Genomic DNA, 44,492 nt, shown 5'->3' with positions numbered 1-44,492 from the left:
GTGCTGGGTCGCGCCTTCGACACGACCGGCTGGCTCGGCTCCTCCGCTGGAGCCGACGGCGAGCCCGCGGATCTTGGCTTCCCGTCCTGGCTGACCCTGCCGAGCGACCAGGACCTCACCGGCGGCCGGAGCTGGCACTTCTTCTTCGCCTGGGCCTTCGTCCTGAACGGCACCCTGTACCTGTTCTACGGTCTGCTCAGCGGGCAGCTGCGCTTCCGCGTCGTTCCGCAGCGCGACCAGATCCGGCACTTCGGCGCCTCAATATGGGAGCACCTGACGCTGCGCTTCCCGCAAGGGGATGAGGCCAAGCGCTACAACGTCATCCAGAAGCTCACCTACGCCCTCGTGCTGTTCGTGCTCCTGCCCGTGCAGGTGCTAGCGGGCCTGGCGATGTCGCCGGCCATGGACGCCGCGTTCCCGTTCCTGCTGACCCTGTTCGACGGGCGGCAGTCAGCCCGCACTGTCCACTTCGTCGTGGCGGCGCTGCTGGTCCTGTTCGTGATCGTGCACGTCGCCCTGGTTCTGCTCTCGGGCTTCTGGAACAATATGCGTGGCATGCTCACCGGCTGGTTCGTGATCGACCGCAAGGTCGAGCCGGCACCCGTTACCGGGAAGACCCGGGCATGAGCCGCTTTCTGAGCCGACGCGTCCTCCTGACGGGGGCTTCCGCCGCGGCTGCGACGGCTATGCTCGGCGGGTGCGACCGCCTGGGCAACGCGGAATGGTTCAAGCGCACGCTGAAGACGGGCGAGGACGCCAACCTGTTCGTCCAGCGCCTGCTCCTCACCGAACGCAGCCTGGCGCCAGAATACACCGAGGCCGACATCTCACCGTGGTTCAAGCCGAACGGCACCGAGGACCCGCCGGACAAGGGCTACAAGGCCTTGGCGAAGGGCAAATTCGCCAAGTACCACCTGGAGGTCGGCGGCCTCGTGGAGGCGCCCTTCAGGCTGTCCCTGGCCGAGCTCCGCAAGCTTCCCGCCCGCACCCAGGTCACCCGGCACGATTGCGTCGAGGGGTGGAGTGCCATCGGCAAGTGGACCGGGGTGCCGCTCGCCGACCTCTTGACCCGGGCCAAGCTGAGGCCCGAGGCGCGCTTCGTCGTGTTCCACTGCGCCGACACCATGGACCAGGGTGGCGATGACGATCGTGAGGACGACGGCGCCGCAGGTGACAGCAGTTCGCAGGAGGAGGCGCCTGCCGGCAATGCCAACCCGAACATGACCAAGCAGTCGGGCGGTGGCGAGAGCAAGAAGGACTCGGGCGGCCAGCAGGCATCGGAAGACACCGCGGCCAGCGGCGGGTCGCCGGTCCGGTACTACGAGAGCATCGACCTCGTGGACGCCTTTCACCCGCAGACGATCCTGGCCTACGAGATGAACGGGCAGGCCCTGCCGGTCGCGAACGGCGCGCCCTTGCGCCTGCGGCTGGAGCGCAACCTCGGATACAAGCAGGCCAAGTACGTCATGCGCGTCGAGGTCGTGGAAAGCTTCGCCCATATCGGCGAGGGCAAGGGCGGCTACTGGGAGGACCAGGGCTACGCTTGGTACGCCGGCATCTGAGCCGAAGGATCGGACGTGAGATGCGCAACCAGATCCTTGCCAGAAGGATTTGTAAGCGAGTCCGATGCAACAGGCCGGGACCAGCCGTCGTGCTGCATCCCGGCCTCGCGCACTCCCGACCGCACCGCGGCGGATAATCCTGAGATAGGCGCAAGGGTGGCCGCGAGGAAGCGGCGGTGTGTCCCCCGCGCCCTCGTGGGCGGGTGTTTCATCCGGTTAAACGTCCGTTCGATCAGACGAGACACCCCGCGAAATTAGCATGGCTTACGCTTTCGTCTCCTACCTGCGGGTCTCGACCGAGCGGCAGGGCCGATCCGGGCTCGGGCTGGAGGCGCAGCGGGGGGCAGTGGCCGATTTTCTCGCGGGTGGCTCCTGGCGGCACGTGGCCGAGCTTGTCGAGGTGGAGAGCGGGTCCCGGGACAATCGCCCTCGCCTCTCGGAGGCCATGGTGCTCTGCCGGCTTCACGGCGCCACGCTGGTCATCGCGAAACTCGATCGCCTGTCACGTGACGCGGCCTTCCTGCTCAACCTGCAGAAGGCTGGCGTCCGGTTCGTGGCGGCCGACATGCCCGAGGCCAATGAACTGGTGGTCGGCATCATGGCGGTGGTCGCCCAGGCCGAGCGCAAGATGATCTCGGCCCGGACCAAGGCCGCGCTGGCGGCCGCCAAGGCGCGGGGCGTGCGCCTGGGCAAGCCTAAGAACCTGTCGAACCGGGAGGCCGGCCAGGAGCGCGGGCGAGCCCGGCAGGCGCGGCGAGCGGCGGAGCGCGGCCTGGATCTGGGGCCGGTGATCGCGTCTGTGCGTGCCGAGGGCGCCGTCTCCCTCCGGCAAATCGCGGGGGCACTGAACGCCCGAGGCATCCCGGCTGCTCGCGGCGGAGCGTGGTCGGCCGCGCAGGTGTGGCGGGTTCTGGCGGGGATTGATGGCCACGGTTAAGATGGTGTTAACCGCAATCTGCCCGTGTGATGGCGGCCAGAAAGAAACTGTCTTGCGGACAGATAGCGGCTATCAGTCAGACAGGTTGCTGCATGGCGAAATTGATAGGCCTGGCATCGACGAAGGGTGGCGTTGGGAAGACGTCGATCGCCCTAAACCTTGCGGCCGTGTTGGTAAGAAGCGGTGCGAAGGTCGTCGTCCTGGACGCCGATCCAGCCGGCCATGCCGTCGCGGTCAGCGAGATGGGCCTGCTGCCTTTTCCGGTCGAGGCGCAGCTTCTTGAGGAGGTCGAGGCTAAGGCGGTCGCGGCCTGGACCAAGGCCGTGCGGGCGCAGGATACCGACTTCGTCGTGATCGACGCGCCCGGTGCGCTGGGCGCTGCATTCGGCGCTGTCGTGGCGATTGTCGATTTGGCGCTGATCCCGGTCGGCGCCTCGATGCTCGATATCCGGGGGGCGGCCGAGACGGTCGGCATCGTGCGGCGACACCGGAAGGCCGGCGGGCGAGGGCGGCCGGACATCCTCGTCGTCCCGTCTCGCGTCGATCGGCGGACAGGATCGGGGCGGGACGTCGTCAGCACGCTGGCCGGCCTGACCGAGCCGGTAGCGCCGCCGATCACGCTGAAGGCGGTCGTCGCCGATGCCCTGTCGGCCGGCGAGGCTGTGCCCGCCGAGTCCCCGTCTGGTCTGGAGTTCGCGGCGCTTGCCGCTGCGGTTCGCGCTCGTCTGGAGTCGTTGTGATGGCATCGAAGCCCCGAAACCGGGCCAGCATGGATGCGGAAGCCGTCGCCCGCTTGATGGCCGCGCAAGACCAACTAGAGCAGGACGCGCCGGCCGAGCCTACGTCTCCGGCGCCACCCGAGCCGGTTGCGGCGGCCGAGCCCCCGCCGCCTATCCAAGCCGTTCCCGTGCAGGTCGCCCAGGCTGTTTATCCGCAACCCGCGCCGCCGCCGCCAGCCTTCGATCCGAGCAAGGTTGACGGTCGGACCCTTCGGCGGACTGGTCGGGAGCCGTTCGCCACCAGGATCAAGCCAGAGGCCCACGAGGCGCTGCGCCGGATCGCTTACCATCGCCGGATCACCATCGCGGAAGCGCTGGAAATGGCGGTCGAGGCCTTCGATAGAAGCTAGAAATCTAGTCTTATGATTGACGCTAGATAGTCGCAAGATAGCAATCAGATATCCGGCTTCTGCGTTTATGATAGCGGCTCCCTTCACCGGTCCGGCCACCGGGATCTGCGCACGGTGGTCGGCTACATCCGGCGGGCGAATGCGTTCAAGGGGCACTCCGGGTCGGGGTTCTTATGAAAGGGGAAGCGCACCGATGCGCAGCGATCAGATCCGCGCCGCCGGCATCATCGCAGAAAACGTCGTCTCGGCGCTGGAGCGGTTGGACGGGGGCGACCTCGCGGCACAACCTCGGGAGGCGGCAATCGGTGGCCTGATGCGCGAGCTGGTGGCCGTGATGCCGACGCCGTTCGACGGCGTGCTGGCCGCCGCCTGCAAGCGCTACCTCGCCACCCTGCCGGATCAGGGGTGGGCTGGGCCACGCGTCGAGACGGTCAGCATGGTCGACGGATCCGTGACGATGCGGGACGGGTAGGGGACGGGCCGGATCCCGTGATGACGTGGTTCGGCCCTGTGCCGTTCGGCATCCGAGCCGGAGCGACGAGTGCGATGTAGCGCGTAGCCGCGAGGGTGACGGCGCGATGAGTGCTGAGAGCGTATTTTGGGCCGGCTTCGTGGCCGAGGAGCATCACTAAAATAGTGATGTTTAGTGATGAGCGGCGGGTTTTGCGCCCAATACGCGCGCCCGTGCGTGAGGGCACGGCACCCAACCAGCCCGACGAATGCCGTCGCCTTGGTTTTTCCCGCCTATGAAAAGGGGGTGGTGAAACGCCCCCTCCCCTGAGTTTTCGGAGCAGTACGCGCAGGCGCGCGCGAGGGGAGGGGCGGCGGTTCCGAAAGGGGGTCGCAGAACGCTACCCCCTGAGTTTAGCGCACGGTACGCGCACGCACGCGAGGGGCCTGCCTGTTGTGATTTGTTGTGGTCGAGAGGCGTCCGCCTGTTATTAATTGTTAAGGTTGGGGGCTGTTTAGACGCTTCCAAACCTTCAGTTCGCGGGCGAATTTCGGGAGCAGTACGCGCACGCGCGCGGGGCTACGGACGGATCGTTCACCGCTCGGACCGTGCCGCCTCCGTGCTGGGCTCGCGCCGGGTGCGTGCAGGTATCGTGCCGTCTCAGTAGGGGGCCAGTGCCTGGGCAACTAGGCGACAGATGGCCGGCGCGGGCTGTTGACCTTTGCTGACCTCAGCGGGGAGTTTCGCTACCAGTACGCGCCCGCGCGCGCGAGGCTGAGACAGGGGCCATAGAGTCCGCAAAAGCTTTAAAGGTCAGTGTCTTAGCCCGTCTCGGTCGATAGCATGCGGGTGTCCAAAATGGACGAACCTGCACAACCCGCACACCCTAAATGGGCCGGCGCGGACCGGCCCCGCTTTGAAAAACAATCAACAAAAATCAGAGCGGGGCGCGCGGGCGAAGGCCGAATAAAAAAACGGAAAATATTGGCCGAGGGTCGGACCGGAGCCCGATTAAAATACCGCCCAATATTCCGCCCCGGTACCGGTCGCCTGTTGAAGGATGTTGAGGTCAGAGCCGGTCCGGGCCTGTTAGCAAATGTTAGCATCGGCCTATTGGTAAATGTTGGGATCGGGCGGGGTTTCGGGCCCAGTACGCGCGCGACACGCGAGGCCGGCGCCTTTGTTAAAGTAGCGATGAGTAGCAAAGCCGGACCGGAGTTTCGGCAGCAATACGCGCAGGCGCGCGAGGCGGCACTGCGTGGCTAAAGTAGCTGGAAATAGCCACACCGTTCGGAATTAAGCGCACGATACGCAGGCGCGCTCGAGGGCCAACCCGAACAACCCGAACACCTGAAAAAGGGACTGCCGCCGCCTCTAAAGTAGGGAGATTTAGAGCGCGCAGGCCGGTGAGCGGCTATTTTTCGGAAGCCGCTACGCGAAGAGTTTTCCGAGGCAGTCATCGCGGGAATTTCTGGAGTTTTCGGAGGCAGTCACGCGCAGGTAGGCCACGAGTTTTCCGACCCAGTCCTGCGAGGGTAGTTTTCGGTAGCTGGTAGGCGAGGCTGGCGGCCGGGCGGGCATTGGGTTTTGCCGGCAGTCATCGCGAGCCCTGGTTAGATATGAGCGTTGCCCACATTGCCATTAGGATCGCCAGATTTGGCCCAGGACGGCCATTGTCCGAAATCCGGTAGTGTCACCGATAAAACGAGGGAGCGGCCTCACGCGCCAAATTTAGCGGCTTCCTGGGCTTTCCTGACGGCGGACACCGTCGAGGGTGACACGCCAGCCCGCCGGGCGATCTCCCGATCCGAAAGGCCCTCCGCTAGCAAGGTCTCGACGGCGGCACGGCGCTCGGCCACGGGGCGGTGGGCAGGTTTATCCGGGCGAGAGGTCGGGCGGGCGGCAGACCTGGCAGTCGGCTTGCGGGCCTGTCCATTTTGGACGGGCGGTCGGCGAGGCGCTAACGGTGAGGGGGTAGCGCTTTGCGACCCCCTTTCGACCTCCGGCAGATCAGGATCAGATGGGGTAACGGATGGTGAGCCCATCTCGGCTTCAGGAAGCGAGGGGGGTAACGGTTCGTGATCCCCTTGGCTCTCAGGCTCGGCCGAATTGATCGCCTCGCACTGGATCTCGGCCCGGCTCGCCTCAAGCTCCGCGTCCCACCGAGCCTGCATCGCCCAACGCCGCCGCAGTCCAGTATCGCATCCCGGCGTGCCGCAGTTGCTGTTGCCATCGTCCCGGTAGCCCGCACCGCACTCCTCGCACCGGAGAGGACAGCGGCAGCCCCACCAGATCGTGAAACACTCGGTGCATCCGCCCATGTAGCGCATCGCTCGTCCTCACTTCACCCGGTAGTCGATGCCGGCAAGCTCGATGCCTTGGTCTACGAGCTGCTTGTCGAAGCCCTTCCGCGCGACGGTGGCCGGTTTCAGGGGTGGCCCCGAGTAGTCGGTGATGGCCTGTTGCAGGTCGCCCTTGATGATCTCACCCATGAGCGCGAGCGCCTTATCCGTGTCGTAGCCGTTGGCCTTGAGCAGCACCGCGAACTTGTCCCGCCACTCCGTCGACTTGGCCGCGATGGTGTTCCGGATCGCGGGGCGCGGCGGTTGACCGTGGGCTGGGTTGCCGAATTCGTTGATGAGGGCCACGAGGGCGACCGGCGTTCCATCGGGGTAGGTCGCCCCGTCGAGCCAGCCGACCTCGACGGTGGAGGCGCGGCGCAGGTTGGCCTCGATCTCCTTCAGCCGCGCTTCGAGCTTGTCGCCTCCCGTGACCGTGACTGTCATGGCCTCGCTCCTACTGCATCCACCGGAGGCACCCGGCAGTCTCGCACTGCCCGTGAAGGTGGCCGTTGTGGCTATCCCGCGCCCAGGCCAGCCGGCCCTTGCACGTCGGGCACTCGACGGCGCCGCTCTCGGCCGGGTCCGTGGCGATCGTCGCCATGATGCGGTGCAAGGGATCGGTCTCGGCCGGCGGGGCGATGAACGCCGTGTGCAAACCAGCCGCGAGACCGTAGAGCGCTGCGACGGCGGCCTGCTGGCGGACCTCTCGGGCGTTGTTCCGGGTCTCCATCGTCACGGCCGCGGTGAGCGCCATCTGGGGGGCCGTCTCAATGCCGGCATTGATGGCGGCGCGCTCGCGGCTAATAAAGCCGCCCATTAAAATGGTTCGAACCCCATCATCCGATAGAGTACTCAGCTCGTTGATAGCCAACAAGGGTCCGCACCTTTAGAACGAGCGGCATCCATGATCCATCAAACAGAAATTCCCGGCAATTTCTGGGCTGAGCTTGAGCATAACGTTTCGTCGAAAGTTGGCGAAGCTCTTAACACAGATGAAGTTCCGCACGAGTTGCTGATTTCGTATCTGCGCGATTTGGAGGTCATGGCGCGGACGGCATGCCATAGCCGACAGACCGTCCAGATCATCGCCTCCGGGCGTAGCCTTCTCGGAGACCGGACGGAAGTTGGACGAAAGGATTGTGCGTTCTCATACGCGCATCTGTGATCGAAATGGATCTCGGGACAGTAGGCTATGTCATGACCGAACAGGCGTTCGCGGTCTTGATAGCCGCGGCCTTCACCTTCGGGTGTGCAGCGATCCACGAATGGCGCGAGCACGCGCGGCACCTCACGCCGATCCTCGCCAGCATTACGATCGGCTTGGCTCTTATGGCCGGTATGATCGCGTTGGCCCAGAATGGGGCCATCAGTCCAGCCGACGCCTCGAAGCTTACCCCCATGGGCCGCGCCCAAGTGTCCTCGTGGCATTCGGAAACGAGAATGGCTGCGGCCCAGAAGCCGAGCATGGCCGAGATCCAGCAGGCGCTTCGCGGGCAGTAGTGCAGCCCGTGCGTCGCGGACAGCGCACTCACGCAGGATCTCCGTTACTCTCCAACAAGCCGGACAATGCGGCGGCCAGGATGGCAGCGCGGGCCTTGGTCCGGCGGGGGTCCGCGGCCGTGATCTCGCGCCGGATGGCGTCGAGGGTTGCGGGACCGCCGGCCGCGTGCGCCTCGCGGAGCTTGCGGATGAGGGCGCTCCGGAAGGCGAGGGCAGCCGGTGCGTCGGCGCCTCGCTGCTCGATGCTCTCCACGAGGGCGAGGATGCCGGTGGTCGTCATGTCGACGGCCCTCCGATCCCGTGCCACACCATCTCCAGCACGATCGCGCGCCAACCGGCATGGCTCGGATCCATCTCGGCGATCTCGACGGCGAGAGCCGGAAGGTCCGCCTCGGGGTCCGCGGCGTGCAGGGCGCGACCGATCCGGCGCAGCTCGGCCCGACAGGCGGTACCGATCGGATCCGAGATAAGTCCGCGCAGGTCCAGAGCTTCGCGGGTCGGGATCGTGGTCGGGTCGCGCCAGACGAAGGGTGTAGCCTGGATCGGCCGGGCTGGCTCGGCGGCAGCGCGTTCGCGAGCGCCTTTCACGATGACCTGCAACAGGGCGTCGGCGGCGGCTTCAATGGGGGTGGCGGGCTGGCTCACGGCATGGCCTCCAGCTCGCGCTCGAATGCTTCCATCTCCTCGTCGCTGAACGCGACGGCCGAGCACCAAGCGAAGTGGATGTGGAGCGGCATCCCGAATTTCGGAATTTTGTACGTGCCGAGGGCGTCGCGACGGGTCTCGCCGCCCTGGTCAATGATCAGCCCGGCGTCGAGCAGGTTGCGGAGCGTCTTCGGGGAGCACCGGGGCGGCTCGCCGCAACCGATGCGGTCGAGAGCGCGGCGCTCGGCCGACGTGCGGCCGGGGTGGGGCATGCGGTCGGGGTCGGACTTGCGGGGCATGGTGGGTCCTTCAGGCGAAAGCTGCAGCAGGGGAGAAAGGCGCTTCTTCGCACGCCTCGACGTCGACGGGCCGTCCGACCAGTTCGAGCCAGCGCCCGAGCGTACCGACTAGGGCGGCCGACTTCGCGGCCTGGTTGGTGACGACGACAGGCGCGGGCGGCAGGAAGGGCGCGGGCGGCGCTGCGGCCGCGGGCGGCGCAGGCGCGGCCTCCTCGGTCGCCTGGATCTCGAACCCTGCCAGCGCCCCAAGACGGGTTTCGAGCCAGGCCCGCAGGTCCAGCACGGCCGCGGGGTCATAAGCGCCGTTGCGCCACTTCTGGGCGCGGCCGGCGCGCTGATAGCGGAAGGGCGTCGACACCTTGTCCAGCTTCATCCCGCCGCTCCGGGCGCGCCAGTCGCGGGCGGCCGCGGCCGTGGTCCAACGAGCAGGCCAGGCAGCGGCCATGTCTGCGGGACTGTCGAGCGCGATGCCCTCACCGGGCGGGGTCACGGGCCGCCCGTCGACCGTCAGCCACTCAAGGGGGCCGATGTGATCCGTGAGCCAGCGCCAGAGATCCGCGGGGCGGTTCGGCAGCAGGTAGCCGGATGCCGGCTCAGAGCGGCCCTGCCGCTTGTACGCGAACACTGTCGCGACAGCGGGGGTAAGTCCTATAAGGGTATCCCTTATAGAGATTACCCCCATCGTCGCGACAGTGTTCTCACGGGCCGCGTCTCGGGTTGGGGCCAGATCCGGGAATGCCGCCATGATGTCGGTCTCGCTCTCCAGGATCACGCTGGCCGGCGCCATATTGGCCCACCCTCCCGGCAGGGCGTCCTTCCAGGCCACGGCCTGATCGACGCTGACCGGCAGGGGGACGTCGGTGATGATGTCGACGAAAGCCGGCGTCTCGGCGGTTCGACGTAGAGGGCGGATCCGCCCGACGGCTTGGATCAACTGAGCCTCCGTGACCTGGGCCCGTAGCGCCTCCGCTACCGGGTCAGGATGCCGCTCGGCCTCGACGCGAATGCCGGAGCCGTCGGTGAGGCGCACTCCGGCCTCAACCTTTGGGTACCAGCAGCGTCCGTTGTCGTCGGGCTTGATCCGCTCCGGCACGCAGCCTGAGACGACGCCGGCCATGGCCTCGGCGACCGGCGGGCCGGGCTGAAGCCGCCCGATGGTGATGAGGCCCCGCGCGGTTTTCCAGCGATCGATGCCGGCGATGCCGCCATAGTGACCCGTCTCGACGTTCGGTGGCAGGCCGATGCCTTTCAGGATCTCGACGAGGCGTTTGGGGGCGATGACAGCTACGATGCCGGGCCACGCCAACGCGGCGCGTAGGCGGATGAGGCGCAGGAGGTGGTGGACGACGCGCTTCGCCTCTTCCGGCTGCTGCCCCTCGATGATCCCGAGCTTCGAGGCGGTGGTCGGGCTGCCGAGGATCTGGCGGGCCGTGACGTGCTCGCTCCAGCGAGCGGTGATGTCGGCACGGATCTCGACGCGCTGACCGATCACGGGCTCTAGCAGGGGGGCCTTCGGCAGCGTCGCGTCGATCGCCAGCACGGGCGCCGACCACGACGACACCACGGCGTCGAGTGAACGGCGCTCCAGCACGCGCGCCTCGATCTCGCTGTCGTACCGCAGCGACAGGCGTCCGGATGCCTCCGCATTCCCGGCGAGGAAGTCGCGCAGCTCGGCCCAGATGCCGGCCAGCAGCCGGATCTCGGCGTTGTGCGGGCCAAAGACGGCGACGCTCGCTTTGCGGGCCTTCGGCGGCATGCCTGGCAGCATGTCGGGTTCCCGCTTTCGGTCCCACTCCATCTTGTAGCCGCTGGCGGCCAGCGCCCGGGTGACGCCATGACGCTCCAGGATCACGCGCTGAACTGGTCCCTCCTCGGGGTGCGCGCGGAGGGCGCGAAGCAGCGTACCGCGGGCGCTGGTGAGGTCGTTGGCGAAGTTGGTGAAGGCCTTGAACCCGCCGGGTAGCTCGACGGATGCGCGCTCGATGGCGTCCAGCGTCATCCGCGCTGGCTTGTCCGGCAGGGCGCCGAGCACCACGCCCTCGTCGATTACGATGGCATGGGGGTCGGGTATGAAGCTCGGTTTCTGGTGTCCGAGCAGGCTGTGCGGGACGAGCCAGACGGCGGCGTCAGCGTTACGCTGCCGCTCCATTCCGCAGCGGTCGATGAAGGCGCACCGGTACTCCAGGCCGTCGATCTTTTTCTTGCACACGGCGGTGGCCACCGTAGCGCCGGCGTCCCGGGCATCCTGTGCCGCCTGGGGGTCGAGGCACATCTTGAGCCCCGGCGCGTCGGGGTCCTCCGCGTCGTACCCACGGTAGATCCTCGCCTCGACGCCCTCGCCTGCGAACCGCTCGGCAAGTTCCGTGAGCAGCGAATGGTTCGGGGCGGCGTAGACGGTCACGATGCCGGCCCGAGAGGCCTCGGCCGCCTCGTGGATAGCGAGGGCTGTTTTGCCGATGCCGGGCTCGATCCGGGCGGCCAGAGCTACGGGTGCGGGCTTTGCTGGTTCAACGGGTTCGCTGCCCGCATCTTTCGGGTTGCTCCGACTTTCTTCCTTCCAAGTGTCGTGCTCCCCCTTCCAGAGGGCGTGAGCGCGTTCCCAGGCTTTCATCTCGACGCGCCAGGCTGGGACGTGCCGCCCAAAGAAGTCGGTGACAACGTTGCGGGCCTGCGCCTCGGCCTCCTCGAGCGGGGCGCGCCGATCCGGGTATGTCGGCTCGGCCGGCTCCTGGGCGGCGCCGTCGACCTTCGCCTGGATGAAGTCCCAGGCGCGTTCGACCTCGCGGTGCAGCCGGTCGCGGGGGGCGAGGAACTTGCCGCCGCAGCCCTCTGGGTAGCGTCGGATCAGCGCCTCGAAATCGTCGGGCGACAGGCCGTCGGCATAGGCCGCCTTGGCGGCCGCGAAGAACTGGGGCCAGCGCTTCGGGACGTCGGTCTCGGCCGCCAGGGCCTCGGCCGCGGGGCTGGTGCGCCCGGTGGAACCTGTCTCGCCCTCGAACGAGGCGTTGGGGCGCGCCTTGGCCTTGGCCTTCGGTTTCGGGGCCGGGAACGCGGCCTCCATCTCGTCCGCCGTCCAGAGCGGGCCATCGAGGCTGATGATCCCGGTCTGCGCGGCGACGCGGCCGCGGGCGACCTTCGTCTTGCTCGGATAGTTCACCGTCCCCGGGACCCGGAACGGCTGGGTCACGACGCCGGTATCCGAGTCGCCGCCGGTCTTGGCCTTGATCCCCGCACCGATGCGCGCGGCACGATCCGCCGGGACGGCCTGGGCCAGCAGGAACCACCGATGCGTGTTCCCCGGGGAGGACTCGATCACCAGCGACGGGGTCGCGTCGATGCGACTGCCCTTTCCCTTGTCGGCGTCGTCGTCGGCCACGAGGCCGAACGCGGCGATTGTGTCCGCGAGCGACCCGCGACCCTTCTCGCCCCTCGCGCGCCGCCGGACCGTCCGCGCCTCGATGTAGACGTTGTGCCCGCCGTTCGATTGACGCGCGGCCTCGTCGACCATGTACTCGGTCTCGCCGACCTCGAACTGGAATGCGAGGGCATTGCCGCCGGCCGGATGGACGATGACGAGCTGAAGCGCGCCTGGGTCGCGCATCCCGGCGGTGGCGGTCGCGGCGTGGGCGTGGATGCGCTCCACGAAGGTGCGCACCACTGCCCGGTCGGCGACGAGGGGAGCCTGCGCGTTCACGCAGTGCTGCCCTGGTCGAAGGTCGCGCCGAGCCGCCGCGCGGCGTCGTGGGCCAATGACACGGCCTCTGCGAGCGAGGCGGCCGCGCCGACAGAGCCGACGGAGTCGCCGGAGGCCGACCAATGGTCGATGCGCCAGCGCTCATCGGCACGCTTATCCAGCCAGATCGAGATTTCGCCTCGGCGGCGCCGGCTCGGCACCGATTGATCCAGCATGACCGCGAGCGGCCCACCGAGCACCGAGACCGGGATGTCCCGGTGCCGGGCGGAGTAGGCGCGCGCGTCCCGGAGCGCGTGCTCCTTGGCCGGCGTGCGCTCAAGAGCGACGTAGCGGCCGCAGGGCAAGAGCAACCAGGCAATCCACATGTCCGCGGTCGGGCATACGATTACTTCGATGGCGACCGGCGTGCGCTGGGTGGACATGGGCGAGGGGAAGGCGACGACGTTGCTCATGCCGCCACCTCGTGCTGATCGCGCAGCTCGAACTGCCGGCACCAGTCCTCAGAGCCGACGACAGGCCACATGGCGGTCTCGGATCCGATCGCGTCTGGATTGGTGGTCGGTGGGTTCGCCCGGCACTGTCCGGTTGGCTTGCGGCCGATGACGCGAAAGCCGCCGGGGCCGTCCTGACCGACGGTGACGTGATCCCAATGAGACCAAGCCGTGCAGTTCGCGCACGCGAGCGCCTTGGCGGCGGGCATGAGGATGCGTGGGTGCGTCATCGGCCGCCCCCGTCCTGCTGGGCGGGCCGGAGCGCCTGGGCGGTCGAGGCGGCCGACGCGAGGGCCTTGGCGGCGCAATTCAGGCTGTAAACCGCGCCGCGGACGTCTCGGATCAGGGCGAACTCGACAGCGTTCCGGGCATAGGCCTCGGCGAGGCTGGCGGCCTCAGCCATCGCGTCGAACGTGAGGCAGGCTGCCGGGGAGATGGTGACGGGCGCCGTCATATCCGGCGCTCCGCAACGGCGTAGGCGTGCGCGGCGATGACGCTCGCGAGAGCCTGGCTGCGAACCCGGTCGAGAACGGCGCGAGTGCGCAGGTCCTCGACGGGCGGCATATCAGGAAGGGATGTCGGGACGGATTGCGGACGCTGCCGCCGAACGCTATGTGATGTGGGCACAGTTCAAACTTTCAATCGGCCCCGGCGAGCGACCCTCGTGCGGGGCCGTTTTTTCGTCTGGGGCTGGTGAAGCGCCGGCCGGTTCGGCGCGGATGGATCCGGCCAGCGGGTTGCCCCGCTGAAGCGGGTTAGGCGGCGGCTGAAGCCGCGGCTTTACGCGACCCGTTTCGGGGCACGCGCGGCATTTCACTCTGGCGGTGTTCGTAGGCCCACCGCACGAGATCCCAGACAAAGTATCGGACTGCCCAGGACTCGCCTTCCGGCCGAATGAATACGGGGCCCGTGCCGGCGCAGCGGCGTGAACGGAGACGCGCTTCTGGCTCGCGAAGAAACCGCGCCGCCTCGGTCTCGCTCAAGATCAGGTTCTCGGGCGCCTTGACGCCAGGCGGAAGACTAAGGGCCGGAACTTCGGCTGGAAGGATCTCAATTTCCGACGACATCGGGGACCTCGCTCGGGAGAGTGAGGAGAACCTACGACACGTCCTTCATAGAGAAACGCCCGGTTTCTCTATGCGGCATAGAGAAACCGCTGGTTTGCCTATGTTCTGGTCGTTGTAGCTTGTTTCTGTCGGCGCTTCGTCCTTGAGGCGCTCTGTAAGGATGCTACTCTTGCAGACCATCCCGCTTCAGGCCGTCCCGAGCCAGATCGTAAAGGCGCAGCTCGGCAACCAGCCGTGCCGGATCGCCGTCAAGCAGACGGGCTTCGGCCTCTTCGCCGATCTCTACGTCAACGAAGTGCTGTTGGTGGCGGGCGTCCCTTGCCTCGACCGCAACCGCCTCGTGCGCTCGGCCTATCTCGGCTTCCTGGGCGATCTCATGTTTCAGGACACGCAGGGCACCGACGACCCGACCTATGACGGTCTCGGGTCCCGGTTCCAACTCGTCTACCTCGACGCGACCGAGGTGGTGGACTGATGCCCGAACTGGTCGCCGTCCCGAACCTGCCAGGTGTCCCCGCCGTCGCCTTCGCCCCGGGCTACGATGTCCGCCCGACACTCCTGACAGCCGACGATCCCGTTGCCTTGGCCGCGTTCGTCAACGGCTCGCAGCAATGGGGGCTGTTCCGCAATGGTCAGAGCGTCATTCAGGCGGACGGTATCGCGGCCTTCGACCATCGGCGCGAGTGGACGGTCTGCGATTATCCCGTGGAGCAGGGCGCCTTTGCATCCTTCAACAAGGTCAACGTCCCGTTCGATGTTCGACTCGTCTTCATGGCGGGCGGGAGCTTGGCGAACCGGACAAGCCTGCTCAACTCGGTCGCCGCCATCGCGAGCGACCTGAACTTCTATGACGCGGTGATGCCGGAGAAGGTCTGGCGGAACCTCAACGTCACCCACTACGACTTCTCCCGCACCTCACAGCGCGGCGTCGGCCTGCTGATGGTCGCCCTCTGGTGCCGAGAGATCCGGCAGGCTTCGGCGTCCGCACCCGGGGCGGCTGGCACAGGCGGGTCCGCCACGTCCGGCGCCGATCCGAGTGCGACCGGCGGCGTCGGCGATACCGCAGCCCCGTCAGGCGCCACCCCCGTCGATGGCGGCACGGTGCAGGCGACGGACGCGACGGCTGCGCAGATCGCCTCTGTCGGCACGCAGGATTTCTCCGGGGGCTACAACGTCAGCGGGTTCGACGTGAACGCTACCGCGACCGCCGACGTGGGTGAGCTGACGGCCTACGACCCCGTGACGGGCCAGCAGATCCCCGAGGCTACGGTTCCCGGCTCCTCGGCCGCCCCCGTCACGTCCTCCACGATTAGCGGCCTGATGCCCGCCGGCCCCGACACCTTCACCTCGTTCAGCGTCGGGTCCGTGCCCGGCATCTCATCCTAGAGGAAAGCAGCATGGCCCGCAGAACGAAGTACATCACCCTTTCCGAGGTCGATGACGACAACCGGGACAAGGGAAAGACCTTTCTCCTGACCGAGCTGAGCGCCGAGGATGCCGAGGATTGGGGTCTAAGGGCGCTGCTGGCTCTGAGTTCTGCCGGCGCCGAGGTGCCTGACGACTTCGAGGATGCCGGGATGGCGGGACTGGCCGCCATGGGCGTCGATGCCTTACGCGGCCTCAAGTACGAGGTCGTGCAGCCTCTATGGCGGCAGATGTTCACGTGTGTTCAGGCCTGTCCAAACCCGCAGCAACTATCCCTGGCTCGCGGTCTCGTGTCCGAAGACATTGAGGAGATCTCCACGCGCCTGATGCTGCGGAAGGAGATCGTAGAGCTGCACATAAATTTTTCGCGGCTCGCAAGCCTCTCAAAATCAGCCCGTCAGTCGATGCCGGGCAACCCCGCGGCTGGCGGCCCTACGCCAACTGGTCCCGACCCATGGGCACTGTCCTGAGCAGCGGGAAGGCCACGCTGCACGAGTTGCAGACGATCTACGGCGTGAAGGATCTCCACGGAATGCTGGAAATCATCGTGATCGACGCGAACAACGCGCGGGTCATGCAGGAGCAGCAGGCTCGACAGCAGGGCAGGTAGCATGAGCGCAGGGGCATCAACGGGCGGTGACGGCCAGAACGTCGGGCAACTCCCCCTCACGGGGCAGAACTCGCCGCTGAACCGGCATGCCTTCCTGCATCGCCAGATCCAGGGCGAGCAGCGCACGCACTTCGTCGCCGAGATCATCGCGGTCCATAACCGCAATTCTCTGACGCAGCCCTGCACGGTCGATATCCAACCCGTGCTGTCGGACGTGGATGGCCTCGGGCAGGCTCAGAAGCCGGCGACCATCTATGGCGTTCCGGTCCCCCGCAATCAGTCGGGAGACAGCGTCGTGGTCAACGACCCGAGTGTGGGCGACCGGGCGCACTTCTCGGTGTTCGATCGAGACCACTCGTCATCCCAGGCGAGCGATTGGCAGGCGGGCAACCCGGGGTCGTTTCGCCGGTCGACCATGTCGGATGCGGTCTTTCATGCGGTGCTGCCCCGGCAGGCCCAGGCCGTGAAGCAGTTCATCCGGTTCGATGACGCTAGCGGCGGCGGCGGCCTGACGATCCAGGACCGCAACGGCAACACTCTGGTCGCCAACAAGACGGACGGCTGGAACCTGAACGGTGTGAAGATCGACACCAAGGGCAACATCACGTCGCCCGGCAACGTCACGGCCGGCAAGGGCACGGCCGACCAGATCGACCTTCAGGGCCACGCGCACGGCAACAGCGGCCCACCTACGGCAGGGACGTAGCCCATGAAGACGCTTCTGCTCGACCAGGAAACCTGGGATTTGTGCATCGACAGCAGTGGAAACCTTGCCGTCGCCTCTGAGCCCTACGCGCAAGCTCAGGACGCCGCGTCGAGCATGCGAACCTTCGCGGGTGAGGTCTACTACGATCAGGCGCGGGGTATCCCGTATTTCGATCAGGTGCTCGGGCACGCCCCTTCTCTCCTGTTGCTGCGCGCGGAACTCGAAGACGCGGCCTTGCTGGTGCCGGGCGTCGTGGAGGCCCGCACCTTCTTCACCTCGTTCAAGGATCGCCAGCTCACCGGACAGGTGCAGATCCGAAACACGGCCGGGCAGGTCTCCGTGACCGGCATCCTCGGCAGCGCATACGGCGACAGCGGCCCGTCTACGGGCTCGGGGTCCTAGCCGTGTCGTTCACCCGCAAATGCATCGACGTGGAACTGACGCTGAAGTCGAACACCTTCTCGGGCGGCGGCAACAGCGTCTATCTCACGGGGTTGCGGGTCTCGGCGCACATCACGCAGCCGGGCGCGCCAGATTTCGGCCAGCTTCAGGCGGCGATCTACGGGCTATCTCTGAGCAAGATGAACGCCCTCACGACGCTGGGCCGGCAGTACAGCTTGCGGGACGCGAACACGGTCAAGCTCTATGCCTACGAGGAGGAGCAGCCGCCGTCCCTCGTCTTCGCGGGCACGATCCTCGACGGCTATCCTGATATGCAGGGGGCCCCACAAGTCGCGTTCCGCGTGGCTGCGCATGCCGGCATGGCGGGAGCCGTGGCGAAGGTCGCACCGACTACGATGCAGGGGCCGGTCAAGGCCGACGCGGTGCTCAAGCAGATCTGCCAGAAGGGTGGCTGGCAGTTCGAGAACAACGGCGTGGATGCGCTGCTGCGCAACCCCTACCTCCCGGGCGGCGCCTACCGGCAGGCTGTCGCGGTGATGCACGCGAGCCGATGCCTGATGACGGTGGACCGGGACACGCTGGCTGTGTGGAAGCCGGGTGGCTCGCGGCAGGGCTCGGTCCCCCTGATCTCTCCCGGCACGGGGATGATCGGCTATCCGCGCTACCGTCAGGCGGCCGTCGAGGTGGAGACCGCGTACCTCCCGACCGTCCAGATGGGTGGCCGGATCCAGGTCCAGTCCGAACTCACCCCCGCGTGCGGCCTTTGGGCGATCACCTACGTCGAGCATGAGCTTGAGTCCGAGCTGCCGGGCGGGAAGTGGCAGACCACCATCCAGACGGGGGCCGCCGATGTGCAGCAGTGATGGGCGCCGTTCGGTCGCCGGGGAGGCCTGACATGGGCGTTGCAATCACGGACGCCATCGCGGTCACGCTCGGGCTGGACGCGCGGCAATACTACGAAGAGATGGTCCGCGTCGGGAAGCAGCGCGCCCGCGTCGTCGCCTCGAACAAGCAAGATTTCGAGAGGATGAAGCGCGAGACGATCAAAGAGCTAAAGGAAATCGAGAAGGAGCAGGCCAAGCACGCCAAGGCCGTTGAGGCCGCGCACGACAAGATCACCAATTCGTTCGGCTCGGTCATCCGCAGCGCGTTGAAGCTCTACGCGATCTTCACGGCCGGCAAGGCGGTCGGTGACTTCGTGCGGGACATCACGCAGGCGGACGCTGCCCTCGGCAGGCTGGCGAAGTCGCTCGATACGACCCCCGAGGCCCTGTCGTCGCTCGGCAAGGCGGTGGAGCGCAGCGGCGGTTCGGCGGATGCCGCAGTCGGCTCGTTCGAGAAGCTGGCCAACGCCTACAACGAGGTGAAGCTGACGGGCAGGTCGGCGACCTTTGACATGCTCTCCCGGCTCGCGGGCGCGTCCGGCAAGGCCATCCGGTTCGGCAAGGACACACAGCAGACCATCCTGGATGCGGCGGACGCCGCCAAGGCCCTGAGCGACCGGCAGGGCGTATCCTACACGTCGACCCTGCTGCGGGAAGCCGGGCTGGACCCCGGGACGATCGCCCTGATGGTCCAGGGCAGCGCGAAGGTGAAGGAGGCCTTCGAAAAGGTTCAGCGCCTCGGCGGCGTGGTCACGAAGCGGGACACGGACGCGGCGCAGCGCTTCTCGACCGCTCTGACCGACGTGACCACGATCTCGACGGGGCTCGGCCGGACGATCTGGACCCAGCTCTCGCCGGCCATCTCGGAGGTCATCGAGAAGTTCGTCAAGTGGTACGAGGTCAACGGCGAGTGGCTGCGCTCCGAGATCTCGGAGAAGGTCAAGCTCCTCGCGGACTACCTACGGTCCATCGACTGGAGCGCGATCGGGACGGCGATCAAGGATTTTGCAGTCGGGTGCAACGAGGCGGCCAAGGCGGTCGGCGGCTGGAAGGTCGTGTTCGAAGCCCTGTTGGGTGTGTGGCTGTTCTCGAAGCTGTTCGCCCTGCTGCGGGTTCTCGGCCTGATCCGACTGGCTATGGGGGCATCGAACGGGGCGGGCGGCATCGGGCGGCTGCTGGCCTTCCTGGCGACGCCTGCGGGCGCTGCCGCGGCTGCCATCGTCGGCACCTCCGTAGCGACGGACGCGGCCGTGCCGAACGCGGAGAAGCCCGGCGTCATCACCCGGTCGGACGATGAGAACACGGGGGCTGCGAGTGCGGCCGGTCTCGGCGGCGTGCTGCGGCGGGGGTATCATGCTGCGCGGCGCGGGATCGGGCGCTTGCTCGGAAGCGAGGATGGCATCCACCGCCGCGCTGAGATTGGCGCGCAGCGGAAGCTGTCGGGGAACGCCGGTATTGGCGGATGGTGGACGGCTGAGCGACAGCAGCACGCCATCAGCACGTTGGTAAAAGGCGGAGTATCCGAACTAGGGGCGCGCGCGCTTGTAGCTCGATGGTCGGCTGTAGAGGCTCCTGGAGGGCCGACCTCCGTCAACCCAAAAAGCGGCGCGTTCGGCATAGGTCAATGGCTGACTGCGGATCGTCGTATCCCCATTCAGGGGCACACCGATTTTGATGAACAATTGCAGTATGCATTGACAGAACTGAATGGGAAGGAAGGAAAATCTCTCAAGCAGCTAAACGCAGCAACTAATCCTTATGAAGCCGCAATCGGCGCTTCGATGTATGAGCGCGCAGAGGGTTGGAACCCTAGCGCAGGCACGGATGACTTCACGGCTCGGACTGCCGCGGCCATGAGTAAGCTCGTCGGCGCTACGAAGGCGCCTTCGAGCGGGTCAGGCACAGGCAACACAACCGCAGGCACCGCGGCCACGAGTAATCCTGACGGCTCGCCCCTCCCGACCGATGGGACCGGCGTCAACGGCGATCTGATGCGGGTCTACCAGCGTGCGCAGCAGCTCAGCGCCGTCAAGTTTCATATCCACGAGGGCCTACGATCCATCGAGCGTCAGAAAGAGATGGTTGACCGCAAGTGGTCGCACACCATGAACTCGAAGCACTTGACCGGCCGGGCTATTGATGTTCGGGCCAATGGAGACCCGGCGGTGGGGGATCTAGACGCGAAGAAGTATACCGAGATCAACCGGGCGATGAAGCAGGCGTCGGATGAACTCGGCGTCCCGGTCCAGTGGGGCGGCGATAGCTTCGGCAGCTTCAAGGACACGCCGCATTTTCAGTTGCCGGACAGCTTCAAAAGCGGGGCCGCTCCGTATGCTGGGGATGGGAGGCAACCCATCGTGGTCGCGCCGCAGGCCGCGAAGACCGGGGCGCTCGACGCCGTGAAAGTCGGGGCCCAGGCAGCCTCTGCCAACTCAAGCCTCGCACAGGCGCTGCTCACTTCCAATTCGGTCGTCAACCATGGTGCGCAGGACAACAGCACCCGCACCGAAACGCAGTACAACGGCGACTTCCATTTTCACGGCGTGCAGGATCCCAAGTCGATGATGGCCGAACTGAAGCGTGAGTCGGTCGGCAATCGGTCGTTCACGGCCGCGGCTGACTACGGGACGGCCTAATTTGCGGTTAGGTCGGTAGTGAAGCGAGAGCCGACAGTGCAGTGGTGCCACACGAAATCAGCACGTCCCTGGTCGTCGCGACCATAGCACCAACCGACTTGGTTTAGACGCGAGTTTAGGCGGGTGCGGCGCTCGCATTCGCTATCTACTGAAGGCGATCCGCGGCAGCCTTCATCCGCCGTCAGGTAGGCTGCAATGAGCTGTTTGACGGTAGGAGGTTGCGGGGCGGCTGACGCAGGAAGTGCGTAGGCGATCAGTACGGCGGCGAGGGCGTAGCGCATCCCGGCAAGATGGGCGCAGGAAGCGCGGCTGTCGAGATGGGCTGTCGTGCTTCACGAGGGCTAACCTCGCTTTGCTGTCAGAGACCTTCCGGCTCGTTGATCGGAGTTGGCCGCCGCTGAGCTTGCAAGGGCTCGTTTTTCCTCCATGCGACATGGAGTGACCCGCGCATTATCGGATTACCGCTGCAGAACTCGTTCCATGTTGATTGCGCGTCGCGTTGTGGCCAAAGATAATTTATAAAGTGCAGATGGCTTCCCTGCGTCCAATGATTATTCCGTTCCGAATAGTCCCTCTGATCAAAATATATCAGGTGCCAGTTCGATAGATCTGGCGTATAGAACAAATGTCCATTCAGCAGACGGCGTTCGTTGAACATGGACATAGTCTTATTCATTGCCTTCTGCGCCGCAGGCGAGGCCTTGCCCGGTTTGCTGTCCCTCATTGCCGCAAAATCTTTTTCACCCCATTCCAGATGTTCTGGCGTGAAATTGCGATGGTGCCGTTGATGAAGCCACGGAAGCACGCCCGAGAGAGCCGCCAAAATAATGTTAGCCGGTTCCTCTCGGGCGATCACCGTTCGTTGAGCGAGTTTTTTGAGATCGCTTTTCCTCGTACAGCACATCAACCCCAGCAGCGTTGGTGGGATGTCGTCGCCGACCGCATCTTTTTGGTGCCCGATCATCGTTCTCTGAGGACTGCTTCGGGCTCTACGTCAGGCCACCTTCAGGGACATGCGCCCACGTCGTTCAGCCTTTGATGGTCGCAAAGTGATCTCCACGTCATCGCCGAGCGCACGCGTGAACTCGAACATCCGCTCCAGCGAGAAGCCGAGCACGCGCCCGCGCAGCAGGTTGGACACATCCGGTTGCTTCACGCCGAGCACCTGAGCGAACTCGGTCTGATTGAGCCCCCGGCGGTCCATCTCGGCGCGCAGACGCATCACGAGGCGCGCCTTGATCGCCTCGTCCCCCGCCTCGGGCAGGCCGAGGTCGGCAAAGACGTTCCCGCTGCCGGCCTCGAACTCGACCGGCTCTTGGGCAACCATATTGATCACATCGGCGACCACGGTGGCACGGGCACCCTTGGCAGCACGGCGGGGCTTGGCGGGCAGAACGAGCGTGTCGGACATCGGGGATCATCTCTCATGGTTGCTAGGGTATGGCCCGCGATTATCAGGCGCGGGCCTCTATCGCCGGGGTCAGCCGGCGTCCCGGGTCTTCGTTCTGCGCTTGTGATCCTCCCTGGCGGCAGCGAGCCGCGTCCTGATCCGATCCAGATCAACCGTCGCGGTCTTCCGGCCGGTGGTCGACTTCTTCTGAAAGGCGTCCAGCACGTAGAGGAAGCCAGCGAGCCTCACCGTGTAGACGGCCCGGAACGTGTCCCCGTCGAAATCCGTCACGACCTCGACGACCTCGATGCCTTTCAGCGGCTTGGCATGCGGGTGCTTGCCGCCGCACTCGGCCTCAAAGATCGCCTGGCCGAACTCGCGCCGGACCTCCGCGGGCATCGCCTGGATGTCTCGCCGCGCGGAGGCGACGAAGATGACCTGGCGCGATGGCTCGGGCTGATCGGGCATGGCGCATTCCTATAGCCAAACGACTATAAGACATGCCGAGCGAGCCGGCAAGCGATATCAGCGGGTCGGCTCGCAGCCCTCGCGGTCGTCCTCATCGAATACATGCTCGGCAACGATGTACGGAGGCCCCTCAAAGTAGCCCTGCGCCTCAGCCTCGACGCCCGGCACGATGGTGGTGCTGATAGGCTTCCCCGGCTCGCACCTGGCTAGGTCCATCTCGTCCACTCGGATCGCGACCACGGTGCGTGTGCCGACATCGGTGCAGCGCCAGCGGCGCGTGCCTTCGGCGGTCATGAACTCGCAGCCGATCCGGAATTCCGACAGGTCCATGTGCCGCCTCCAGAAGGCCTGCCGTTGACTTGCGCGTGCCGCCCGGCCGACATGGGCGGTCACGGCCAGGCTCGCTCAGGCGAGTCGCGCCGCCATTCAGGAGACCATCGCCGCGAGATAGACCCTGAAAAGCCAACAGCCCCTTCCCGGCAAGGAAGAGGCTGCTGAAAATCCTGGGGCTGGTGGGCCCGACGTGACTGTCTCCCACAAGCCACGATCTCCCCTCGGGAGTCAAGACGGAACCCGCTTCCGTCAACGGGAAGGCTTTGCCTGGACCCTAGCCGCGGCCCGTGAGGGACCGGGTTCGATGAACTATGCCGATGAGATCCGCCGACAGGCGGAGGCGGCCCCGCGCGCCGCGCTGGCGACCGTGACGGCTGCGCTCTGGCGCGCCTACAGCGACGGGCAGGTCACGGAAGCCGAGGCCGAGGCGCTGTCCGGGCTGATCGAGGCGCGGACACTGTCCAAAAATGGACCGCGATCCGGACAGAACCCGAACGGGTCGGCAACTGTCACACCCCGGATGGGGGATGCGGCTGAGAACGCGTCAGATCGCGTAGGAAGCCCCAGGAGGCCCGGCGTCGGTTCCCGGCCACGCACGGATGCCTCAATGGAGCGCCGCCGCCGCTGGGCCGCCTCGGGGCGGCTGCCACCGGGGCTCGCGGCACGGTTCACATTGGCCGAGCAGGCCGTCCTCGCCCTAGTGGCGGCCGAGGTGGCCCGGCGTGGCGACTGCCGGTTGGCGATCGATAACCTGGCGGCCGTGGCTGGCGCATCCCGCTCGACCGTGAAGAACGCGATCCGCGAGGCCGTGCGGCTCAGCCTGCTTACCGTCGAGGAGCGGCAGGTCACCGGCTGGCGCAACGACACCAACGTGGTCCGCATCGTCAGCCGGGAATGGACGGCCTGGCTGCGGCTGGCACGGACGCGCGACCCGCTAGCCAGATCTGGATCATCCCCGTCCGTTACGTCTGCCCGAGGGGGAGGGGTCAAAAGCGTGACCGCCACGCATACTCAGGTTCTAGATCTGGAAGAATCGAGGAAAGCGGAAGCGAAGAAAGGCTGCCGACGAGCGGCGGGCGACCCCGACCGATCAGACCGTGCGAGAATCCGCGCGGGTGGTGGCTTGGGCTAAGCCACGCTGACTTCGAAGGCGGCAGCAGAAGGCCGAGCTATGATACGAGTGAGCCCGATCCCGCGAGGTGTCCGATGTGTCTGAGGCTTGTGCTGGCGGTTCTCGCAATCGGAGTGGCGCATCAAGCGTTGGCCGAGGATGGCACCCCAAGCCCACTGCGACAGTGGGCGGGCGCGATCAGCGCAGCCATCCACGGGCGGATGAACCCGCAGGCCGTCTTAGGCACCCGTGGTGGCACGGCCGTGATTCGATTTACCGTGCTTCAGTCAGGTGAGGTGAGAGACGTGAGCCTCGCCCGTTCGAGCGGCGTCGATCAGGTCGATACCGCCGCGCTGGCGGCGGTGCGGGACAACCTGCCGGCTGCACCTGCCGGGGTGACGCAGCAAAGCCTGTCGGTCTCGATGCCGCTCAACTATCGACTGCGGCAGGCCGCCGCCGACCCAACTGCCGATCCCGCATGCAAATGGTCCAAGAGCATGCGCTTTGACCAATCGATCAAATGCCCGAACGACGACGCGCCTCCGATTTACATCAAGAACCGGATCTCGACTTACGGCTATCCAGCAGTCGATATTGATCCGAAGACCGGACAGCCTGTACGCGACGCCGGATCAAGGCCGCCAGAGTACGTTGCGCGTGGGGCAGTTGAACGAGATGGCGAACGGGGTGACGGACCTCCGCCCGATACGCTTGCGGGTCCACCTATCCCAGATCACGATGTAGACGGCATCTGCGGAAAGTTAGACTACAGTCAATCGCGCGCTTACTGCGTTAGAGGCGAGCAAAGTAGCTATAATCTTTTGAAATCGCTGTGGCTAAGGGCCTCAAATCGGGCTAAAACGACAAGTATAAGATATGCTTCTGCTATCATGGACAAACCTCCTTACTACGAGTCGCTTTTGACTTATCTCCAATCTGAGATGAAAAGAGACGAAACCGAGACGGATCGTGTTTCGCCCCCTCGGTTTCAGCGGTAGCAAGAATGAGCGATGTCGTGGCCCCTCTCCTCCTAGCGCTTGCAACCGAGAACGCCGAGCTGCGCGAGCAACTGGCCTCCGCTTAGGACATGCTCATGGAAACCGCGATCGACGCCGGCAACATGCATGCTCTTGTGGAGGCCATGCGGACTGAGCGAGACGCTTGGTGGGAGGAGGCCGAGCGGTTGAGTGCACAGCATCGCCTAAATGGAGGAGGCGGCCGAGTTATGCGGTGAGGGTCTGCGACCGGATAATATGACGAAGGCTTGAGAGCCGTCGCTCAGCCTTGCCTAATGCCAATTCGATGCCCAGGGTTATCGGAGCGGTTTCACATATGTTGCTATCAGCCGACGAAAGGCGGATCCGTGCCACGTGAACCTCATTACTGTTTTGAAGCCCCCGAAGATCCGCGCTCGCTGCTGTGGCGCTACATGAACTTAGGGAAGTTACTATCAATTGTTCAAAGAGGCGCATTGTATTTCAGGCGCCTCGATGGTTTCGAAGATCAGTATGAAGGTGTATTTACAAAGCCGATGCATGATAACATCGATCTAATTACACTAAAGTCAATGATCCATTTACCGAAGGAAGAAATTGAGAGAGATTTTAGCGATCTTAGGGCTGTGCTATTACAGCAACTATTAGATGCGAAAGAGAGCAGAAAAAGCTTTTACGTTAACTGCTGGCACCTCAACGAAGAAGAGTCCAGTGCAATGTGGAAACTATATACGGCACAATCAGAATCGATTGCGATTTGCACAACATTTGATAAGCTATTAAATGGACTTCCTGACGAAATATTCGTTGGAAAAGTTAAATACATTGATTATAGGAAAGATTATATCGGTTTGGACAACATCTTGTGGCAGTCGATCAATAAAAGAAAGTCATTCCAGCACGAGAACGAAGTGCGCGCTGTATTGTATGCGTGGCCTAATACTTTTACAAAGTACGACTGGATTGAGCGGGCGGATGAAAAAGGACTTTATATTAAGTGTAATATCAATAGTGCTATAGAAAGGGTGTATGTAAGTCCTTCATCTGGTCCAGAATTTAGAAGAGTTGTCGTAGACGTGTTGCGGAAATATGGCATCAACGCCCCTGTTGTGCAGTCTGAGGTCGACGCCCCTCCTGCCTATTGAAGCGATTGTCTCAGTTCTCGGCGAATAACTCCCCTGGGGGCGATCGGTCTTGGCGCGGCCAAGCCGGCACAGTCGTGATGAGCTTACATGCACCATCAGTGCGTGTGGTGGGATACCCCTGCTCTTACCGTAGCCGCTGCCGTACTGATGCCGTCATCTACCTCTCGCTGCCGTGGCCTACCGTGAGCTTGCCGGCATGAAGGGTACGCACTTGGCGCGTACCCCTAAGAGAAACTTAGCCCGTGGCGGCTATGTGGCTATCCCTGCTGGAGCCTCCGGCTCTTGGCCAGCCTATCACGCAACTGGCACGCTTCCGGCGGCTCCAGATCCGCGAGCAAGGCGGTGATCCGATCGCTACAAGCGAGCCATCGCGTTGCAGCCCTCTGCCATTTGGCAAGGTCACGGTCCGTCCCGATCTGAGCCATGCGGCGTGCTGCGGCCCGCCTCCGTAGGCCATGCCAGTGGAAGGCCGCGAGCAGGATGGCCAACCGGATCCCCTCCCTGAGGGTTGGCGTCTGTCTCGGCAGCCTCGTTGGCATCACTCGGCCTCAAGGTCGCGGTCCGTGCCCCGAAGCCAGACCACCTGCGAACCGTGATGGTTCTCGGGCGCCCCGAGGCTGGGTTCCGCTTCTCCCCCGTCCTCACGGTCAGGATCCCCGTCGCCCTCATCTAGGATGGCGACGATGCGGTCCACGATGTCGAGGGCGAGTTCGGCTAAGCGCTCGAACTCCTCCCGCGGGATCGGCTTGGCGGCGGGCAGGCTCGGGCGGCCCGGGAACATCACGACTTTGCTCATGGCTTGGGTCTCGGTGGGGTTGGACCGGTAGTCCCCCGGCGGGATCCGGCCGGGGCGGTACGCACGGCTACGGGAGGGAGGCTCAGCACTCGTGCTGGGCGTTCAGCTCGGCGAACAGAGCATCGTTGACCGGTCGGCCGTTGGTGTTCAGTTCGTCCCGGATGAGCACGCCCAAGCGCTCGTTGCGCTCGTCGGCGGTGGTCGCCGTGCGGCCCCTGATCTCGTCGGCGATGGCGCTGAGGAAGGCGCTCGCCCGGTCGTACTCACGATCCAGCACCTCGCCGGCCGGCGTGCGCCCGCTGTATCGATCGGCGGTGAAGCACGGGATCTCGCTGGCGCCGGTCAGGTGGTGGAACACGCCCTCCCAAGTCTCGTAGAGGCGGGCGAGCTGGGCGAGGTCGCAGCCGGACAGGTCGTGCGTTGCGCTGGCGTTCGGCGGGGCGCAGTCAGCCTCGAACGCCGCGGTGACGGCGCCCATGATCTCCCGGAACAGGTAGGCCGGGCAGTCGGGATCCTCGACACTGGCGCCGGTGAACAGTGCGACCTGAAACCGGGCGTAGTCGACCAGGGCGAGGCGACCGGCCCGGGTAGTCGGCGTGGTCAGCCACACGTCGTTCCGGGCCTTGGATTGCGCCTCCGTCAGCGCCCGTTCACGCAGGAACCAGTTCGGCCGCGCGGTCGAGGCGGGGTCCAGCCCGAATGCCCTCATCGCGTCCTCGGCGCGGTAGCTCTCGGCGATCGCGGAGTGGATCGGATCAGGCTCGAGTGCCGGGTCCTCGCCGTCGGGGTAGGCCAAGGCGTACAGCTCGCGGATGGCTGTCTGCCGCTGCGCCTCGGCGAACCGCAGATCCCGGCGGGTGGTGATGACGAGAAGGTCGGCCAACTCGGCGGCGGTCTTAGCCTTCGCGGCCGGCATCTCGCGGGTTGAGAACCGGGTGAACTCGCCGCGCTGGGCAGCCTTCACCCAATCCGTGGTCCAGAGCGTGAAGCTGTCGCCGATGCGCAAGGCGGCATACTCGGCCTCAGACAGGAACGTCAGCCGGTCGAACTCGGTGCAGGCCCGGCGCCAAGCCTCGACGGCCTCCGGCGAGCCGGGCGAAGGTAGCGGGTTCGGCCTCGCCGGTCGGGCCGCCAGGCTGAGAAGGTCGGATTTCAGCGCGGCCGCGCGACGCTTGAGCGAAGGCGCAGTGCCGGCACGGTGGAACGGATTGGACAGCTTGAGAGGGGACACGGGCGGCCTCCAAGGATCACAGGATGACGGGAGACGCGGCGGGACGAGCGCCGCGCGGTGGCGGCGTCAGGCGCGATCGGCGCGCGTCGAGGCGTGCTCGTGCTCAAGGCTGCCTAGGTCGATACCGGCGACGTTGGCGGCGCTGCGCAGCAGGTTCGGCCAGGCGCCGCCCGTGTCCTTCCATGAGTAGCGGCCGATCACCCGAACCAGCGCGGCCATACCCTCGGGTGTGGTAGCGACGTGCCGGCCGACCTCGCGGTTGAGATCTCGGAACGCGTCCTCTGCATCCCGGCGGGCTTGTCTGAGGCGCCGGTAGTCGGTCGCGGTCTCGATCGCCTCCACCTGGGCGTCGAAGGCATCAGCGATCGGCAGCAGGGCCTTCCAGCGCCTGATCCGTCCCGGCGTCTTACCCCCGCGGCCGAACATCTGAACGGCGCGAGCGATAGCGATGCGCAGCGCCTTGCCGGTCCAGGCCTGCTCGGTGTGGCCCTCGGGGGTCCCCCAATCGAGGGCGACGTGCCGAAGGCTCACGCCCAGCAGCGTCGGCCAGCGCCAGCCGGCGTTGGTACACGTCCGATCGTCGTGGGTCGCGAATAGCTCGGAGGGGCAGGTGACGATGATGGCGTAGACTTGGTTGTAGGCGACGCTCCATGCCTCCCTCACCGCTTCCTCAGCGTCGCGGGCTTCCAGCCACCGCTCGGCGAGCTCCAGCAGTTCAGCGTCGGGGTGTGGCTGGGTGAGCGCGGTCACGGCAGGCGCGGCGATCACCGGCAGCGGCACGGCAGCAGCGACCGATCCGGCGACGACTGCGCGGCGGTTGAGGCTGGCGCGCAGGTCGGCGGCGCGGTCTCGCAAGGTCGGGGCCTGCGGTGTGCGGCCGATGAGCCGCTTGAGGGTGTCGCGGAAGGGCATCGCGGGATCCTCGGATGAGGGACGCGGGCGACCGGCCCGCTCGGGGTGCGGGCTGGGTTCAGAGCAGGGAGGCGAGGCCGGTCAGGACCATGCCGCCGCCGATGATGGCGAAGGCGGCCAGCAGCTCGCCGGCGACGTCGAGGAAGCGGAGGCTGCGGCTGTGCGCCGTGTCGGGGCGGACCGGTGCCACGGCCTCCCACGGCTCAATGCCGCCAGGCACGGGCTCATTGGGCAGGTTCAGGTAGCGGCGATCCAGTGGGATCTGACGGCGACCGGTGCGGACGCTGGTGCTGCGCACCGGGACAGGCTGAGAGAAATTCGGGATGCGGGCATAGGTCATCGTTCGGGCTCCGGTGAGGGCTCGTGGCGGTGGGTCGGTAGTGAGGGTGGACTCGCTCGCCCAAGTCACTGAGCGAACGCGGCTTTCAGGCGCTCAGAGGCCCAAAAACGGCTTCTGGACTCAGGGGGTCAGTGAGCGGCGGCGCGGCGGGCGGCCTTGGCGACCTGCCAGGCGGCCTTGAGGGCGGAGGACAGGGCCTCGGCGCGGGAGACGCCGCAGCGCTCCTGAATGCCGGTGGCAGCCTTGCAGGCCGCGGCCATGATGGCGGCGCGGTCGTAGCGACCGGCGGTGGCGAGGGGACGGGTGCGGGCGCCGAACTGGATGAGGGCGCGGGCGCTGAGAAGGCCGGCGGGGATCTTGGGCTTGCTGTCATGCAGCGAGCGGGAGAGGCGGGTCCAAGAGACGGTGCGGTGGGACATTTGCGTCGTCCGTCATATCAATACGTTGAAAATGAGATTGATGATATGACAGTCGCTTGTCAACGCCTTTGTGGGCTAGTTGACGAAAAAATATGATCCGCTATTCTCTCGCTATGCTGACACCTGCCTTGTCTCGCGCAGCCCGCGCTCTGTTAGATTGGTCGCAAGAGCAGCTTGCGGCGGCGGCTCACCTCGGGCTGTCAACGATCCGGGATTTCGAGCGCGGACGGCGGGTACCGAGCCACAACAATTTGGCTGGCATAGAGCGCGCCTTGCGAGAGGCCGGCATTGATTTCACCCCCGAGAATGGCGGGGGCGCAGGCGTCCGCTTTCGTCTCCGCAAAGACGGCACCCGCGAAGAACACTGACTGACTGAAAGGCTCCCGCGCGCCCATAGGCGAGAAGCGGCACTAGAACATCCTGGCAACCGGTGGAAATGCAGCATGCCGAAGCAGACTTCTCAGGATCGGGCGAAGAGACGAGCACACGCCAAGGCCAAGGCCAAGCAGCAGGCGCAAGGTATGCAGGTGTCTGAGCGCGGTAAAATCAAGGAGACTGATTTTCGGGTTTTCAAGAACGAGACGTTGGCGCTATTCCGCGCCGCGTGGGACCTTGATCCGGCCGTTCTAAGTGATGATCAGACCTCAGATCAGGGGCGCCTTGCTTGCATACTGTCTTTCCTCACAACGCTGACACGAGAAGTTTTTCAGAACGAAGCATCGCCTTTTCAGCGTGAAGATAACCCACGCCTTCGTCTCGCGCATGAGGCTTACTGCTTGTTACGGAGCATTAAAGACGATCAGCGCAGTCTTCTCGATAACTATTTCGCAGGGGCCGGCAAGAAAGGATTTCCATCATACCAAATTGATAAGCACGTCGAAGCAATTCTGTCTGCTTGCATCGTCCGGCTTGAGAACATCAACCCTGATCGTCAAGTGACAAGAGTTGATATGTACGGGTGGATGCGTGGGAACGATGGGCTCGCGCCTTTTTTAAGCGAAGTCACTGATCCAGCTATTACTACGATGTACCACGAACACAAAAGAAACAAGGGCGGCCAATCCCAGTATTACCGCGAGCTGTATGAAGCGGAAGGACTCACAGATACTGCCGCAGTTATCGAACGAGCGGCTCACGACGTAGGACTGCGCAAAAACCCGCTGAGCATGGATTGGGCTACAAAAGTCGTGATCCGGGACTCAGCCTACCCGGACGGCAAGGGTAACACTCTAGTGATCCCGGCCGAGACAAAGCGCAGGATGCTCTATCCAGCCAATCCCAGCGGCAGGGCTCCGAATGTCTCAGCGGGGTTGCCCTTGCTACTGAAGGGGCCGGTCAGGTGAACAACGCTACCTTGAGGCGTCAGCCAAAAGGTTCAGATTAGCCATAGCTGCCGAGAGACCAGCGTGCAGGACGCTCTAACCCGTTCCATCGCTCAGACTGCCGCCGATGTTCTCGGCCAGCGCAGCGACGCGCACGGCGGGGCCTATGTCTCGGATGAAGCGATCGGTGCGCATCTCTGGTTCGAGCGCGGCTTCAGGGACCACGACGAATTAGTCTCACTGATCAACCACACCCGGCGGCTGCTCGATGAACGGGTCTCGCTTCTCCCCGCACTGGTGCCGTACCGGAAGCCGGTGCAACTCAGCCTCGAACTTGGAGCCGCCTGATGGCCCGCCACGTTCGCGAACCGCCACGGATGTTCGACATCTTCGACCGGATCGCGGCCGAGGCGGTGGAGCGGGGCCGGGCGCAGAGCCAGGCCCTCGCCCTTGAGCGAAAGATCCGGGCACCCCGAAACCGCCGCTCAAATTGGACGGGCGACCGTCAGACGCTCCACGAGATCGGCAGCCTGATACAGCTTCGCCACCGCGGCCCCTGCGATACGGACGACGGGGAAGCCTACTTGCGCGCCGCCCTCCCCTGGATCATCGCGAAGGCCGGCGGCTCCCTCGCCGAGGATCTTGAGGAAAGCGTCGCCGGTTGGTGCCGCGTCATCGTCCCTCGTCTCGACCGCGGCGCCATCCGCGAGGGCATCGCCGAGGCTCGGGAGCGCGACGGGCGGCAACGGCTCTGGTGGTCCGCGCAGGCATTGGGCGACCTGTTGCGCCTCACGGTAGACGAACGGGAACGAGCGCGGATCACGCGTATCCGCCCGGCCGGCATGACGCCGCGGAAGTTCGTGGCCTACCAGCGCGCTCGGGAAGCCGAGCTGGCGAAGGCTCGCCGCATCGCCAAAGGGGCCACGCCAAGGGAACAGTCGAAAGCTCAGCTTGAGCCATGGACGACACTCGGGATGAGCCGGGCAACCTACTTCCGGCACCAGAAAACCGGCGCCCTCCCCGCCCAGATCCGGGACCGTGAGACTGTTTCGTCGGCACCAGATGCGAAGCATCTTAAGCCCGCCACGGACCAGTCTCACGTCACAGAACGGACCGTACAGGGTCCAGCGAGGAAGCACCGCCCGATCCCGAGCGTCGGCGCTGTCGGTCATGCGCCCGGAGCCAAGGTAAGGGCGATCCCGTCCGGTCGTGCCGTCGCGCTGCCGCTACCGGAGGAAGGAGTTTTTGAGCACCCTGACATGCTTGGGGGCGGGGAGTGGAGACAGATCGGTGCTCCCCTCAGCGACTATGCCGGCGGGGTCCTGCCGGACGACCTCGTGCGTGCGGTCCGCGATGCGCAGCGGGTCCGGCAGATGACACAGGAGGCGGTCGCCCGTCAGATCGGCATCAGCCGTCCGCAGCTCGCCAACGCGCTACAAGGTCGGTTCGGTCTGAGCCGGAGTGCGGCCGCCAATCTGCTGACGTGGCTTGCGGCCTGAATTCCTTCGGTATCATCGAGACGGCGCAGCCGTCCGCCGTCAGGCGGGATCAAGGGTGCTGGCTCGGGCCGCCGCTCGTCGCCCGCAGGGCGCCCCCGCTTTTCCGTCGCATAGCGTTCCTGGTCTCGCTCCCGTAGCTCGGCCGTATGACTTCCGATTTCGCGCCCACCATGCTCCTGAACGCCGCTGTCGTGTGGCGCAGCGCCCTTGAGGATCTATCCCCGCACGCCTCACCGTGCCGGTATCTGACACCCACCCGCTGGGTGCCGATCCGCGAGGCTGCCATCGATTTCTGCGACCGGCTCGGGGCTGAGGCCCATGCGCTCGGTTGGACAGCGGCCGAGCTGTTCGCGTTTCATCCAGAGCATGGAAGGCTGCGGATCGACTACTGCGGGGTGATGATGGTCTCCGGGAGCAAGGCTTTGGCGGTGTAGCCCACCAGGGTCGTGTTTGTAGACGGCTCAGGCTACCGGACCAAGCAAGGTCAGGTCTGGGGCATCCCGGTCTGGGAGTTCGCCAGGAAGGCGCCGGGCCGGTGAGGCGCCGGGTTCAGGCCAAGATCGGCGGCACGGGTTCGCTGGTGGGCTTCACCGCGATCGTCACGGCTCTGGCTGTCGTCGGGCTCGTGGGGCTGGTGCCGTGAACGCCGGCCTGGAGTTCATCCCCGAGAACGGCGGCGGGGCCGGGATCCGGTTCCGGGAGCGGAAGGGGTAGGGGTAGATCCGGCTTGGGTGTTGCGCCGTTACATTTGATGCGGGAAATCCCGCGCGGTCCCTTGCCGTGCCACGTCGCGGTGTGCATTTAAGCAGGCACGCACTCCCACCGTGGCATGTCCCGGTGGATAGGCCGCAATTCCTCCGGGGGTTGCGGCCTTTTCGTTTTCATGAGCTTCCTGATGCGGCGTGTAATTGCCTATATTGACGGCTTCAATCTTTATCACGCCATAGATGATCTTAAGAAACCTCACCTCAAGTGGGTAGATCTTCGCCAGTTGTCTTCTAATATTTGTGGCAGCAACGAAACACTGACCAATGTTTATTTCTTTACTGCTCTGCCAACGTGGAAGGTTGAGTCCATTGTTAGGCATCAAGAGTTTATCAAGGCGCAGCGACACGCTAGAGTTGAATGTGTTATCGGGCATTTTAAGGAGAAGAAACAACAGTGCCGAGCATGTGGCGCCCGATGGGTTGGGCATGAGGAAAAAGAGACTGATGTGGCAATTGCTGTACAGATAACAGCAGATGCCTTTCTTGATCGATATGACCGCGCGCTCATCATCAGCGCCGACTCGGACTTGGCGCCTGCATTGCGAACTGTCCGGCAGCACTTCCCCCTTAAGGCTCTGAACGTCATCGCTCCCCCAGGGCGGCTTGGCCATGCTCGCGCCCTCAAACCGATGCTCGAAATCACTCCTGGTCGCTTGGCAAAGTGCCTCATGCCCGAGACTGCGACAGAGGCAGATGGAACGGTGGCGTTCAGTCGTCCGTCGCCATACAAGCCGCCGGCATAGGACGGCACGCCGCTTTGGTAAGCCGAAGACGACCAAAATACCTCTATGGCTACCGGCACTGTGAAGTGGTTCAACGAGACCAAGGGTTACGGCTTCATCCAGCCTGACGATGGCGGCAAGGACGTGTTCGTGCACATCTCCGCCGTCGAGCGCGCAGGGATGCGTAACCTGATCGAGGGGCAGAAGATCTCCTACGACGTCGAGGCCGATCGGCGCAGCGGCAAGGAGAGCGCAGCCAATCTGAAGAGCGCCTGACCCTTCCCATTCCGGGACCACCGCCGGCCCTCATCGCAGGGCTTCGGCTAACCGGACCCTGACATCCTGCATCCCGAGCCGCGTTGCGTATCGGCTCGACCGCTGGCGGCAACTGGCTACGGAGTCTTATTAGCAGCCGACGCCGGGGAACTGGTGCCCGTACTACTAGTTGGCCAAGCAACCGTGTCGAGTACTACCGCCCCGTACTGCTCGACTCGGATGCGCCCGGCCAAGGATCATCTCCCCTTGGTCGGGTTTTTATGTCTATTCAGCAATAACTTGATACAAATCTGCGACTTCTCGTGCTTTCGGCGATGGGATCCGTCGTGCGGTCGACCGAGTTCATGGATCACACTTCCTGGATAGGAGATGATCCTGATGAGACGTCTTGCTCTTGCCTCGACGGCGCTGCTAGCCGCCCTCGCCTTTGTGCCAACCGGCGCTGATGCACGCGGCTTCGGTGGTGGTGGCTTCCATGGCGGCGGCTTCCGCGGCGGTGGATTTGGCGGTGGCTTCCGCGGCGCCGGCTTTCGGGGTGGCTATGGTGGCTTCCGCGGGGGATATGGCGGTTACGGTCGCGGGTACGGCTATGGCCGCGGCTATGGCTACGGTGGCGTGGGATTAGGCCTTGGCTTGGCGACGGGCGCGGCCCTCGGATACGGCCTCGCCGGCGGTTATGGCTATCCCTATGGCGGCTACGGCTACGGGTACGGCGGCTACGCTCCCGTGGGCTACTACGGCGGCCCCTATGGCTACTACCGCCGGCCCTACGGCTACTACGGCGGCTACGGGTACTAAGCCGCACGCAACTCCTTCACCTCGCGCGGCCACCCTGCGCGAGGCACCGTACACTCGGACGTAACCCGGCTGGCGCATCCTGCTGGAACGCCGGTGAGATAGACGACCTCCCCCGCCAGCCCGTGATCAGATTGGGCGGCGGGGCCGAGCCGGAAGTCAGGTAAGTGCCTGCGGATGAGACAATGGTGCGCCCGAGAACGTCTCCGGCTTGGGCGGGCAGCCACCGTGTGCTCTCCGGCGTGTGATCGTCTTGCCGAAGCCGAGACCGCTGTAGGAGCCGTTGATCGACGCGCGTCCATTGCAAGCCGGGCAGCACTGCACGGCCAGAGCATAGCGGCTTACCGCCTCATCGAGGCTGACCGGGCGCCAGTCTCCTTCTATCTTCACGTCGCAGATTTGAGAGGATGACTCGTAGGTCGGAGACGGGCTCGTCACGTCGAAGTAGCCTCGGTGTCGCTGTCCTCCACGTCTGGAACGGTGTCGCTGAACGGCACCGTGAGTACTGAGTGTCCCGCCGTGTCCACGATCTCGAAGGTGCAGGTGAACCAGTCCCGCACGCTGTACGAGCGTGTACGCGCGATCAGATCCCGCGCCGCCTCCAGCGCTCGTGACCGCGCCGCGTCCAGATCGGGTAGCTCCTCGCCCTCCGGATCGATCGCCAGCTTGTCCCGGCCGTAGCGCAGGTTGAGGAAGTAGCGCGGCATCAGGCACCCTCGATCAACCGCGCGTACTCGGCCTCGGGCGGGCCGTAGCTGCCATCGGCCACCGTCTCCAGAAGCTCGCGGTCGAGCACCGTGATGCGCCCGCGCCGAGCCTGGATGCAGCGGCCGCCTTCCAGGTTCTGCAACGCCAGCGTCACGCCAGAGCGCTGAACGCCGAGCATCATCGATAGGAACTCGTGCTTGACCCGCAGTTCGTCGCCGTCCACCCGGTCGTGGCACATCAGTAGCCAGCGCGCGAGGCGGGTCTCGATCGTGTAGGTGGCGTTGACGTAGGCGGTCTGGCGCACCTGCACGAACTCCACCTGCACGTACCGCAGCAGAAGCCGACGCAACGAGCGGCTCTCCTCGACCGCCGCGCTCAGCACGTCCGCGTCGATGCGGTATCCCTCGCCGGGTAGCTGCATGTACTGGTCATTCGGGATGCGGTCGCCGCCGGTCAGCACCGGCACGGCACCGGACACACCTTCGCGGCCGACGATGCCGATCTCGACCCTACCCAACGAGCCCTCGTTGGTGATCGATGATATGCCGCTCTCGATGAAGTAGAGGTGCTCCACCGGCTGGCTGGCTTCGATCAACATGTGTTGTAGTGGCAGTTCCACGAGATGCAGGTGTGGAGCGAGCCGGGTGAAATCCTCATCCGACAGCATCTTCAGGAGACGGTTGCTGATACTCGACCGTTGAGGCTGGTCCACGGCTCTTTCCTACGTCGAGGCAAGAGCACGGTCGCGTCTCCCAGCCGCCCACGCCCCGAACAGTGTGCAGACGGTGCGACCGGCCTACTGCCGCGTCACAGCAGCGGCAATGCTGCCGAGCGTTGCGTGTGATCTCCGACAAAGCTCCGAACGTCGGCTTTCACACCGGGGAACCGAACCAGGTTGCGCGCGAGCTAACCTAAGCTAAGTGCGGTCCCAACATATGACGGGAACCACGATGAGCCGACTGGCTCACGGGAGGGCGCGGGGGATCATGGCGGACAGCAAGCTTGAGGCTGCGGGTAATCCATTCCTGCGCAAACTGGAGGGCTTCGTACCGCTGCCGGAGGCGGACCGAGCCGCGCTGCTGAAGATCAGCGAGAACCCGCAGGTTGTCTCAGCTGGAACGGATCTGATCCGCGAGGGCGAGCCGCCGGATGGCATGTTCTTGATCCTGGACGGTTTCGCCTGTCGCTACAAGCTACGGGGAAACGGCACGCGGCAGATCGTGGCTTACCTCATTCCTGGCGATGCGGGCGACGTGGACGGGGCACTGCTCAGAGCCATGGATCATTCGATCTGTACGCTGTCGGCCTGCAGGGTCGCGCGGATTGCGCCCGATACGATCTGGGACCTGTTGCAACGTCCGGCCGTCGCGGCCGCACTGCGGAAGTCTAAGCTGGTGGACGAGGCGACCCTGCGCGAGTGGCTGTCGAACGTCGGCCGCCGCACGACCGTGGAGCAGCTCGCGCACCTGTTCTGCGAGGTGCACCTGCGCTTGCGAGCAATCGGCCGGGCAGACGGGAACCGCTTCGAGCTACCCCTTACTCAACAGGATCTCGCTGACACGACGGGGCAGACGAGCGTGCACGTGAACCGCTCGCTCCGGGAACTTCGGTCGGAAGGGCTGATTGAACTTCAGCAGAGGCACCTGACGATCCTGGACCTGCCACGCCTCAAGCTACTGGCGGAGTTCAAGTCCGAGTATCTGCATCTGGGAGATCAAGCCGCCGCATGAGCCTACGCCTCCAACCTATCCAGGTCGCGACTGGGGATGCTGATCAGGAGAGCAGACTGGTGTTCCACGATGGCTCCTTGGTGGCAGTGCTGGTGCGCCTCTCCGACGAGTATGAGGATGAGGCCGGGAAGTGGTTTCTGGAGGCGGGATTTGGGCGGGTGAACACCGTGACCCCACCCGCGTTCGTTGATCTCGACGAGGCACAGGACTGGATCGAGCAGCGGTTGGCGCACGCGGCCTGAGCCCGGGTTCAGAACAGCACGTCCGAACGTGCTGCTCGCATGAGCTAGCCTATTGGCATCTGTCGCGTCTGACGCTACGGGCTCGGTACGAGAGGCCTCGTCCATGCGCAGATCTGAGACGACCCCGCCGCATCCAGGAGCCGTGCTGCGTAAGCGAGTGCTGCCCGGCCTCGGCCTGTCGGTTACCCAAGCCTCACGCGAGCTGGGCATCTGCCGGCAGACCCTGCACCGCGTCCTAGCCGGCACCGCCGCGGTCACCCCAGACATGGCGGTGCGCCTCGCCCGTCTGTCCGGTTTGCCCGGCGACTTCTGGCTGAGCCTCCAGCAGGCGCATGACCTCGCTCGGGCCGCGGCCGACCTAGCCGAGGTGCTGCCACGCATCCCCACCTACGCCTTGCCCGAGGCCCTCAAGACAGAGCTGACTGGCCATGCCCGCACCCGCTGAACCCACCAGCAAAGCGGCGCTGGGCGTCACAGGCCTCGACGACGTGCTTGGCGGCGGCTTCACCCGTGACCGCCTCTATCTGCTGGAGGGAAGCCCCGGCACGGGCAAGACCACGATCGCCCTACAATTCCTGATCGAGGGCGCGCACCGGGGCGAGCGCGGCCTGTACATCAGCCTGTCCGAGACGCGTGAGGAGCTGTGCGAGACCACCCGCTCGCACGGCTGGACGATCAGCGATCTCATCGAGGTCTACGAGCTGATCCCGCCCGAGAGCCTGCTCGATGCCGAACAGCAGCAGAGCCTGCTGTACTCCTCCGACCTCGAACTCGGCGAGACCACCCGGGCGATCTTCGAGCAGGTCGGGGCGGTCAAGCCCGTCCGCGTCGTGCTCGACAGCCTGTCCGAGATCCGCCTGCTCGCCGGCAACTCGCTGCGCTACCGACGGCAGCTCCTCGCCCTCAAGCACTACTTCGCCCGGTACGGTACCACCGTGCTGCTGCTCGACGACCTCACCTCCGACGCCCACAACAGGACCGTGCACAGCATCGCGCACGCGGTGGTCCGTCTGGAGGAGTTAGCGCCCGACTACGGCGCCGAGCGGCGTCGGTTGCGGGTGGTGAAGTACCGCGGCCAGCGCTTCCGCGGCGGCTACCACGACTTCAGCATTTCCACCGGCGGGGTGGAGGTGTTCCCACGCCTCGTCGCCTTGGAGCACAAGACGACGTTCAGCCGCCGCCAGCTCGGGAGCGGCGTGGCCGAACTCGACGCCCTGCTCGGCGGTGGGGTCGAGACCGGGTCGAGCACGCTGATCCTCGGGCCAGCCGGCACCGGCAAGTCGTTGCTCACGGTCCAGTACATCGTCGCCGCTGCTGCCCGGGGCGAGAAGGCAGCGATGTTCGTGTTCGACGAGGAACTCGGACTGTTGCTGGAGCGGACCCGGGCGATGGGCTTCGACCTCGCCGGCCTGCGCGACCGGGGCCAGCTGACGATCGAGCAGGTCGACGCGGCCGAGCTGTCGCCGGGCGAGTTCGCCCACCTCGTGCGCCGCCAAGTCGACGAAGCGCAGGCCAAGATGGTCGTGATCGACAGCCTCAACGGCTACCAGGCGGCGATGCCGGAGGAAGGCGCACTCATCCTGCACGTGCACGAGCTGCTGCAGTACCTCAACCGCCAGGGCGCCACGACCTTCCTGACCGTGGCTCAGCACGGGCTGGTCGGCGACATGCAGAGCCCGGTCGACGTGACCTACCTCGCCGATACGGTGGTTCTGCTGCGCTACTTCGAGGCGCTGGGTCAGGTGCGCCGGGCCATCTCGGTGATGAAGAAGCGCACCGGGGCGCACGAGGACACGATCCGCGAGTACCGCATCACCAAAACCGGCTTGCGGGTCGGCGAGCCGCTACGCAGGTTCCAAGGCGTGCTGCGCGGCATCCCCACCCTGATACAGGACGAGACGCTCCTCGACAGCAACCAGCCGTGACGGCCGCAAACAACCCGCTGTCCGAGCGCGTGCTGATCCTCGCACCGCACGGGCGCGACGACGAGCTGGCGCGGCGTCTACTCACGGAGGGCGGTATCTCAGCCCTGGTCGTGCCGGACCTACCTGGACTGGTGCGGAGCCTCGGCGAGACCGCTGGGGCGGCGCTGTTGACGGAGGAGGCGGTGCGGACCGCCGACCTCGCCCAGCTCAGCTGCTGGATAGCCGAGCAACCGGCGTGGTCGGACATGCCGTTCATTCTGCTCACCCGTCAGGGCGGAGCGGACCGCAACCCGACAGCCGCGCGGCTGTCGCGCATTCTCGGCAACGTCAGTTTCTTGGAGCGGCCGTTCCACCCGACCACTCTGATCAGCGGTGTCGTCGCCGCCCTGCGTGGCCGGCGACGCCAGTACGAGGCGCGGGCGCGGCTGGAGGAGCTGCATGCCCGCGAGGCGCAGCTGCGCGAGCTGAACGCGACGCTGGAGGGCCGGGTCGCCGAAGCGCTCGACGAGCGCGCAGTCATCGAGGAGGCGTTGCGCCAGGCTCAGAAGATGGAAGCGGTCGGCCAGCTCACCGGCGGTCTGGCGCACGACTTCAACAATCTGCTCGCTGGCATCTCGGGCTCGCTTGAGCTGATGCAAACTCGCATGCAGCAGGGCCGGCTCAAGGACATCGACCGCTACATGACAGCGGCGCAGGGAGCGACCAGGCGAGCAGCGGCCCTCACGCATCGCCTCCTCGCCTTCTCACGCCGGCAGACACTCGACCCCAAGCCCACCAACGTGAACGCGCTCGTGAACGGGATGGAGGAGCTGATCCGGCGTACCGTCGGGCCAAGCATACTCGTCGAGGCGGTCGGAGCGTCCGGGCTGTGGTCTGCGCTGGTGGATCCACTTCAGCTCGAAAACGCCCTCCTGAACCTGTGCATCAACGCGCGCGACGCGATGCCGGACGGCGGCCGCATCACCATCGAGACCGCCAACAAGTGGCTGGATGAGCGGGCGGCCCGGAAGCATGACATGCCGGAGGGCCAGTACCTCTCGATGTGCGTGACCGACACCGGCACCGGCATGCCGCCGGAAGTGGTCGCCAGGGTGTTCGAGCCTTTCTTCACGACCAAGCCCATCGGCGAGGGCACGGGGCTGGGCCTGTCGATGATCTACGGCTTCGCCAAGCAGTCGGGCGGCCAGGTGCGGATCTACTCGGAGGTTGGCCAGGGCACGACGGTGTGCATCTACCTGCCGCGCCACTACGGTCAGGTCGAGGACGCCGCCGGTGCGGCCAAGATCGCCGATCTGCCGCGCTCTGATCAGGGTGCCACGGTGCTGATCGTGGACGACGAGCCGACTGTGCGGATGCTCGTCACGGACATCTTAGAAGACCTTGGCTACACAGCCATCGAGGCGAGTGACAGTGCTACGGGCCTCAAGATTTTGCAATCGGACGTGCGCATCGACTTGCTGGTGACAGATGTGGGCCTGCCCGGCGGTATGAATGGCCGCCAGATGGCCGACGCGTCGCGGGTAAGCCGCCCCGACCTCAAGGTTTTGTTCATCACCGGCTACGCGGAAAACGCTGTGCTCGGCAATGGACATCTCGCGCCTGGTATGGCGGTTCTGACCAAGCCGTTTCCGATCGAGACCATGGCTGCCCGCATCCGCTCGCTGGTTGAGGCGTAACGGGAAGTCAGTCGGCGGCTATAAACTATAGAGCGCTGCCGGAGATTGGGAGAGCTGAGAGGCATCGGACCGATTAGCACCGCCGACCCAGCTTGCCGACTGGGGTCGCTGGCCGGGCGGCCATATCATCACGGCTCGCCCGGCCAGCCTGTTATCGGATCGGGCGGCGGGGTCGAGCCTGCCTAGCCGATCGTCATCCCGTTGGCGTACCTCCAGTCACGGCACCAGATCTGAAACTCGATCGTCTCGCGCCTCGTAAAGGGCAGATGACTCGTAATCATAGGCTCCCGGTGTCGTACCTTGCCTCTCGGTCCAATCGTGTGAGCGTAGTGCCCTGCACCGCCCATGCGGGATGCTTCCGATGGATCATTACGTCGGTTGACGGCCAGCGATTGGAGCAGTCACCCTACTCCTATGCCACGGCGGCAGGAGCACGAGCGGTCGGCAATATCCGGCTACGGGAGATCAACACGAAGATCTGACCGTTTGGCCACCCCCGCTCATTAAGCGGCGTGCCTGCTCGCGAACAGGCTCTCTCAAATTCAAGCTGCGGCGGACCACCGAGCGGCCCCGCCACAGCCTCACTTCGTAAGCCCCATATCGCTCAGGCGCCGCCGGCCAAGAAGGGCGTAGCTGCGGCCAGCACCGCTGCCTTGGTCAAGGGCGCGTCGAAGGCGCCGTCCCAACCGACATAACCGCGCACCCGCCGCACCTCTGCCGCGTGCCGCGCTTCGACAGAGTGGATCTGTAGCGCCGTCGTCAGCACCGGCGTGCCCTGCAGGTTGCCAGCCTGACCCTTGTAGGCCGCCACGCCGAGGTCCTCGAACGTGCTCGACAGCGTCGTGAACGTGTCGAAGTTCGCGAACACGTCCGGGTACTTGCCCTTGGCCGTGAAGTCGAAGGCCGGAGACGGGATCGCGGCGGCGCCTAGCGCGCCCTGCAGCAACCGCACATGCGCGGCCTCGTGCTTGGCGAGCTGTGAGAACACGGCACGGTAGCGAGCCGGGATCAGGTGGGGCGTGGCCAGCGCCGTGCGGTAGAACTCCGCCTCCAGGTACTCCAGGGTCAGGGCGAACCGGAGCACGTCCACCACCTGTCCCGGCAGGCCCTGAGCGAAGACTTCGGTGGAGGCGACGGCGAGCACCGTCGGCGCGCTGGCGAGCGCCCCGAGCGTGCCGACGGCACGGGTGAACAGGCCTCGGCGCGAGGTCATCCGGGCAGTCATGTCGGGATCGAGCGTCTCGATCAGGGTGGGAGCGGCAGGCGTGGATGCGGTCATGGTGGCGTCCTCTGTGGCAGGGGCGAGCGTCGGCCGGGCGATCACGGCAGCTGGCTCGCGCTGACTGGGGTGAGGACGAACGGCACCACCTTGGGCAGCACCTGCGAGGGCACGAGCGCGCGGTCGAGGCCGTTGCCGTCCACGATGTCGTTGCCGGCGAACGCCGCACTGTAAGGGTTGAGCATGTCGCGGATCGTGGCGGCGTGGCGCGCCTCCACCGAGACGATCGAGCCGGCCTTGGCGAGGAAGTCCGGGTTGCGCAGGAGTTGGCCGGCGCCGTTGTAGGCGGCCACCCCGAGATCTTCGAAGGTGCGGGCGGTGCCGAGCACGCTCTGGCGGCTGGCGAAGTTGACCCGGCCGAAGTCGACCTGGAGGTCGGGAATGGCGTTGCCGCCGAGTGCGGAGCGGAAGAACTCGCGGTGGGCGACCTCGTGGCTCTGGATGCCGGTGAGGCTCTGCTCGTCAGAGGGGTTGAACCCGCGGTAGGGCTGCTGCAGCACCTGGGTGTAGAAGGCGGCCTCCAGCTGCTCCAGAGCGTAGGCGTAGTTGAGAACGGCGAAGTCACCCTGGCCGAGGTCGACCGTGCCGCCGGCGAGCGTGGCGCCACGCTGCGCGAAGGCTTCGGCGAGGTTCAGCTCCAGGAAGGCTGTTGAAGCGACGAGGATGCCGGCGGCCTTGAGGAGCCCACGGCGCGGGCTCGCGGTGGCCTGATACTCAGTATCGCATTTTGGTTGAGCCGAGCGGATCACGAGCACCTCCCATTTGCGGCGAAATCGTGGCGCCACAGGACAGGCTGCGATGCCGCGGTCAAGCTCGTCAATAATGCAGATTAGAAAATAGTCGAAAACATGCGCCAAGCACAATATTTATAGCAGAATGTAAAAAAATTGATCCGCGCGTGAAACTTTCGCGTCTCGTCATCCGTATAAGGTGGTTTTGTGTAATCTTTGTCCGCTTTCTATCAGATAAAAATCGTTCTCTCTTAGGAACTTAGGCGATAGTTTTAGTCTTTCACGAGCCATGCGGGCGATAAGTCCGCGCTCTGAAGGAGATCTCGCATGAAGAAGATAACGCTGACCCTAGCGACCGCTACGCTGCTCGGCGGCTTCGCCCTCGGCGCCGGCGCTGCCTCGGCAGCCCCTATGTCCGTCAACAGCTTACAGGCCGATCAGTCTGGCATCACGCAGGTGCAGATGATGCGTGGCGATCGCATGATGATGAAGAAGCACATGATGCATAAGCGGATGATGCGCCATCACATGATGAAGAAGCGGATGATGCACCGCATGTGAGGTATTTAGGTCCAGCATTCGGGAGGGCTCCCACAGGAGCCCTTCTATCGAAGCCTGCTTCGCCCTGACCGAGGAGGCTCACGACGTGTCTCGCACTTACCTAGTACGCTCCGCACCCGATACCGCCGAGATCGAGCGTCGGCGCTGGATGTTCCGGCACCCGGTCGTCATCCGTCTCACCCATTGGGTCAACGCGCTCTGCCTGCTCGTCCTGCTGATGAGCGGCTTGCAGATCTTCAACGCACATCCAGCCCTTTACTGGGGCAAGGCATCGACCTTCGACGCGCCACTGCTGGCGATGTCCTCGACCGAGGACGACCCGCCCAAGGGAGTGACCAT

General features: G+C 65.2%; 58 protein-coding genes. 34 read left to right on the top strand and 24 right to left on the bottom strand.

Going from position 1 to position 44,492, the window contains the following annotated elements; genetic code table 11:
* The 6 genes from AC3IF3_RS29715 to AC3IF3_RS29690 form a co-directional block, all read left to right on the top strand.
* On the top strand, positions 1-627 hold a 627-nt coding region (locus tag AC3IF3_RS29715; RefSeq protein WP_489231611.1), incomplete at its 5' end, for a cytochrome b/b6 domain-containing protein.
* Positions 624-1,562 carry a molybdopterin-dependent oxidoreductase gene (locus tag AC3IF3_RS29710; RefSeq protein WP_489231610.1) on the top strand — a complete coding sequence of 313 codons (939 nt, stop codon included), beginning with the start codon at positions 624-626 and terminating at the stop codon, positions 1,560-1,562. The genes AC3IF3_RS29715 and AC3IF3_RS29710, both read left to right, overlap by 4 nt.
* Before the next feature lie 259 nt (positions 1,563-1,821).
* Complete coding sequence (locus AC3IF3_RS29705; RefSeq protein WP_489231609.1) at positions 1,822-2,499, top strand: recombinase family protein; 678 nt, start codon at positions 1,822-1,824, stop codon at positions 2,497-2,499.
* A 92-nt stretch (positions 2,500-2,591) separates the two neighbouring features.
* A complete protein-coding gene (locus AC3IF3_RS29700) occupies positions 2,592-3,239 on the top strand; it encodes a ParA family protein (protein ID WP_489231608.1) in 648 nt (215 codons plus the stop codon).
* Entirely contained in the window at positions 3,239-3,628 is a 390-nt protein-coding gene (locus AC3IF3_RS29695; protein ID WP_489231607.1) for a hypothetical protein, read from the top strand. The genes AC3IF3_RS29700 and AC3IF3_RS29695 overlap by 1 nt, the downstream gene beginning before the upstream one ends.
* 193 nt (positions 3,629-3,821) lie before the next feature.
* On the top strand, positions 3,822-4,100 hold the full coding sequence (locus AC3IF3_RS29690; protein WP_489231606.1) for a hypothetical protein: 279 nt from the start codon (positions 3,822-3,824) through the stop codon (positions 4,098-4,100).
* Positions 4,101-5,797: 1,697 nt separating this feature from the next.
* Here the strand turns inward: AC3IF3_RS29690 and AC3IF3_RS29685 are convergent.
* The 3 genes from AC3IF3_RS29685 to AC3IF3_RS29675 form a co-directional block, all read right to left on the bottom strand.
* On the bottom strand, positions 5,798-6,124 hold the full coding sequence (locus AC3IF3_RS29685) for a helix-turn-helix domain-containing protein (protein ID WP_489231614.1): 327 nt from the start codon (positions 6,122-6,124) through the stop codon (positions 5,798-5,800).
* 294 nt (positions 6,125-6,418) lie between these two features.
* Positions 6,419-6,865 (bottom strand): hypothetical protein, encoded by a 447-nt coding sequence (locus AC3IF3_RS29680; RefSeq protein ID WP_489231605.1) that lies wholly within the window; start codon positions 6,863-6,865, stop codon positions 6,419-6,421.
* A 10-nt stretch (positions 6,866-6,875) separates the two neighbouring features.
* Positions 6,876-7,238 carry a hypothetical protein gene (locus AC3IF3_RS29675; RefSeq protein WP_489231603.1) on the bottom strand — a complete coding sequence of 121 codons (363 nt, stop codon included), beginning with the start codon at positions 7,236-7,238 and terminating at the stop codon, positions 6,876-6,878.
* Positions 7,239-7,325: 87 nt separating this feature from the next.
* On the opposite strand from AC3IF3_RS29675, the gene AC3IF3_RS29670 reads away from it, so the two are divergent.
* Together AC3IF3_RS29670 and AC3IF3_RS29665 are read left to right on the top strand one after the other, a co-directional pair.
* Entirely contained in the window at positions 7,326-7,586 is a 261-nt protein-coding gene (locus AC3IF3_RS29670; RefSeq protein WP_489231602.1) for a hypothetical protein, read from the top strand.
* 32 nt (positions 7,587-7,618) lie between these two features.
* Positions 7,619-7,921, top strand: coding sequence for a hypothetical protein (locus tag AC3IF3_RS29665; protein ID WP_489231601.1), 303 nt, complete (start codon positions 7,619-7,621; stop codon positions 7,919-7,921).
* A gap of 28 nt (positions 7,922-7,949) precedes the next feature.
* On the opposite strand, the gene AC3IF3_RS29660 is transcribed toward AC3IF3_RS29665, so the two are convergent.
* Genes AC3IF3_RS29660 through AC3IF3_RS29630 form a run of 7 tightly spaced genes read right to left on the bottom strand, consistent with a single transcriptional unit; the run spans position 7,950 to position 13,504 of the window.
* Positions 7,950-8,201 carry a hypothetical protein gene (locus tag AC3IF3_RS29660; RefSeq protein WP_489231600.1) on the bottom strand — a complete coding sequence of 84 codons (252 nt, stop codon included), beginning with the start codon at positions 8,199-8,201 and terminating at the stop codon, positions 7,950-7,952.
* Positions 8,198-8,566 carry a hypothetical protein gene (locus AC3IF3_RS29655; RefSeq protein ID WP_489231599.1) on the bottom strand — a complete coding sequence of 123 codons (369 nt, stop codon included), beginning with the start codon at positions 8,564-8,566 and terminating at the stop codon, positions 8,198-8,200. The genes AC3IF3_RS29660 and AC3IF3_RS29655 overlap by 4 nt, the downstream gene beginning before the upstream one ends.
* Positions 8,563-8,865, bottom strand: coding sequence for a hypothetical protein (locus tag AC3IF3_RS29650; RefSeq protein ID WP_489231598.1), 303 nt, complete (start codon positions 8,863-8,865; stop codon positions 8,563-8,565). The genes AC3IF3_RS29655 and AC3IF3_RS29650 overlap by 4 nt, the downstream gene beginning before the upstream one ends.
* A 10-nt stretch (positions 8,866-8,875) precedes the next feature.
* Positions 8,876-12,559: a DNA-primase RepB domain-containing protein gene (locus AC3IF3_RS29645; RefSeq protein ID WP_489231597.1), complete on the bottom strand. Its 3,684-nt coding sequence runs from the start codon at positions 12,557-12,559 to the stop codon at positions 8,876-8,878.
* The gene (locus AC3IF3_RS29640) at positions 12,556-13,011 is read right to left on the bottom strand and encodes a hypothetical protein (protein WP_489231595.1); all 456 of its coding nucleotides are present in this window, start codon (positions 13,009-13,011) and stop codon (positions 12,556-12,558) included. The genes AC3IF3_RS29645 and AC3IF3_RS29640 overlap by 4 nt, the downstream gene beginning before the upstream one ends.
* Positions 13,008-13,280 carry a hypothetical protein gene (locus AC3IF3_RS29635; RefSeq protein WP_489231593.1) on the bottom strand — a complete coding sequence of 91 codons (273 nt, stop codon included), beginning with the start codon at positions 13,278-13,280 and terminating at the stop codon, positions 13,008-13,010. Before AC3IF3_RS29635 ends, AC3IF3_RS29640 begins: the two co-directional genes overlap by 4 nt.
* The gene (locus AC3IF3_RS29630; protein ID WP_489231592.1) at positions 13,277-13,504 is read right to left on the bottom strand and encodes a hypothetical protein; all 228 of its coding nucleotides are present in this window, start codon (positions 13,502-13,504) and stop codon (positions 13,277-13,279) included. Before AC3IF3_RS29630 ends, AC3IF3_RS29635 begins: the two co-directional genes overlap by 4 nt.
* A 782-nt stretch (positions 13,505-14,286) precedes the next feature.
* Between AC3IF3_RS29630 and AC3IF3_RS29625 the strand changes: the two genes are divergently transcribed.
* The 8 genes from AC3IF3_RS29625 to AC3IF3_RS29590 are packed head-to-tail and all read left to right on the top strand — an operon-like array spanning position 14,287 to position 20,780.
* Complete coding sequence (locus AC3IF3_RS29625; RefSeq protein ID WP_489231590.1) at positions 14,287-14,592, top strand: phage baseplate plug family protein; 306 nt, start codon at positions 14,287-14,289, stop codon at positions 14,590-14,592.
* Positions 14,592-15,503: a hypothetical protein gene (locus tag AC3IF3_RS29620; protein WP_489231589.1), complete on the top strand. Its 912-nt coding sequence runs from the start codon at positions 14,592-14,594 to the stop codon at positions 15,501-15,503. The genes AC3IF3_RS29625 and AC3IF3_RS29620 overlap by 1 nt, the downstream gene beginning before the upstream one ends.
* 11 nt (positions 15,504-15,514) lie before the next feature.
* Positions 15,515-16,012 (top strand): hypothetical protein, encoded by a 498-nt coding sequence (locus AC3IF3_RS29615; RefSeq protein ID WP_489231587.1) that lies wholly within the window; start codon positions 15,515-15,517, stop codon positions 16,010-16,012.
* A complete protein-coding gene (locus AC3IF3_RS29610; protein ID WP_489231586.1) occupies positions 15,997-16,152 on the top strand; it encodes a hypothetical protein in 156 nt (51 codons plus the stop codon). The genes AC3IF3_RS29615 and AC3IF3_RS29610 overlap by 16 nt, the downstream gene beginning before the upstream one ends.
* A 1-nt stretch (position 16,153) precedes the next feature.
* Positions 16,154-16,858, top strand: a complete 705-nt coding sequence (locus AC3IF3_RS29605; protein WP_489231584.1) for a hypothetical protein — start codon at positions 16,154-16,156, stop codon at positions 16,856-16,858.
* Between the two features lie 3 nt (positions 16,859-16,861).
* Positions 16,862-17,260, top strand: a complete 399-nt coding sequence (locus AC3IF3_RS29600) for a contractile injection system sheath initiator (RefSeq protein WP_489231582.1) — start codon at positions 16,862-16,864, stop codon at positions 17,258-17,260.
* A gap of 2 nt (positions 17,261-17,262) precedes the next feature.
* A complete protein-coding gene (locus tag AC3IF3_RS29595; RefSeq protein ID WP_489231580.1) occupies positions 17,263-18,123 on the top strand; it encodes a baseplate hub protein in 861 nt (286 codons plus the stop codon).
* Between the two features lie 32 nt (positions 18,124-18,155).
* A complete protein-coding gene (locus AC3IF3_RS29590) occupies positions 18,156-20,780 on the top strand; it encodes a phage tail tip lysozyme (RefSeq protein WP_489231578.1) in 2,625 nt (874 codons plus the stop codon).
* Between the two features lie 358 nt (positions 20,781-21,138).
* Here the strand turns inward: AC3IF3_RS29590 and AC3IF3_RS29585 are convergent, their stop codons facing one another.
* From AC3IF3_RS29585 to AC3IF3_RS29570, 4 genes are all read right to left on the bottom strand, one after another.
* Positions 21,139-21,744 (bottom strand): hypothetical protein, encoded by a 606-nt coding sequence (locus AC3IF3_RS29585; RefSeq protein WP_489231577.1) that lies wholly within the window; start codon positions 21,742-21,744, stop codon positions 21,139-21,141.
* A 30-nt stretch (positions 21,745-21,774) separates the two neighbouring features.
* A complete protein-coding gene (locus AC3IF3_RS29580) occupies positions 21,775-22,191 on the bottom strand; it encodes a helix-turn-helix domain-containing protein (protein WP_489231576.1) in 417 nt (138 codons plus the stop codon).
* A gap of 69 nt (positions 22,192-22,260) precedes the next feature.
* Positions 22,261-22,638 carry a type II toxin-antitoxin system RelE/ParE family toxin gene (locus tag AC3IF3_RS29575; RefSeq protein WP_489231574.1) on the bottom strand — a complete coding sequence of 126 codons (378 nt, stop codon included), beginning with the start codon at positions 22,636-22,638 and terminating at the stop codon, positions 22,261-22,263.
* A 57-nt stretch (positions 22,639-22,695) separates the two neighbouring features.
* Positions 22,696-22,968: a hypothetical protein gene (locus AC3IF3_RS29570; protein WP_489231573.1), complete on the bottom strand. Its 273-nt coding sequence runs from the start codon at positions 22,966-22,968 to the stop codon at positions 22,696-22,698.
* A gap of 307 nt (positions 22,969-23,275) precedes the next feature.
* Between AC3IF3_RS29570 and AC3IF3_RS29565 the strand changes: the two genes are divergently transcribed.
* From AC3IF3_RS29565 to AC3IF3_RS29555, 3 genes are all read left to right on the top strand, one after another.
* On the top strand, positions 23,276-24,103 hold the full coding sequence (locus AC3IF3_RS29565) for a helix-turn-helix domain-containing protein (RefSeq protein WP_489231572.1): 828 nt from the start codon (positions 23,276-23,278) through the stop codon (positions 24,101-24,103).
* Positions 24,104-24,177: 74 nt separating this feature from the next.
* Entirely contained in the window at positions 24,178-25,080 is a 903-nt protein-coding gene (locus tag AC3IF3_RS29560) for an energy transducer TonB family protein (RefSeq protein ID WP_489231570.1), read from the top strand.
* 365 nt (positions 25,081-25,445) lie between these two features.
* Entirely contained in the window at positions 25,446-26,222 is a 777-nt protein-coding gene (locus AC3IF3_RS29555; protein ID WP_489231569.1) for a DUF2971 domain-containing protein, read from the top strand.
* Positions 26,223-26,760: 538 nt separating this feature from the next.
* On the opposite strand, the gene AC3IF3_RS29550 is transcribed toward AC3IF3_RS29555, so the two are convergent.
* The 5 genes from AC3IF3_RS29550 to AC3IF3_RS29530 form a co-directional block, all read right to left on the bottom strand.
* A complete protein-coding gene (locus tag AC3IF3_RS29550) occupies positions 26,761-27,018 on the bottom strand; it encodes a hypothetical protein (protein ID WP_489231568.1) in 258 nt (85 codons plus the stop codon).
* Between the two features lie 82 nt (positions 27,019-27,100).
* Complete coding sequence (locus AC3IF3_RS29545; protein ID WP_489231567.1) at positions 27,101-28,249, bottom strand: hypothetical protein; 1,149 nt, start codon at positions 28,247-28,249, stop codon at positions 27,101-27,103.
* Between the two features lie 66 nt (positions 28,250-28,315).
* The gene (locus tag AC3IF3_RS29540) at positions 28,316-29,161 is read right to left on the bottom strand and encodes a hypothetical protein (RefSeq protein ID WP_489231565.1); all 846 of its coding nucleotides are present in this window, start codon (positions 29,159-29,161) and stop codon (positions 28,316-28,318) included.
* 58 nt (positions 29,162-29,219) lie between these two features.
* Entirely contained in the window at positions 29,220-29,501 is a 282-nt protein-coding gene (locus AC3IF3_RS29535; RefSeq protein ID WP_489231564.1) for a hypothetical protein, read from the bottom strand.
* 128 nt (positions 29,502-29,629) lie between these two features.
* Positions 29,630-29,920: a hypothetical protein gene (locus AC3IF3_RS29530; RefSeq protein WP_489231563.1), complete on the bottom strand. Its 291-nt coding sequence runs from the start codon at positions 29,918-29,920 to the stop codon at positions 29,630-29,632.
* A 92-nt stretch (positions 29,921-30,012) separates the two neighbouring features.
* Between AC3IF3_RS29530 and AC3IF3_RS29525 the strand changes: the two genes are divergently transcribed.
* The 8 genes from AC3IF3_RS29525 (at position 30,013) to AC3IF3_RS29490 (ending at position 35,304) form a co-directional block, all read left to right on the top strand.
* Positions 30,013-30,288 (top strand): helix-turn-helix domain-containing protein, encoded by a 276-nt coding sequence (locus AC3IF3_RS29525; protein ID WP_489231562.1) that lies wholly within the window; start codon positions 30,013-30,015, stop codon positions 30,286-30,288.
* 75 nt (positions 30,289-30,363) lie between these two features.
* On the top strand, positions 30,364-31,263 hold the full coding sequence (locus AC3IF3_RS29520) for a hypothetical protein (protein ID WP_489231561.1): 900 nt from the start codon (positions 30,364-30,366) through the stop codon (positions 31,261-31,263).
* A gap of 63 nt (positions 31,264-31,326) precedes the next feature.
* Entirely contained in the window at positions 31,327-31,590 is a 264-nt protein-coding gene (locus AC3IF3_RS29515) for a hypothetical protein (protein ID WP_489231559.1), read from the top strand.
* 29 nt (positions 31,591-31,619) lie between these two features.
* A complete protein-coding gene (locus AC3IF3_RS29510; protein WP_489231558.1) occupies positions 31,620-32,741 on the top strand; it encodes a transcriptional regulator in 1,122 nt (373 codons plus the stop codon).
* Between the two features lie 146 nt (positions 32,742-32,887).
* Complete coding sequence (locus AC3IF3_RS29505; RefSeq protein WP_489231557.1) at positions 32,888-33,175, top strand: hypothetical protein; 288 nt, start codon at positions 32,888-32,890, stop codon at positions 33,173-33,175.
* A 395-nt stretch (positions 33,176-33,570) separates the two neighbouring features.
* Positions 33,571-34,251, top strand: coding sequence for an NYN domain-containing protein (locus tag AC3IF3_RS29500; RefSeq protein ID WP_489231556.1), 681 nt, complete (start codon positions 33,571-33,573; stop codon positions 34,249-34,251).
* A gap of 45 nt (positions 34,252-34,296) precedes the next feature.
* Entirely contained in the window at positions 34,297-34,506 is a 210-nt protein-coding gene (locus tag AC3IF3_RS29495; RefSeq protein ID WP_243917323.1) for a cold-shock protein, read from the top strand.
* Positions 34,507-35,139: 633 nt separating this feature from the next.
* Positions 35,140-35,304, top strand: coding sequence for a hypothetical protein (locus AC3IF3_RS29490; protein ID WP_489231554.1), 165 nt, complete (start codon positions 35,140-35,142; stop codon positions 35,302-35,304).
* Positions 35,305-35,460: 156 nt separating this feature from the next.
* Here the strand turns inward: AC3IF3_RS29490 and AC3IF3_RS29485 are convergent, their stop codons facing one another.
* From AC3IF3_RS29485 to AC3IF3_RS29475, 3 genes are read right to left on the bottom strand one after another with little or no spacing between them, the layout of a single operon-like run.
* Complete coding sequence (locus tag AC3IF3_RS29485) at positions 35,461-35,739, bottom strand: hypothetical protein (RefSeq protein WP_489220762.1); 279 nt, start codon at positions 35,737-35,739, stop codon at positions 35,461-35,463.
* Positions 35,736-36,008, bottom strand: coding sequence for a DUF6894 family protein (locus AC3IF3_RS29480; RefSeq protein ID WP_243917327.1), 273 nt, complete (start codon positions 36,006-36,008; stop codon positions 35,736-35,738). The genes AC3IF3_RS29485 and AC3IF3_RS29480 overlap by 4 nt, the downstream gene beginning before the upstream one ends.
* Positions 36,008-36,721: a Crp/Fnr family transcriptional regulator gene (locus AC3IF3_RS29475; protein ID WP_489231553.1), complete on the bottom strand. Its 714-nt coding sequence runs from the start codon at positions 36,719-36,721 to the stop codon at positions 36,008-36,010. Before AC3IF3_RS29475 ends, AC3IF3_RS29480 begins: the two co-directional genes overlap by 1 nt.
* Before the next feature lie 274 nt (positions 36,722-36,995).
* Here AC3IF3_RS29475 and AC3IF3_RS29470 point away from each other — a divergent pair, with 274 nt between their 5' ends.
* The 5 genes from AC3IF3_RS29470 to AC3IF3_RS29450 all read left to right on the top strand — a co-directional run bounded on the left by AC3IF3_RS29470 (position 36,996) and on the right by AC3IF3_RS29450 (position 41,582).
* The gene (locus tag AC3IF3_RS29470; protein WP_243923843.1) at positions 36,996-37,739 is read left to right on the top strand and encodes a Crp/Fnr family transcriptional regulator; all 744 of its coding nucleotides are present in this window, start codon (positions 36,996-36,998) and stop codon (positions 37,737-37,739) included.
* A 59-nt stretch (positions 37,740-37,798) separates the two neighbouring features.
* Positions 37,799-37,981, top strand: a complete 183-nt coding sequence (locus AC3IF3_RS29465) for a hypothetical protein (RefSeq protein ID WP_489231552.1) — start codon at positions 37,799-37,801, stop codon at positions 37,979-37,981.
* A gap of 103 nt (positions 37,982-38,084) precedes the next feature.
* Positions 38,085-38,426 (top strand): HigA family addiction module antitoxin, encoded by a 342-nt coding sequence (locus AC3IF3_RS29460; protein ID WP_489231550.1) that lies wholly within the window; start codon positions 38,085-38,087, stop codon positions 38,424-38,426.
* Entirely contained in the window at positions 38,410-39,906 is a 1,497-nt protein-coding gene (locus tag AC3IF3_RS29455; protein ID WP_489231549.1) for an ATPase domain-containing protein, read from the top strand. Before AC3IF3_RS29460 ends, AC3IF3_RS29455 begins: the two co-directional genes overlap by 17 nt.
* Complete coding sequence (locus AC3IF3_RS29450) at positions 39,903-41,582, top strand: ATP-binding protein (RefSeq protein ID WP_489231548.1); 1,680 nt, start codon at positions 39,903-39,905, stop codon at positions 41,580-41,582. The genes AC3IF3_RS29455 and AC3IF3_RS29450 overlap by 4 nt, the downstream gene beginning before the upstream one ends.
* 604 nt (positions 41,583-42,186) lie before the next feature.
* On the opposite strand, the gene AC3IF3_RS29445 is transcribed toward AC3IF3_RS29450, so the two are convergent.
* On the bottom strand, positions 42,187-42,861 hold the full coding sequence (locus AC3IF3_RS29445) for a ferritin-like domain-containing protein (RefSeq protein WP_489231547.1): 675 nt from the start codon (positions 42,859-42,861) through the stop codon (positions 42,187-42,189).
* Between the two features lie 41 nt (positions 42,862-42,902).
* Positions 42,903-43,610, bottom strand: coding sequence for a ferritin-like domain-containing protein (locus AC3IF3_RS29440; protein WP_489231546.1), 708 nt, complete (start codon positions 43,608-43,610; stop codon positions 42,903-42,905).
* 309 nt (positions 43,611-43,919) lie between these two features.
* Here AC3IF3_RS29440 and AC3IF3_RS29435 point away from each other — a divergent pair, with 309 nt between their 5' ends.
* Entirely contained in the window at positions 43,920-44,153 is a 234-nt protein-coding gene (locus tag AC3IF3_RS29435; protein WP_489231545.1) for a hypothetical protein, read from the top strand.
* Between the two features lie 148 nt (positions 44,154-44,301).
* On the top strand, positions 44,302-44,492 hold a 191-nt coding region (locus AC3IF3_RS29430), incomplete at its 3' end, for a cytochrome b/b6 domain-containing protein (protein ID WP_489231613.1).

The organism is Methylobacterium sp. J-118 (assembly GCF_057836565.1).
The sequence above is the reverse complement of the archived record's forward strand: the minus strand, read 5'-3'. Positions and strand labels throughout refer to the sequence as shown.

Bases quoted from the DNA above. Each gene is read 5' to 3' on its own strand.
- AC3IF3_RS29710 (WP_489231610.1), top strand. From the start codon at position 624: ATGAGCCGCTTTCTGAGCCGACGCGTCCTCCTGACGGGGGCTTCCGCC.
- AC3IF3_RS29705 (WP_489231609.1), top strand. From the start codon at position 1,822: ATGGCTTACGCTTTCGTCTCCTACCTGCGGGTCTCGACCGAGCGGCAG.
- AC3IF3_RS29700 (WP_489231608.1), top strand. From the start codon at position 2,592: ATGGCGAAATTGATAGGCCTGGCATCGACGAAGGGTGGCGTTGGGAAG.
- AC3IF3_RS29695 (WP_489231607.1), top strand. From the start codon at position 3,239: ATGGCATCGAAGCCCCGAAACCGGGCCAGCATGGATGCGGAAGCCGTC.
- AC3IF3_RS29690 (WP_489231606.1), top strand. From the start codon at position 3,822: ATGCGCAGCGATCAGATCCGCGCCGCCGGCATCATCGCAGAAAACGTC.
- AC3IF3_RS29685 (WP_489231614.1), bottom strand. From the start codon at position 6,124: ATGGGCTCACCATCCGTTACCCCATCTGATCCTGATCTGCCGGAGGTC.
- AC3IF3_RS29680 (WP_489231605.1), bottom strand. From the start codon at position 6,865: ATGACAGTCACGGTCACGGGAGGCGACAAGCTCGAAGCGCGGCTGAAG.
- AC3IF3_RS29675 (WP_489231603.1), bottom strand. From the start codon at position 7,238: ATGGGCGGCTTTATTAGCCGCGAGCGCGCCGCCATCAATGCCGGCATT.
- AC3IF3_RS29670 (WP_489231602.1), top strand. From the start codon at position 7,326: ATGATCCATCAAACAGAAATTCCCGGCAATTTCTGGGCTGAGCTTGAG.
- AC3IF3_RS29665 (WP_489231601.1), top strand. From the start codon at position 7,619: ATGACCGAACAGGCGTTCGCGGTCTTGATAGCCGCGGCCTTCACCTTC.
- AC3IF3_RS29660 (WP_489231600.1), bottom strand. From the start codon at position 8,201: ATGACGACCACCGGCATCCTCGCCCTCGTGGAGAGCATCGAGCAGCGA.
- AC3IF3_RS29650 (WP_489231598.1), bottom strand. From the start codon at position 8,865: ATGCCCCGCAAGTCCGACCCCGACCGCATGCCCCACCCCGGCCGCACG.
- AC3IF3_RS29640 (WP_489231595.1), bottom strand. From the start codon at position 13,011: ATGAGCAACGTCGTCGCCTTCCCCTCGCCCATGTCCACCCAGCGCACG.
- AC3IF3_RS29635 (WP_489231593.1), bottom strand. From the start codon at position 13,280: ATGACGCACCCACGCATCCTCATGCCCGCCGCCAAGGCGCTCGCGTGC.
- AC3IF3_RS29630 (WP_489231592.1), bottom strand. From the start codon at position 13,504: ATGACGGCGCCCGTCACCATCTCCCCGGCAGCCTGCCTCACGTTCGAC.
- AC3IF3_RS29620 (WP_489231589.1), top strand. From the start codon at position 14,592: ATGCCCGAACTGGTCGCCGTCCCGAACCTGCCAGGTGTCCCCGCCGTC.
- AC3IF3_RS29615 (WP_489231587.1), top strand. From the start codon at position 15,515: ATGGCCCGCAGAACGAAGTACATCACCCTTTCCGAGGTCGATGACGAC.
- AC3IF3_RS29610 (WP_489231586.1), top strand. From the start codon at position 15,997: ATGGGCACTGTCCTGAGCAGCGGGAAGGCCACGCTGCACGAGTTGCAG.
- AC3IF3_RS29605 (WP_489231584.1), top strand. From the start codon at position 16,154: ATGAGCGCAGGGGCATCAACGGGCGGTGACGGCCAGAACGTCGGGCAA.
- AC3IF3_RS29600 (WP_489231582.1), top strand. From the start codon at position 16,862: ATGAAGACGCTTCTGCTCGACCAGGAAACCTGGGATTTGTGCATCGAC.
- AC3IF3_RS29590 (WP_489231578.1), top strand. From the start codon at position 18,156: ATGGGCGTTGCAATCACGGACGCCATCGCGGTCACGCTCGGGCTGGAC.
- AC3IF3_RS29585 (WP_489231577.1), bottom strand. From the start codon at position 21,744: ATGATCGGGCACCAAAAAGATGCGGTCGGCGACGACATCCCACCAACG.
- AC3IF3_RS29580 (WP_489231576.1), bottom strand. From the start codon at position 22,191: ATGTCCGACACGCTCGTTCTGCCCGCCAAGCCCCGCCGTGCTGCCAAG.
- AC3IF3_RS29575 (WP_489231574.1), bottom strand. From the start codon at position 22,638: ATGCCCGATCAGCCCGAGCCATCGCGCCAGGTCATCTTCGTCGCCTCC.
- AC3IF3_RS29570 (WP_489231573.1), bottom strand. From the start codon at position 22,968: ATGGACCTGTCGGAATTCCGGATCGGCTGCGAGTTCATGACCGCCGAA.
- AC3IF3_RS29565 (WP_489231572.1), top strand. From the start codon at position 23,276: ATGAACTATGCCGATGAGATCCGCCGACAGGCGGAGGCGGCCCCGCGC.
- AC3IF3_RS29560 (WP_489231570.1), top strand. From the start codon at position 24,178: ATGTGTCTGAGGCTTGTGCTGGCGGTTCTCGCAATCGGAGTGGCGCAT.
- AC3IF3_RS29550 (WP_489231568.1), bottom strand. From the start codon at position 27,018: ATGAGCAAAGTCGTGATGTTCCCGGGCCGCCCGAGCCTGCCCGCCGCC.
- AC3IF3_RS29540 (WP_489231565.1), bottom strand. From the start codon at position 29,161: ATGCCCTTCCGCGACACCCTCAAGCGGCTCATCGGCCGCACACCGCAG.
- AC3IF3_RS29535 (WP_489231564.1), bottom strand. From the start codon at position 29,501: ATGACCTATGCCCGCATCCCGAATTTCTCTCAGCCTGTCCCGGTGCGC.
- AC3IF3_RS29530 (WP_489231563.1), bottom strand. From the start codon at position 29,920: ATGTCCCACCGCACCGTCTCTTGGACCCGCCTCTCCCGCTCGCTGCAT.
- AC3IF3_RS29525 (WP_489231562.1), top strand. From the start codon at position 30,013: ATGATCCGCTATTCTCTCGCTATGCTGACACCTGCCTTGTCTCGCGCA.
- AC3IF3_RS29520 (WP_489231561.1), top strand. From the start codon at position 30,364: ATGCCGAAGCAGACTTCTCAGGATCGGGCGAAGAGACGAGCACACGCC.
- AC3IF3_RS29510 (WP_489231558.1), top strand. From the start codon at position 31,620: ATGTTCGACATCTTCGACCGGATCGCGGCCGAGGCGGTGGAGCGGGGC.
- AC3IF3_RS29505 (WP_489231557.1), top strand. From the start codon at position 32,888: ATGACTTCCGATTTCGCGCCCACCATGCTCCTGAACGCCGCTGTCGTG.
- AC3IF3_RS29500 (WP_489231556.1), top strand. From the start codon at position 33,571: ATGTCCCGGTGGATAGGCCGCAATTCCTCCGGGGGTTGCGGCCTTTTC.
- AC3IF3_RS29495 (WP_243917323.1), top strand. From the start codon at position 34,297: ATGGCTACCGGCACTGTGAAGTGGTTCAACGAGACCAAGGGTTACGGC.
- AC3IF3_RS29480 (WP_243917327.1), bottom strand. From the start codon at position 36,008: ATGCCGCGCTACTTCCTCAACCTGCGCTACGGCCGGGACAAGCTGGCG.
- AC3IF3_RS29470 (WP_243923843.1), top strand. From the start codon at position 36,996: ATGGCGGACAGCAAGCTTGAGGCTGCGGGTAATCCATTCCTGCGCAAA.
- AC3IF3_RS29460 (WP_489231550.1), top strand. From the start codon at position 38,085: ATGCGCAGATCTGAGACGACCCCGCCGCATCCAGGAGCCGTGCTGCGT.
- AC3IF3_RS29455 (WP_489231549.1), top strand. From the start codon at position 38,410: ATGCCCGCACCCGCTGAACCCACCAGCAAAGCGGCGCTGGGCGTCACA.
- AC3IF3_RS29445 (WP_489231547.1), bottom strand. From the start codon at position 42,861: ATGACCGCATCCACGCCTGCCGCTCCCACCCTGATCGAGACGCTCGAT.
- AC3IF3_RS29435 (WP_489231545.1), top strand. From the start codon at position 43,920: ATGAAGAAGATAACGCTGACCCTAGCGACCGCTACGCTGCTCGGCGGC.